Source organism: Pseudomonas nitroreducens (assembly GCF_014204515.1).
Classification (GTDB): domain Bacteria; phylum Pseudomonadota; class Gammaproteobacteria; order Pseudomonadales; family Pseudomonadaceae; genus Pseudomonas; species Pseudomonas nitritireducens_A.
In genome coordinates this window covers 1-54,400 of sequence record NZ_JACHLI010000016.1, presented here as the reverse complement: position 1 = coordinate 54,400, position 54,400 = coordinate 1, and the positions used below count along the sequence as shown (strand labels likewise).

The window sequence follows — 54,400 nt, the reverse complement described above, 5'->3', positions numbered from 1 at the left end:
GGCTACTTCACCCCCTCCTTCGCTCGCGCCGGCATGGGCGGCCTGCACCTGAAGAACCGCCGCTACTTCCGCGCCGAGGTTCACCTCTCCGAAGGCAGCCAGGACTACGACCTGATGGGCTACAGCAAGGAGCAGATCATCAACGACATGCTCGACCAGTACGAGCGGCACCTGCAGTTCCTGCACTTGGTGCGTTGAGTCCGACATGCTCTCGTAGGAGCGGATTCATCCGCGATGCTCTGGCGTAGCGGCGAAGCCAATCGCGGACGGAGTCCGCTCCTACGCACGGCATGCCCCTGTAGGAGCGAGCTTGCTCGCTCCTACAGGGGCATCGGCCTCAAAGCCGGTAAGGCAACCGCACACCCGGCTCGCGCTGGTCGAAATCCTTCACGTTGCGCGTCACCAGCAGACGCCCCTCGACCTCCGCCGATGCCTTGATGATCGCGTCCGGCAATTTCACCTTCAGACGCTGACGCACCTCCACGGCGCGCTGGGCAATGCGTTCGTCCAGCGCCAGCAGGGCGAAGCTGGAGAGAAAGGCACGCGTGGCGGTTTCGGTCGCAGGCGTGGCGCCGATCAGCACCTCCATCCAGGTGATGATGCTGATGGCCCGGTCACTGTAGAGCGCCAGCTCATCGCGCGCCTGCACATGGCCGTTGAGGTAATCGATGAGGATATTGGTGTCGAACAGGACCTTCACCATTCCTCGCGCACCTTCTCCTGATACGCCAGGCCGTCCACCGGATTTTCCTGCCACAGGCCGAAAGCGGCGTCGGCGTCCGCCTGCGCATGGTTGACCAGGTATTCGGCGATGGCCTCGCGGATGACCGAGGCGCGGGACTGCTGCTGGCGTTCGCTGATGTCGTTCAGGCGTTCCAGGTATTCGACGGGGATATCCACCAGGGTGCGCATGAGAGCCTCCGAAATCTGATATCGGAATCATATATCACTGGAAAAAGCGAGATACCGTCCGGCGACGAACAACCGAAAGCTCCGACAACGAAAAAGGCGCCCGCAGGCGCCTTTCTCGTATCGCGGCGAAGGATCAGCCGCGAACGCCGCTCAGCACCTTGCGGTAGAACAGCACGCAGATCGCCACGAAGACCACCAGGCCCAGCCACTGCGCGGTGTCCTCGAAGGAGTCGCCGACCAGTGCCAGCGGCGTGGCAGAACCGGTGGTGCCGATGATGCCGGCAAGCAGGATGCCCATCAGGCTCTCGCCGACGATCAGCCCCGAAGCCAGCAATACGCCGCGGCGCTTGGGCTCATCGGAGAATTTCTCCACATCCTGGCCGGCCGCCGCCGCGCGTTTGGCCAGGGCGGTTTCCAGCAACCAGCCGATGACCGCGCCGACCACCAGGGTCATGCCGATGGTCGGCGGCAGGTAGATGCCCAGGCCGACGGCGAGCACCGGCAGGCTGGCCTTGCCGGTGCGGCGCAGCAGCACGTCCACCAGGATCAGTGCGATGCCCAGCGCCACGCCGATGAGGATCATGTTCCAGTTCAGCGCGTTGTGGAAAATCCCGCTGGCAATCGCCGTCATCAGCGTCGCCTGCGGTGCGGCCAGCGCGGCGTTCGGGTCCATGCCCTCGCGCGGCAGGGCGCCGGTGAAGCCGTAGGCATTGAACAGCAGTTCCAGCACCGGCGGGATCACCAGGGCGCCCACCAGGCAGCCGACGATCAGCGCCACCTGCTGGCGCCACGGGGTCGCGCCGACCAGGTAGCCGGTCTTGAGGTCCTGCAGGTTGTCGTTGGAAATCGCCGCGATGGCGATCACCACCGAGGTGGTGAACAGCGCCAGGGCGATGGCCAGCTTGCCGCCCTGTTGGTCGAGGAAGCCGGTTTCCAGCGAGCCGACGCCGAGGATCAGCAGCGACACGAGGATCACCGCGATGATGCCGATGCCGGAGATCGGGCTGCTCGACGAGCCCACCAGGCCGGCCATGTAGCCGCAGGCGGCGGCGATCAGGAAGCCGAAGAAGAAGGCGAAGATCACGCAGACCGTCACCAGGCCCCAGAAGCCGAAGCCCTTGAGGTCCGGCGCAGCCTCGCCGAGGAAGTAGGAAAACACCACGAACAGCGCCAGCAACAGCACACCGGCAATGGCAACGATCCACTTCGCCGAGAGGTCCTGTTCGGTGCGCAGGTCGCTCACTTCACCGCGTCCACGCACGGCACTGAGGGACGACCAGACACCCTGCACCATGGGTTTGAACAGGGTAGCCAGGGTCCACAGCGCGGCGATGCCGATGGTGCCGGCGCCGAGGAAGCGCACCTGGCTGCTCCACAGTTTGTTGGCCAGTTCCGGCAGGGTCTGCCCGGCGGCCAGCACGCTGTTCATCGACAACAGCGGCACGGCCACGCCCCAGGCGATGACCACGCCGATGAGGATAGCGATACCGGCGGTAATGCCCATCAGGTAACCGGCGCCCACCAGCGCCAGGGAGAATCCGGTGGACAGGCGGAACGCCGCTTGCCCGGCGATGAGGAAGAAGCTGAAGCCTTCGGCGAGCACCTTGAAACCGCTGCTGAGCAGGCTGAACGCGGCGGCGACCACGCCACCGGCAAGAATGTCGCGCAGGCCCGGTGCACCGGCCTTGGCCGGCTTGCCGGCTTTTTCTTCCTCTTCATCCTGGCTGCCGACGCGAAGGATTTCCGCCGCGGCCACGCCTTCGGGATACGGCAGACTGCTCTGCACCACCATCACCCGGCGCAGCGGGATGGTGTAGAGCACGCCGAGGATGCCGCCGATGGAGCAGATGGCCGCGGTCTGCCAGAACGGGAAGCCGCTCCAGTAACCGATCATCAGCAGGCCCGGCAAGATGAAGATGATCGAGGACAGGGTGCCGGCCGCCGAGGCCTGGGTCTGCACCATGTTGTTCTCGAGGATGTTGGAGCCGGAGAAGTAGCGCAGCACGGCCATGGAAATGACCGCCGCAGGAATCGACGAGGCGAAGGTCAGGCCGACCTTGAGACCGAGGTAGACGTTGGAGGCGGTGAACACCACGGTGATCAGCGCGCCGAGGATCAGGCCGCGAAGGGTCAGCTCGGCGAGGTTGGACTCGTCCGGAATCCGTTCTTGCATGTAGGCAATCTCTTTATGAAGCGAAACTGCCAAAGCGTAGGACAGTGCGCCATCCGCCGCGACCCAGAATGGCGACGAATGCGGTCTGCCGTGCGGCTTCGTTGCCGCAAGTCACGGGGATGACGGGAAAATCCCAGGCAAAGCAGGACCTGCAGGAGCGAGCTTGCTCGCGAACGGACGCCCCGATGGGTTCGGAGTGATGCGGTTCGCGAGCAAGGACTGGGCGTCCCCCTCGGTCCTACAAAAAACGGTCAGGGCGTAGGGCGCATAACGCCTACGGCGTTATCCGCCGTTGCGGCGGATAACCCGTTCCGGGTTATTCGCCCTACCAGCGCGAAAAGCCGTCAGAAGGGCTTATCGCCCAGGATGGTCGCCCGGTGCATCACCCGGCGCTGCGGCCGGTAGTCGTCCACCGCGTAGTGCTGGGTCACGCGGTTGTCCCAGAAGGCCACGTCGTTTTCCTTCCAGCGCCAGCGCAGGGTGAACTCCGGGCGGGCGAAGTGGGCGAACAGCAGGTCGAGGATGGCACGGCTTTCCACCGGCTCCAGCTCGTTGATGCGGGTGGTGAAGCCGTCGCTGACGAACAGCGCCTTGCGCCCGGTGACCGGGTGAGTGCGGATCACCGGGTGACTGCGCGGCGGGTTCTTCCGGCGCGCCTCTTCCAGGCGCGCGAGATCGGCGTCGCTGGCGCCGAAGCGCTCCTGGGGGAAGGACTTGCTGATGTCGTGGGTCGCGGTGAGGCCGTCGAGCAATTGCTGCAGCGGCTTCGACAATGCCTCGAAGGCCGCGATGCCGCTGGCCCACAGGGTATCGCCACCGTGCGGCGGCAACTGCTTGGCAGCCAGTACGGCGCCCAGCGCCGGGGTTTCCAGGAAGGTCACGTCGGTGTGCCAGATGGCGTTGTCGCGCACGTCGGTGACGGCGGTGTCGAGGACGATGACTTCGCGCTGCTCCGGCGAGCTGGGGTAGATCGGGTGGATGTGCAGGTCGCCGAAGCGCGCGGCGAAGTTCGCCTGCTGGGTCGGCGTCAGCGGCTGGTCGCGGAAGAACAGCACCTGGTGATCGAGCAGGGCCTGCTCGATCTGGCGCTGCGCCGCGTCGTCCAGCGGATCGGCCAGGCGCACGCCGGAAACGATGGCGCCCAGGGCCGGGCTGAGGGGTTCGATGTTCAGGGTGGTCATGTTCGTGTTCTCTCGTGAGGTTCACGGGAAGAGGCGTGCTCTCCCCTGCCCCTCGCCTGCGTGGCGAGGGCGTCGAATCGGTTTGTTATTCCCAGGAAGCGAAGCGCTTCTGCAGCCAGCGCAGGCCCAGCTCGAAGCTCAGTGCAATGGCGGCGATCAGCAGGATTCCCAGCACCACCACGTCGGTGGCGAGGAATTGCGCGGCGGACTGCACCATGAAGCCCAGGCCGCGGTTGGCGGCGATCAGCTCGGCGGCGACCAGGGTCGACCAGCCCACGCCCAGGGCGATGCGCAGGCCGGTGAGGACATCCGGCAACGCGCTGGGCAGGATCACGTGGCGCACCACCTGCAGGCGGCTGGCGCCCAGGCAGCGCACGGCCTGGATACGCGACTTGTCCACGCGGCGCACGCCGGCGGCGGTGGCGATCAGCAGCGGTGCGAACAGCGCGAGGTAGATCAGCAGCACCTTGGACAGCTCGCCGATGCCGAACCAGATGACGATCAGCGGCAGGTAGGCCAGCGGCGGCACCGGCCGGTAGAACTCCACCAGCGGATCGAAAGCCGCACCCACCAGCGGGTTGAGGCCCATCAGGATGCCCAGCGGAATCGCCGTGAGTACCGCCGCGCCCAGCGCCAGCAGCACGCGCAACAGGCTAGTGCCGATGTGCTGCCACAGCGAGGCATCCACGTAGCCTTCGGCGAGCAGGCGCTGGAACGCCTCCACCAGTTGCTCCGGCGTGGGCAGGAACAGCGTGTCGACCCAGCCCAGGTGCGTGGCCAGCCACCAGAGCACGAAAATAGAGCCGACGCTGCCGGCAGCCGCCCAGCGGCGGTAATCGCGCGGCACGCTGCGGGCAGTCGGCGCGGCGGCCGGGAGTTTGCCGGCTAGGGTATCAGTGGGCATGTTCGGCCTCCGGTTCTTCCAGCGTCTCTTCCAAAAAAAGATCCAGCAGCAGTTGGCGCAGGCGCGCGAATTCCGGGTCGGACTTGATCGAGCGCACCGGCTCGCCAGCGGCGTAGCGGCGCGCGAAGTCCAGCGGCAGGCGCTTGACGATGCGCGCCGGCGGGCCGTCCATCACCACCAGGTCGGTGGCGAGGAACAGCGCTTCATCGACGCTGTGGGTGATCAGGAACAGGCCCTTGCCGGTCTTGCGCCACAGGTCGAGGGTCAGCACCTGCATGCGCTCGCGGGTCAGCGCGTCGAGGGCGCCGAAGGGTTCGTCGAGCAGCAGGAAATCCGGCTCCACCGCCAGCGCGCGGGCCAAACCCAGGCGTTGCCGCTGGCCACCGGAGAGCTGCGAGATGCGGTAGTCCGCATGCTCGCCCAGGCCCACCAGCTTGAGGACTTCATGGGCGCGGGCATTGCGCTCGGCAGCACCAACGCCACGGATGCGCAGGCCCAGGGCGACGTTGTCCAGCGCGCTCAGCCAGGGCATCAGCGCGTCATCCTGGAACACCACGCCGCGTTCGCCGCCGGGCCCGCTGAGGGTGCGGCCGTCGATCTGCACGCGACCGCTGTCCGGCGCCTGGAAGCCCGCCAGCACGTTGAGCAGGCTGGACTTGCCGCAGCCCGAGGGGCCGAGCACCACCAGGGACTCGCCCTTGGCCAGGCTGAGAGTGAGGTCCTGCAGCACGACGCGCTCGCGTCCGCGCTGCTGGAAAGTGAGGCTGACCGCCTCGGCCGTCAGACGGCTCATGTTCTGCCCTCCGTAGGGTGAGAAAGGGATGTTTCAGTGCGGTGTCTACCCTCTCCCTAACCCTGGCTGCGCGCCCCGCTCCGAAGGGAGAGGGGACCGTTCGGTGCAGGTTGAAACCCTGACGTCAGCCGGCACGGTCAGCTCCCTCTCCCTTCAGGGAGAGGGCGGGGGAGAGGGTGCCCCGCGAAGGAGTTTCAGGAATCAGCGCTGTCCGACCTGCACGCTCTCCGCCTGGCGCACGTATTCAGCGCTGACGTAGGGCGAGTAGTCCTTGAGCACCGAAGGCACGCGCTTCTGCTCTTTCAGGAATTCGGCGGTGCCAGCGATGTCCTTGGCGGTGCCGCCGCCCAGCAGCGCGGACGACAGCTGCGCCTGGGACTCGGGGAAGGCCGAGCCGGCCAGCAGCTCGGGCACGTCCTGCGGATCGGCGCCGGTCAGCCTGGCGATCTTCTTCACCTGCTCGGAATCGGCGGTCCACTGCGCCTTGTGGGCGTTGTAGTCGGCGAAGGAATCCAGGCTCACGCGGGCGAACTTGGCGATGATTTCCGGGTGCTTCTCGGCGAAGTCCTTGCGGGCCACCCAGACCTCGAAGGTCGGTGCGCCCCACTGGCCGACTTCGGCGGCGTCGGTCAGCACCTTGCCGGACTTCTTGATCTCGCCCAGGGCGGGCGACCAGACGAAGGCGCCATCGATGTCGCCACGGCGCCAGGCGGCGGCGATCTCGGTGGGGTTGAGGTTGACGATCTTCACCTTCGTCGGGTCGATCTTCCAGTGCTTGAGCGCGCCCAGCAGGCTGTAGTGCGAGGTGGAGACGAAGGGCGTGGCGATGGTCTTGCCGATCAGGTCTTCGGGCTTCTCGATCTTGCTGCCGTTGCGCACCACCAGGGCCTCGGCGGCGTTGATCTGCGCGGAGACGATGAAGGCGACGATCGGCAGGCCGCGCGAGGTGGCGGCGGCCAGCGGGCTGGAACCGAGGTTGCCCAGCTGCACGTCGCCCGAGGCGATGGCGGCGACCACTTCCGGGCCGCTGTTGAAGCGGCGCCAGTCGAGCTTCTCGCCGATGACCTTTTCATAGGTGCCATCGGCTTGCGGAACCTTGGTCGGGTCGATGCCGGTCTGGTAGCCCAGGACGATATCGGCGAACGCGGCGCTCTGGGAGAACAGGGCAGCCGCAACAACGACGCCGGCCACGGCACGGCGTACGAAACGAGGTTTGTTCATGGTCTTTCCTCTGAAGGTGACGGCGGTGCCGGCCTCACAGAGGGGACGGACCACGGGACGGGATTCGATGGTTGAAACCTTGGATTGAAATCGTGTCCGGTGGTCCGGTAGAGCTAGATTACCGATATAAAAAACTTCGAATAAATAATTTTTAGTTCTTAACTTATGAGCGCCAGCGCTTGTCTCGATGGCGCTACAGGCCCCGTGATACGGCGCCTCAGGTGGCTCCGGCGACTACCCGGGCGCGAGTGCCCTCCTGGCGCAAGCCGACCTGCACTGCCTGTTGCGCCACCGCGGCGGTTTCCGCCACCAATGTTGCCAGCGCCGCGCTGCGGCTGAAGCTCAGGCCGTTGCCCGCCGCCTGGGCCGACTCGAACGCCACCGCCGACTGTTCGGACAGCCGCAGCCCCAGCGCCAGCAGCCGCTGCAACTCCCCTGCCGCGGCCCGCGCCGGCAGGTTCTCGAAGGCTTGCACAGCCAGGCCCAGGGCGATGTTCGCCTGCAGCAGGCCAGCGAGACTGCCGCGCAACTGTGCACGGGGCGTCCACGGCAGGCCGGGCGGCAACAGGATGTCCTCGGGATGCAGGCGCACTTCGTGACAACGCAGCAGGCCGCCGCCGTTGGGTTCGAAATGGTCCAGCCCTTCACGATCAGCCGGCAGCGCGGCGATCAGCAGGCCCTCGCTCTGCGGATGGCGCGCCGAGATCAGCAGCCAGTCCACCGCCTCGGCGCCGAAGCAGTCGTGGCGGCCGCCCTGCAGCAGGAAACCGCCGCGCCGATGCTCGCGCGCCAGCAGGCGGCTTTCCTGGTGATCCACCGCCTCGCCCCACAGCCATTCGCGTACGACGCTGACGGGCAGCAGGCGCTCGCGCTGCTCGGCGCTGCCCAACAGCAGTACGCTGGCCAGTTGCAGGTGATGCAGGGCGAACAGCCGCGCCAGGGTGCCGTCGCGTTCGGAAAGGTCGCGCAGGGTCTGCAGTACCTCGTCCCAGCCGGCGCCACGACCGCCGTACTCGCGCGGCACCGACAGGGTCAGCAGGCTGGACGCGCGCAAGGCATCACTCCAGCGCTGGATGGGATGCAGTTGGGAAACAGCGGAAAGCGGCACCACCAGGCTCATGCACACCTCGGATCGAAGGGTGGATCAGTGGCCTGGGCGTATAGCGCGCGGGTGTACTGAAAGGGAATGGAAGAACGGCTTCCGAATGGAAGCCGTTGCATACCCTAGCGAATCGGGCGAGGCGCGCGAAATAACCTTTCGGGCTTAGCTCATGCCGCGACTCAGGCGGCTTCCTTGCGCCGCCACTGCGGCAGGCCGATCAACACCACGGCGCTGATGATCACCGCCATCGCCAGGGACTCCGCGAGGCCGATGTGCTCGCCGGCGAACACCACGCCGAGCATCACCGCCACCGCCGGGTTGACGTAGGCGTAGCTGGTGGCCGCTGCCGGGCGCACGTTGGCCAGCAGGTACATGTAGGCGCTGAAGGCGATGATCGAGCCGAACACCACCAGGTACGCCAGCGCGCCCCAGCCGGCGGCGCTGGGCATCTGCTCCAGACGCTCGCCGCTGAGCAGGCTGCCCAGCAACAGCACACCGCCGCCCACCAGCATCTCCACCGCGCTGGCCATGGCGCCGGCCGGCAGGTCCAGGCGCCGGCTCCACACCGAGCCGAAGGCCCAGGTCGCAGCCGCGAAAATAATCAGGGCCGCACCCGCCGGGCTGCCCTGCAGGTTCGAGCCCAGGTTGAGCAGCACGATGCCGAACAGGCCCAGGGCGATGCCGGCCCATTCCAGTGCGTTGGTGGTATTGCCGAAGAAGCGCCCGAACACCAGGGTGAACAGCGGCACGGTCGCTACCGCCAGCGCCGCCACGCCCGAGGCCACGCCCCAGTGCTCGGCCACCGTCACCCCGCCATTGCCGCAACTGAGCAGGAGGATGCCGATGGCGCCCGCCGACAGGCACTGTTTGAGGCTCGGCAGCGGCGCGCCGCGCCAGAGCATCCAGGCGAACAGGATCGCCCCGGCGATGATGAAGCGGATACCGGCCATCAGCATCGGCGGCCAGGATTCGACGCCGATGCGGATCACCAGGTAGGTCGAGCCCCAGATGAAGTAGAGGGCGAAGAAGGCGGCGATCAGGGTCAGTGAGACGCGGGCTCTGGGCAGGCTGGGCATCGTAGTCGTCGTGGTCATGGGTGGGGCTCGACAAGGCAGGCGGGGCGATTCATTTTATGCAGGCGAATCTGCGTCGATAAGACACAGACAACGCCAATACAGGCGTAACACTTTTCAATCGATGGATTTTTCGGCCTCCCTCCGTTGAATCTGTTTCGAGCCGAACCGAGGTGAATGCCATGGACAAGTACGACCGCGCCCTGCTGGCTGCGCTGCTGGAAGACGGCCGCCTGTCCTTCGCGGAGCTGGCCCGGCGGATCAACCTTTCACCGCCCGCCGTGGCCGACCGCGTGGCGCGCCTGGAGGCCGACGGGGTGATCACCGGTTACCACGCCAGCGTCGACCTGTCGAAGATGGGGCGCTCCATCCAGTGCCTGATCGAGATGCGTCTGAACGATCACCGCAGCAAAAGCATGCTCGACCCGCTGCTGGAGATTCCGCAGATCATCGACTGCTACCGCATCACCGGCGAGGCCTGCGTGATGCTCAAGGTGGCGGTGAGCTGTACCCAGGAACTGGAAGAGCTGATCGACCGCCTCGCCCAGTTCGGTACCAGCAAGACCTCACTGCTGCTCTCCACGCCCTTCTCGCGACGTGTGCACCCAGCCATGTTGCAGGGCGGTTGACGCCAGGTTCTAGAAGGAAATTGCAGCCCCGGCCCGAACCCAAACCGTAGGGCGCATAACGCGCCAGCGTTATCCGCCGGCCCGTATCGGCGGATAACCTGTTCCAGGTTATCCGCCCTACGTTTTCCCAAAGGTGAGTCCGGCGTCCGTCTGCGTCTTGTAGGAGTGAGGGAGACGCCCAGTTCTTGCTCGCGAACCGCCCGAGCTTCTGCGTTGGCCGGTGTTCGCGAGCAAGCTCGCTCCTACAGGCCCTTCCCGGCGGATAAAAAAAGGCGGCACCGCTCGCGCGGGGCCGCCTGAAGTCACGGAGTTGCTACATCGCGGGGCGGCGAAGAGGGCCGCCCCGTTGTATTGGATTACCGTTCGATGATCGCGGTCACACCCTGGCCGCCGGCCGCGCAGATCGAGATCAGCCCGCGCCCCTTGCCGGCGGCGTCCAGCAGCTTGGCCAGGTTGGCGACGATGCGCCCGCCGGTGGCGGCGAACGGGTGGCCGGCGGCCAGCGAGCTGCCCTTGACGTTGAGCTTGCTGCGGTCGATGGAGCCCAGCGGCGCGTCCAGGCCCAGGCGCTCCTTGCAGTACTCGGCGTCTTCCCAGGCCTTGAGGGTGCACAGCACCTGGGCGGCGAAGGCTTCGTGGATCTCGTAGAAATCGAAGTCCTGCAGGGTCAGGCCATTACGCGCCAGCAGGCGCGGCACCGCGTAGACCGGCGCCATCAGCAGCCCTTCGTGACCGCCGACGAAATCCACCGCCGCCGCTTCGCCATCCTTGAAGTAGGCGAGGATCGGCAGGCCACGCTCCTTCGCCCACTCCTCGCTGGCCAGCAGCACCACCGAGGCGCCATCGGTCAGCGGCGTGGAGTTGGCCGCCGTCAGCGTGCCGCGCGGGCCCTTCTCGAACACCGGTTTGAGGGTGCCGATTTTCTCCAGGTTGATGTCCGGGCGCAGGTTCTGGTCGCGTACCAGGCCGCGGAACGGCGTCATCAGGTCGTTCTGCCAGCCTTGGTCATAGGCAGCGGCCAGCTTGTGGTGGCTCTCGTAGGCCAGCTTGTCCTGCTCGTCGCGCGGGATGGCCCAGGTCTGCGCCATCAGCTCGCAATGCTCGCCCATCGACAGACCGGTACGCGGCTCGCCGTTCTTCGGGATATGCGGCATCAGGTGGCGCGGGCGGATTTTCAGCAGGCTTTTGAGCTTCTCGCCGTTGGACTTGCCGCGGTTGGCCTCCAGGAGGATCTTGCGCAGCCCTTCGTTGACGCCGATGGGCGCATCGGAAGTGGTGTCCACGCCGCCGGCGATGCCGCAGTCGATCTGCCCGAGGGCGATCTTGTTGGCCACCAGGATCGCCGCTTCCAGGCCGGTGCCGCAGGCCTGCTGGATGTCATAGGCTGGGGTTTCCGGCGCCAGGCGGGTGCCCAGCACGCATTCACGGGTCAGGTTGAAGTCGCGCGAATGCTTGAGCACCGCGCCGGCGACCACCTCGCCCAGGCGCTCGCCGTGCAGCTTGTAGCGCTCGATCAGGCCGTCCAGCGCGGAGGTCAGCATCTCCTGGTTGCTCGCCGTGGCGTACACGGTATTGGAGCGGGCGAAGGGAATACGGTTGCCGCCGACGATGGCGACCCGGCGCAGTTGGGTCATGCAGAGCTCCTACAAGGATGAGCGTTGAAGTGCGGTCAAGGCTAACCTTAGCCGCTTGTGTCGCATTGGCCGCCCCGCCGTTGCGCAGGTCAGCGCGGTCAATTGCGCCGAACCCGCTGCTGCGTAGAGTGGTCAGCACTTTAGAGAACCCGTGCAGGAGCCCGTTCCATGACCGATCGCTACATCGCCTTCGCCAACTCCAACGTCGGCCGCCGCCTGGTCGGAGCCCTCGGCCTGCCCGCGCCGGTCCGCCTGGAGCGCTGGAGCGCCGGGCGCACGCGGCCGGTGGACGGGGCGCTGCTGCTCGGCGGCGAGGGCAACCTGAACGAAGCGGTGCTGCCCTTTGCCGAGCGCCTGACCGACTCGATCTTCGCCTTCGTCGACGGCCAGTACGGCCTGCCGCGCTGGACTGCCGAACACGGCCCGAAGCTCAAGGCCATCGTTTTCGATGCCAGCGGCCTGACCCGTTTCGAACAGACCCTGGAGCTGCGCACCTTCTTCCAGGGCGCCCTCAAGGGCCTGGATAAATGCCCGCATGTGGTGATCCTCGGGCGCGCACCGGAGTCGCTCAAGGACCCCATCGCCGCCAGCGTGCAGCGCAGCCTGGAAGGTTTCAGCCGCTCCCTGGGCAAGGAAATCCGCCGTGGCGGCAACGTGCAGCTGGTGTACGTCGGCAAGGGCGCCGAGGACCAGCTCGAAGGCGCGCTGCGCTTCTTCCTCTCGCCCAAGAGCGCCTATGTCTCCGGGCAGGTGGTGCGCCTGTCCGCCTACGACAAGCAGGTGCAGGACTGGAGCCGCCCGCTGGTGGGCAAGCGCGCGCTGGTGACCGGTGCCGCTCGTGGCATCGGCGCAGCGATTGCCGAAACCCTCGCCCGTGATGGCGCCGAAGTGGTGCTGCTGGACGTGCCGCCGGCCAAGGATGCTCTCGACGCGCTGGCCGCACGCCTGGGCGGCCGTGGTGTGGCGCTGGACATCTGCGCGCCTGACGCCGGCGCGCAGCTGGTGGCCGCGCTACCCGATGGCGTCGACATCGTGGTGCACAACGCCGGCATCACCCGCGACAAGACCGTCGCCAAGATGAGCGAAGCCTTCTGGACCTCGGTGATCGACGTGAACCTGAAAGCTCCACAGGTACTGACCCAGGCGCTGCTGGACGCGAACAAGCTGCACGACGATGGCCGCGTGGTGCTGCTGGCCTCCATCAGCGGCATCGCCGGCAACATGGGCCAGACCAACTACGCGGTGAGCAAGGCCGGCCTGATCGGCCTGGCCCAAGCCTGGGCGCCAGCGCTGGGCAAGAAGGGCATCAGCATCAATGCGGTGGCACCGGGCTTTATCGAAACCCAGATGACCGCCGCCATCCCGCTGACCATCCGCGAGGCCGGCCGGCGGATGAACTCCATGGGCCAGGGCGGCCTGCCGCAGGACGTCGCCGAAGCCGTGGCCTGGTTTGCCCAGCCGGGCTCCGGTGCGGTGAGCGGGCAAGTGCTGCGGGTCTGCGGGCAGAGCCTGCTGGGGGCGTAAGCCCGAACGGCGTAGGGCGCATAACCTGGAACAGGTTATCCGCCAGCCCTTGATGGCGGATAACGCTGGCGCGTTATTCGCCCTACCCGCCAACCCTCTCCCGCAAACGGGAGAGGGAACCGTTCGGCAAAGGATGAGGCCACGGCGTCAGCCGGCACGGTCTGCCCCCTCTCCCTCCGGGAGAGGGCTGGGGTGAGGGCCCGCGTGGGCACCGACATCACCGATCAGGTTCAGCCACCTCCGCGGATCACCGCCGCGCCGCCACCAGCTCGCGGAACTCCTGCGCACTCACCCGATGATCACCATCGCGATCCCCGCGCACGATCAGCGCCGGTTCCTGACTCATGAACTCCGCCAGGCTGATCCGCCCATCGCCATCCTGATCCGGCCAGGGCAAAGCGTTGGGCGAAACCTGCACGCCAGGGTTGGCGGGGGCCACCTCCTCGCGCGTCACCTGCCCATCCTGATTGCGGTCCAGGCGATGGAACATGCGCTCGCGCATCGCAGCCATGTCGCTGGCCTCGATGTAGCCGTCGCCGTTGCGGTCCAGACGGGAGAAGGCGGTTTCACTCATTTCCCCGGCCACGGCGCAGCGGCCGCCCAGGTAAAGGGCGGCCAGCAGCAGGGTCTGGCAGAGTCGGCTTTGCATCGGTGAATCCTTGAATGGGAAGACCGGCAAAGCCTATCCAGAGAGGTGCTCGAAGCGGTTCGATCACTCCGCCGGCGGCTGCGGCCGGCCGCGGCGGCGGAATTCCACCGGGGTCTCGCCGACCCAGCGCTTGAAGGCGCGGTAGAAGGTGCTCGGCTCGGAGAAGCCGGTGCGTTCGACGATCACTTCGATGCGCTCGTCGGTCTTGAGCAGCAGTTCCTTGGCCAGGCGGCAGCGATAGTCGGTGACCAGGTCATTGAAACGTACGCCGGCCATGGCCAGGCGCTCGCGCAGGCGGCGGGCCGGCATGTCCAGCCGGGCGGCGACCTGCTCCAGGGTCGCGCCGCCATCCACCAGCAGCACGCCGATCAATTCGCGCACCTTGCGCACCAGGTCCAGACGCTCCACCTCGGCCAGTTGCCGGCGTGCCAGGGACTCGTGCATGCGCAGCAGTTCCGGCGCGGCGTGGCGCGAAGGCTTTTCCAGCACTTCAGCGTCAAACACCAGCGCGTAGCGCTCGGCGCCGAGCACGGCGGGGCAACCATAGACCTCACGGTAACGCTCGGCAGGCGCGCCTTCCTCGTGCATCAGCTGCACCTGCTGGGGCTTGAAGTCACCCTCGGTAAGCGCGTCGAATAGGCGCACCACCGCGCCAGCGAGCATTTCCGGGAAGTGCCGGTTGGTTCCGGCGGTATGGCCGAGCAGCAGCACGGCCTGCTCGCCTTCCACTTCCAGGCGGGCGTTGAGGGTGTCGGAGAGCAGGCGTACATAGCGCAGGGCGTGACGCAGGCCCTCGCCGAAGGTGGCGCTGGAGAGGAACAGGTATTCCAGCAGCAGGCCGTGGAATGCGGGCAGATGGCCGGCCAGATAAAGGCCGACATGCTCTTCGCCGCACTCTTGCGCAGCAGCCTTCCAGAACAGGTTCTGGGCGCTGTGGGGGAATCGTCCGGCAGGCAGGCTGCCAGCAGGCAGGCCGACGCGAGCCAGCACGCGGTCGGGGTCGGCTCCGCTGGCGCGCAGGGCGTCGATCACCGGGCGCATCAGCGCCACATCGTCGGTCAGATCACGCATGGTGTTTTTTTCTAGTTATCCATGGGGCGGGCCCATCTTAGGCAGCTTTCCTCTCACCCCTCAAGAGAATCAGAAGGCAGCCCGAGGGAAATATCCGAGCAATCGGACGGTCATATTGACTTGCCTGCCGCGCGCCGCGTAACCACGGCCAATGCCCGTCGGTCAGCGCTGGCTAAGCTGATCCAATACCCGCCAGGAGATACCCGATGTCCCGCGATTGGCTCGACCTGTCCGCCCCACCCGCCCTCACCGGCCTGTTCGCCCGCGCCGCCGTGCGCCGTGGCGTGCGCGGCCGCAGCCTGCCGACGCGCGGCCTGCGCTGCCCGGTTACGGTCGATCCGAAGCACCTGGAACGCTATCGCAAGGTCTGCGGTTTCACCGACAACCACCTGTTGCCGCCGACTTATCCGCACATCCTCGCCTTCGGTCTGCAGATGGGCCTGCTCACCGATGCGAGCTTCCCCTTCCCGCTGCTGGGCCTGGTGCACCTGGAAAACCGTATCAGCGTGTTGCGACCCCTGGGCGGCCTGGGACCGTTCAACGTCAGCGTGCGCGTGGCGGACCTGCAGCCCCACGAGAAGGGCGTGACCTTCAGCATCATCACCCAACTGCACGACCAGCTCGGCCTGCTCTGGGAGGGCGACAGCCGCATCCTGTTCCGCGGCATGCGGCTGGACGGCACGCCACCGCCGCGCGAAGCGATCACCGAGCTGCCGCTCCAGCCGCTGGACGAGTGGAATTGCCCGGCCGACATCGGCCGGCGCTACGCCCGCGTGGCCGGCGACTACAACCCGATCCACCTGTCCGCCTTCAGCGCCAAGCTGTTCGGCTTCCCCCGCGCGATTGCCCATGGCCTGTGGAACAAGGCGCGCAGCCTGGCGGCGCTGGGCGAACGCCTGCCAGCAGCCGGCTACCAGGTCGAGGTGCGCTTCCAGAAACCGGTGCTGCTGCCCTCCGCCGTGAAGCTGCTGGCCAGCGAAGCGGCACCTTCCGGGCAGTTCAGCCTGCGCGGCAAGGACGACCTGCCGCACATGGCCGGCAGCTGGAGTCCGCTGGACGTTTGAAGCGCCAGGCTTGAAGCTATGGGGCTCACGCTGGAGCCCCTTCTGCAATGAACCTTGAAGCCATCACCGCCCGCCTGCACGCCATCCGCGACCACAACGACTGGAGTCGCTTCCACAGCCCGAAGAACCTGGCCATGGCCGCCAGCGTGGAAATGGCCGAGCTGGTGGAAATCTTCCAGTGGCTGCGCGAAGACGAATCGCGCCAGCTGCCGGCGGAAAAACTCGCCCACGCCGGCCAGGAAGTCGGCGACATCGTCCTCTACCTGCTGCTGATGTGCGCCGAACTGGGCATCGACATGAACCAGGCGGTACTCGCCAAGCTGGCCGACAGCGAGCGGCGCTTCATCCAAGGGGGCGCCAAGTGAGCGACTCCCCGAAGACCGGCGACCGCCATTTCGACGAACTGGCCACGCGCTTCGCCGAGAAGATCTACGGCGGCGCCAAGGGCGCGATTCGCCTCGCCGTGCTGCAGGCCGACCTCGCTGAAGCACTGCCCGATCGACCGCTGCGCGTGCTGGACATCGGCGCGGGCCTGGGCCACATGTCGCTGTGGCTGGCCGGGCGTGGCCACGACGTCACCCTCGCCGAACCCGCGGCGCCGATGCTCGAAGGCGCGCGCCAGCGCTTCGAGGAAGCCGGCCTGCCCGCCACCTTCATCGCGGCGCCGTGGCAGGAGCTGCTCGGCCAGCTCAACGAGCCCTACGACCTGGTGATCTGCCACGCCGTGCTGGAATGGCTGGCCGAGCCGCTGGCGATCCTCCCCGTGCTGCACCAGCTGACCCGAGTCGATGGCTGGCTGTCCCTGGCCTTCTACAACCGCGATGCGCTGATCTACCGCAACCTGCTCAAGGGGCACTTCCGCAAGCTGCGCAAGAACCGCTTCTCCGGCGAGGGCCAGAGCCTGACGCCGCAGGAACCGCTCGACCCGCGCGTACTCGAAGAAAACATGAGCGGCCACTGGCGCATCGAGGCACGCAGCGGCGTGCGGGTGTTCCACGACTACATGCCGGTGGAGTTCCAGCACAAGGCCGAACCGCTGGACCTGGTGGAGATGGAACTGCAATACCGTCGACATCCCGCCTTCGCCGGCCTCGGCCGCTACCTGCACTGGCTGTGCCGGCCGCAGGATTAGGTGCATAGTTGCCAGTGCGCACGCCACCCTAGACCGGCGTGCCGGAGTCCGTCATGCCGCGCCATCTGTTGATCCTGCCGCTGTTCGCCGCCCTGGCCGCCTGCCAGAGCCAGAACCCCTACACCGCCACCTCGCTGCCGATGCCCGCGGCCCCAGCCCAGGCCGCCAACCCCGGCCTGGACCCCGGCAGCTATCCGGCGCCACCGCTGGACTACGGGCGCTACCGCTCGTGGAACTGGTCCGACGCTGGCGGTTTCGGCGGCCCGCTGCAGGACGCCGTCAGCGAAGCCCTCGACCAGCGCGGCCTGCGCCCGGCGCGGACGAACACCCCGGCCGACCTGCGCGTCAGCGCGCACCTCTCCAGAGAACAACGCACCCGGCAGACCACCGACTATTACGGCGGCGGCTACTATGGCGGCGGGTATGGCGGTGGCGGTTACGGCCGCTGGAACGACCCCTGGTACGGCGGCGCCTCCTACCCCGTCACGCGCACCTACGTGGTCACCGTCAGCGTGGTGCGCATCGCCCTGTTCGACGCCCGCAGCAACCAGCAGGTGTGGAGCGGCAGCGCCGAGTACGACAACGGCGACAGCCAGAGCGACCAGGCCCGCGCCCTGCGCGAAGCGGCGCGCAAGGCCATGGACGGCTATCCGCCGGGCTGATCCTCGGCACGCCGGTAGGCCGGCACGCTCGCCGGCGAATCCACCATCACCGCATCCGCCCCCAACCCGTGCGCCAGGCGATAGGCAGTCGCCGAGTTGATGCCGAACATTACCACCGTAACCCCCGCCGAGCGCCGCACACAGTCCATCGCCTGGGCTGTCCACAACCGCGCAGGCTTCACCCCATGGGTCGACGCCCCGAGGGTGAACTGTTCGGTCACGCTCAGCTCGCGCTCCAGCTCGATGCCCATCCAGGTGCCAGCAGCCGGCGGCGCACAGCGCCTTCCCAGGGCCAGGTCGACCAGCCGGTTGCGCGTGGCGTCTCGGCTCTCGAAACGCTGCGCCCGGTCGGCGTAGTGCTGCGCCAGGTAGTCGCTGGCATCACGCTGTGTGGAATAGAAACGAACCCGCGACCAGGCGTGTTCCCGATCCAGCGTGCGGGCCACTGCGTCAATCACGCTGCCCACCGGTTGCGCCTTGATATCGCGCAATACCGGCGTCGACGGTGGAATAGCGCGCAGTGCTTCGGCCAGCGTCGGGATTGCCTGGGGTTCCAGGCGATACGGGTAGTCCCCCAGCGGCCCGCCGAAGCGATAACCCGCGTTGACCGTACGCAACTGCTCCCACGACTTCGAACTCACGGCGCCCTGCGCATCGGTCAACGCCGAGAGGTCCGCCGGCCGGTAAAGCACCGCGACCCCATCGGCGGAAGCCTGCACCGACAGCCACAGCGCGTCGCTGTGATTAGCCAGCGCCCGGCGGATTGCCAGCAGGGTGTTCTCCGGTGCATCGGCGGTACCTGCCCGATGCGCCACGACCTGCGGCGATGGCTGCAACGAACGAACGTTTTCCACGCTGCATCCGGCCAGCAGGACCAGAACCAGCGCCACTCCCCGAGCCTGAAGTCTCATGGCCGTCTCCCAGACCTGAACCAGGTGACGACTCTAGCAACCGGAAGTGCCGGGCCAGACGCTGAACATTCCCCGCTTGCCATTCCTTCTGCCTTGCGCTTGGATGGAATTCTCTGACAGGAGTATTGCGACCATGATCCGCCGTTTGCTGTCCCGTTCCCTGTTGCTGAGCCTGCTGCTTGGCCTCGCTGCCTGCGAAACCACCAGCGTCAGCCGCGACTACGACACCACCCGCGACTTTTCCCGCTACCTGACCTGGAGCTGGGCGCAGCCGGCCTTCGAGTACCGCCCGGATGATCCGCGCATCAAGAGCGACCTCACCGAGCAACGCATCAGCGACGCCATCGCCGACCAGTTCGACCAGCGCGGCCTGCGCAAGGCCCAGGGTGGCAATCCCGGCGACGTGAAACTGCGCGCCTACCTGATCGTCGACCAGCGCCAGGACCAGGTCACCACCTACACCGGCGGCTACTGGGGCGGTTACTGGGGAGGCTACTGGGGCCCGCCGCCCATGGCCGAAAGCCGCACCGTGACCTACAAGGTCGCCACCATCCAGGTCGACATGCTCGACGGCAAGGACGGCAAGCTGGTCTGGCGCGGCAGTGGCGAGCAGATCATGCGCAGCAGCCCACCGACACCGGCCGAGCGCGAGGCGGCGATCCGCGAGACGGTGCAGAAGATCATCGCCCAGTACCCGCCGCACTGACCTGCCCGTCATCGAATCCGGAGAGCGTGTGAACCAGCCCGCCCTGCAGCATCGCCCCGCCCTCGCCGAAGACCTCGGCGAGGTGGTGGGTTTCCCCCAGGATGCCGACGAACTCTTCTACTGCTACCCCAAGGCGAGCTGGCCGCTGACGGTTGGCCAACTCGCCGCTGCCATGGCCGAGCGGCGCGGCAGCACGCTGGCGCTGCTGGATGGCCGGGCGGCCGGCTTCGCCAACTTCTACCAATGGCAACCCAACGCGTTCTGCGCGCTGGGCAACATGATGGTCGCGCCCTGGGCGCGGCGGCACGGGGTGGCGCAGTACCTGATCGAGGTCATGGAGAATCTCGCCCGCGACCAGTACAAGGCGCAGGTCATGAAAGTGTCCTGCTTCAACGCCAATGCCGCCGGCCTGCTGCTCTACGCACGCCTGGGCTACGCGCCGCAGGGCATCGTCGAACGCACCGACCCGCAAGGCCGGCGCGTCGCCCTGGTCCAACTGGAGAAAGCCCTTGTCCACGCCTGAACCCCAGCGCGTGCTGATCATCGTCAGCAGCGGCCCGAGTACCCCGGCGCGCTGCGCAGCGCCCTTCTACACCGCCACCCTGCTGGCGTGCATGGACGCAAAAGTCACCCTGTTCCTCAGCGGCGAAGGGACGCGCCTGGCCTTCCAGGATATCGCCGACCACCTCTACGCCGCCGAGGGTGGCGAGCCGATCAGCCACTTCATCCAGCAGGCCAAGGAAGCCGGCGCGCGCCTGCTGATGTGCCGCGCACCGGGCATCGCCATCGACGAAAGCCGGCTGATCGAGGAAGTCGACGAAATCGCCAGCGGCGGCGAGCTGGCGCGGATGATCCTCGAATACGACCGGGTGCTGACCCTGTGAAGCTGCACGGCCTGGAGTTCCCCGACGACCTGCTTTACGCCCCCGACTACAACCTCTGGCTGCGCGAGGAAGTCGGCGGCGCCGTCACCCTCGGGCTGACCGCCTACGGCTGCGCGATCTACGGGCAGATCTTCGCCTTCACCCCCAAGCGCGACGGCTGGCACATCGACTGCGATCGCAGCTTCGGCGTGGTGGAGTTCGCCAAGGCCGCCTCCTCGGCGCGCAGCCCACTGGATGGCACCGTCCTGGCCAGCAACGAGGCGGTGGTGCGCCGCCCCGGCCTGATCAACCAGGACTGCTACGGCGAAGGCTGGATGGTGCGCCTGCAGCCCGACGACTGGGCCGCCGTCCGTGACCGCTTCCTGCAGGGCGAAGCCGCCCTTGATGCCTTCGCCCGGCGCATGCACCTGGACAACTTCGACCCCGACGACGACGGCGTCCAGGCCCTGCGCCCATGAGCCGGGCAGGCGCGCCGCTCACGCTGCTGCTCTGCCTGCTCATCAGCCTGCCACTGCGCGCCGAGCAACCGGCACAGAACGGCTTCGTCTATCTCGACCAGGTCCTGAAGTCCGCACGCTATGACGTGCGCTATGCCGGCAGCGACAACTTCGTCGGTCGCCCCATCGACGGCTACCTTGTTCCCCGCGTGATCCTCACCCGCGAAGCCGCCACGGCCCTGGCCGCTGTGGAGCAGGACGTCGCCCTCAGCGGACTGGCGCTGAAGGTGTTCGACGGTTACCGCCCGCAGCGCGCCGTGGACGACTTCCGCCGCTGGGCCGCCGACCCACGGGACGTGCGCCAGAAGGCGCTCTACTACCCCGACATGGACAAACCCGCCCTGTTCCGCGACGGCTACATCGCCCAGCATTCCGGGCACTCGCGGGGCAGCACGGTGGACCTCACGCTGGTGCAGTCGGCGAGCGGCGAAGAACTCGACATGGGCGGCCACTTCGACTTCTTCGGCCCCCTGTCCCACCACGGCACCACGCTGATCGACGCGCAGCAGACGCGCAACCGCGAAACCCTGCGCCAGGCCATGCTGCGCCACGGCTTCGAGCCCTACGGCGCCGAATGGTGGCACTACACGCTGAAGGCCGAGCCCTACCCGGAAACCTACTTCGACTTCCCGATTCAATGAGTCTGGCTCACGTACTTTTCGTAGGAGCGAGCTGGCTCGCGAACCTTCCAACGCCGATGCCGTCCTTTAATCCCTTTCGCGAGCAAGCTCGCTCCTGCAGCGTCCGTCTGCGCACCTGACATTCGCGGAACCGCCGCCGTGAAACCCTCCTCAAACCCTCGCCCCGCCCACCGCATCACTGGAGCGCCCATGCCCCCACAAGCCCCCGAATTCGACGGCCAACGCTGGAGCAACGCCGAAGCAGACCGCATCGAAGTCGTCACTGCTGATCCGAGCTGGCCACAGCGTTTCGCCGAGGAAGCCCGCGTCATCGCCGACGAGCTGAACCTGCCGGGCCTGGGCATCGAACACATCGGCAGCACCGCCGTGCCCGGCCTGGACGCCAAGCCGATCATCGACATCCTCCTGCTGCCACCACCGCAGAGCGACCCGCACCGCCTGATCGAACCGCTGCAGCGGCTGGGGTATCAGTACTGGAGCGAGAACCCCGACACCACACGGATGTTCTTCGTCAAAGGCATGCCGCCTTTGGGCAGTGGGCGCACCCACCACGTCCACGTCATGGACCTGGGCGAGGCCTCGCGGCGCCTGCTGTTCCGCGACTGGGTGCGCAACCACCCGGAGGACGCCCAACGCTATGCCCAGGTGAAGCATGAATTGGCCCGGCGCTATCCCACCGACCGCGACGCCTATACCGCCGGCAAGGACGATGTCGTCGCGCAGATCCTCGGCCGCGCCCTCAACCCGCCGGAACACCACCGTGACCGCGAAGGCGACGAACCCCATGGCGGCGAAATTCACGGGCAGGACAGAAGCGGTTAAGGCCGGCTGACGTTAATCGCGCGTTAATCCAGTCGGCCGAAGCTCGGGGCTCGCCATTCAGGAGGACGTCCCATGCTCAAGCTCTCCGTGGTTACCTTTGCCTGCATCACCCTGGCCGGCTGCGCCGACTCCCCGCACTTCACCCACTTCAACGCTATCGAATCGCCGGTGCGCGAATCCTTCGGCGAAGACAACCTCGAACGCCAGCCCACCCGCGTGCGCCTGCAGAGCGACGACTACTCGGCGCAACAGCAGCGGATGATGTGGGGCCAGTGACGCCGCAAGACCTCGGCAGGCCGCGCCAGCGGCTGCCGATTGCGCTATAACGGAAGCCCACCTTCCAAGGAATGGATGCCATGGCCTTCGACTGGCACAGCGACCCGATCACCCGCCAGACCCCGCTCGACGCCCACTACCGCAACACCCAGAACGTCCGCCGCTTCATGACTGCGCAGTGCGGCGACGACTTCCACTTCGACCGCGCCTTCATGGCCTGGATACGCAGCGGCGCGCCGGCCGACATGGGGGCGGTGGTGGATGAGTGGTGCAGGCGCAATCGCTAGACTTCAGCGATAGATCTTCTCCGCAGGCAATGCAGCCCGCGCCTCGTCGAGACGGCCCTGCTCCACCAGAGCGTGAATCTCGTGGGCCAGGGGCGTGACATCCGTGATGCGGCAGATCCAGTCCTGCACATAACGCTGCACTGCGTCGCGGCTGAGACCGATCTGGATGGCCCGATACGGCAGCGCCTGCAGCGTGAGATCACGCTCTGGATCCCACTGGACGCGAACCGGCGACGCACGCTTCAACTCATCCCACTGTTGGGCACTCATCGACGTTTCGGCGCGGCTCGGGCAACTGTGGGCCAGCGCCCACTCGAAGCCCTCGCGGGTGATGTCGATGGCCAGGATCCGGCTCTGCCCCGCATCCTTGTAGCCCCAGCCGGCGCGATACATCATCCAGAGGAACGACGGCTTAATCCATGTCATCCGCTCCATCTTGAAGGGCGGCGAGACGAATCGCCCATTGGCCAGCGCGCTGTCGGCAATGGCATCCGAATAGGCCTGGTACACGCGAATCGTCCTGTCGTCGTACACCGCGCGAATCTGGCAATGGGCATCCATGCAGGCGATCGATTCCTTTTCATCCATGGCGGCAGCGGGAGCTCGTCACGATCACAGGGGAATTGGCGGAAGGCAGTGAGAGTCGAACTCACCCAGGAACGGCTGCCGTCCCCCACCGGGTTTGAAGCCCGGCCACGCCACCGGGCGTGATTGCCTTCCCTTGACCGATGCGGGCTGCGCTGGGGCAGTCGGCGATGTCGGGAGCCTGGATGTTGCCATCTTTGCCCTAGCGGATGCCAGCGCGGCGATGCCGCAGCGGTGCGGGATTGACCTTGGAGCAGGCGCCCTCGACCCGACCGCTCTATGCTTGCCGGCAAGCGCCAACAAGGGAACTCCATGCTGAACGCAAGACTGACCAAGGCAGTGCTCTGGGTAGTGATCATCATCCTGGCCATCGCGGTACTGCTGCTGGGCCTGCGCGTTGCCGCGCTGCGCAACCTTCCGCTGCTGGAGCCCTGGCACACCTGGGTGCCGGACGACCTGCACCACGACGCCATCGACCGCACCGACTGGGCGGGCTACCTGGCGGCCGAGGACAAGCTGATGCAGGCCATGCGCAAGGAAATGGCGGCTCGGCTGCAGCCTTTCGAGCGCGTGGCCTACAACCGCTACTTCGATCAGAGCGAGGTCTACCCCGGCCACTTCGCCACCGACTGGAACCGCTCCTACGAACTGCGTCCACAGGGCCCGGTGCAAGGCGCCGCGGTGCTGCTGCATGGCCTCACCGATTCGCCCTACAGCCTGCGCCACCTGGGCGAGCACCTGCGCCAGCGCGGCTTCGTGGTGGTCGCGATCCGCATGCCCGGCCACGGCACCGTGCCGGCCGGCCTGACCCAGGCGGACTGGGAGGACTGGATGGCAGCCACCCGCCTGGCAGTGCGCGAAGCCAGCGCGCAGTTGCCCGAGGGCGCGCCCTTGCTGATGGTCGGCTTCTCCAATGGCGGTGCGCTGGCGGTGAAGTACAGCCTGGACGCGCTGGAAGACGCGAGCCTGCCCATGCCGCAGCGGCTGGTGCTGATCTCGCCGATGATCGGGGTCACCCGCTACGCCCAGTTCGCCGGGCTGGCGGGATTGCCGGCGCTGCTACCGGCGTTCGCCAAGGCGGCCTGGCTCAACGTGCTGCCGGAGTTCAACCCGTTCAAGTACAACTCCTTTCCGGTGGCGGCGGCGCGGCAGACGGTGGAGCTGACCGACGCGGTACAGAAGGGCCTGGACGCCAGCCAGCGCAATGGCGGCCTCCAGCGCCTGCCGCCGATCCTCACTTTCCAGTCCCTGGCCGACAGTACGGTGAGTACCCCCGCGGTGGTCAGCAGCCTGTACGACCGCCTGCCGGAGAACGGCAGCGAGCTGGTGCTGTTCGATCTCAACCGCTCGCTGAATTATGGCCCGCTGCTGCGGCCGGAGATGGCTCAGCTCGGCGCTCGTCTGCTGCCCGAACGCGAGCGCAATTATGGGCTGACGGTGATCTCCAACAGTGCGCAGTCGAGCCAGGTGGCCGCCCTGCACACCCCGGCGCACAGCCTGCAGCAGGACAGTCAGCCGTTGCCGATGACCTATCCGGCGGACCTTTTCTCGCTGTCCCACGTGGCCCTGCCGTTCCCGCCGGACGATGCCCTCTACGGCCAGCAACCGCGGGCCGGCGAGGACTACGGCATCCACCTGGGCACCCTGTCGCCCCGAGGTGAGCGTGGCGTGCTGATCGTCGGGCTGGACCTGTTCCAGCGCGTGACCTCCAATCCGTTCTACGGCTATCTGGTGCAACGCCTGGATCAGCAGTTGCCAGCGCCCTGAGGCCTGGCACCAGCGGGATCAATCGGTGCCACGGGAGCCCCATGAGCGGAGGGCACGCAGGGGAATGGTTCAGTTGATCCCCTGGGAGGTTGCCGCCGCTGGTCCCGCCGAGGAGCCATCCTTGCTCCGCTCGCGTTCCAGGCGCTGCTTGTACATCAGGTCGTCGCAACGCAGACCGACCGGGCTGTCGCCCTTGCGGGTTCCGGTGACGCAGCCGTTGGCATCGAGTTCGACGAACCACGCCATGCAGGCGTCGATCTGGAACACCCACTGGCGATCATCCTTGCGGCTGGGGCTGCCCCAGGCACCCTGCACATCGGCTGCCTGCATGCCGGGCAGCACCTGCTTGCGCACCTGGGCGGCACGGATGTCCTTCTCGGTGAAGGCACTGCAGGAAGAGGCGGGCTCCGCACCGACCACGGTGTAGCCCTGCTTCGCCTGGCCGGCTGGCGGCAAACCGCGGTCGGGCTCGCCGATAGAGGGCTGGGCGTAGTCGTCGATGGCCTGCGCTGGCCGACCGCCGGGCGGCCCGACCCGCATGCCCTCGGTGGCCGGCACCACCTTGATCTGCTGGCCACCCGTGCCGTCGGCGCAGGCCTGCTGGGTGAAGGTGAAATGCCCCTGGCCATCGTCACACTTGTTCAGCGTGGCGGCCTGGGCGACAGCGAAGAAGGAACTCAACCACAGCACGGCGATGCACCGCATACCCGACTCCCAGGGATATCCACCGCGCCCACCCGCCAGGACGTTGGCCTGGCGACCGGTGAGAACGGGCGCCCCTTGTGACTCACCGGCGTGCAGAAGGTGCCACAGTGCGGCGATTTGCGGCAGGCTCCGCCGCGGGGTTTCAAGGTTCCTGCACTGGCGGCCACAACCGGGCGGTATGCACCAGCGCAAGAATCCACAGGACGTCCGCTTCGACCTGATAGACGATCCGGTAGTTTTCATGGGGAATCACTTCGCGGGTTCCCGCGACTCGACCGGGCTTGCCCATCAGCGGGAATTGCCTGAGCTTGGCGGCAGTGGCACTGAACAATGAATCCATCCGCACAGCGGCATCGAGGTTTTCGGAAGCGAGATAGTCCCAGATTTCGAAACGATCCTGCTGGGCCCCTCGCGTCCAGAAGACCTTCATCTACGCTCGGTCGCCCTTGATCGGAGCGCTGCGAACGCCGCCTCGACCTCTTCATCGGGCTGCCCATCCCCGGCAGCCAGCGAGGCCCGAGCCGCCTCGACCTTGGCCTGCAGATACTCGTCGTAGTCCTGCGTCTGGCGCTGCTGGCGGATGAACTCGCGCATCAGCTCGCGCATGACCTGGGAAGCCGGACGGTGCGCCGACTCGGCAGCGGCCATGAATTCGGCGCGCAACTCCGGTTCGAGCTTCATGGTGAATACGGCTTCTTTGCTCATGGGGAATCACCTGGTAGTGAAAAGGTATATACCTCGTATGTACCCGAGCTACTGTAGGCGATTCCCTTTGTGTGGCGAAATCCACTTCCGACCAGGTGTCAGGAAGCTTCTTCAGGCTTCGCCAGCGCCAGCGCCGAGTCTTCCCTGATCCGCCGCTCGTTGCCGAAACGACGGGTGAAGCCGATGCGGTCGAAGTACTCCAGCAGCTGGATGCAGCGTTTTCGGCCGATGCCGATCCGGTCGCGGAAGGCAGCGGCGCGGATGATGCCGGATTCGCCGCGCAGGCTCAGGGCGTGGTCGGCGAGCTGGCGCAGGGTCGCTTCGGGGTAGAACAGGTCCTTGACCACCTGATGCAGTTGCCCCAGGCGGGCGAGCTTGCGCAGCAACAGGCGTACCTCGCCCTCCTCTGCGCCCAGTTCGCGGGCCAGGTCGCGCACCCAGGGTGGGTCGAAGGCGCCGGCCAGGAGCAACGGCCAGAGGCGCTCGCGCAGCTTTTCGTCGGTCTCCCCCAGCTGCACGCGGTGGTCCGGCAGGTGCAGCCAGGGGCCGCTGCTGTCGATGCGGTGGGCGGCCAACAGGCTTTCCAGCAGGGCGATGAAGATTGGCCGCTCCAGCTGCGGCAGCGCGTAACGGCGCAGGCGGTCGCGGTCGGGGCCGAGTTCGTCGGGAGCTTCCTCGTGGAAGGATTGCAGCTCCGCCAGCAATTGTTCCTGCAGCGCCGTCCAGCGCTGCGCCGCGAACAGCCGCGGGCCCAGGCGCGTGCTGATCTCGACCAGTTCTGCGGGCAGTTGCCAGCTCTCACGGGGGCGGTTGAACTGCCGCGCCAGCAGCGCGGGATCGAGGCCATTGCTGGCGTGAGCCAGCAGGGTTGGCAAGGCACTTTCCAGACCTTCGCCCTGCAAAGCACGAAGTTGCTCCAGGCGCTCCGGGCTACGCCGGTTGCGCGCGGGAGCGAAGGGGTCGAGTACGCGGCCGCCACCGATCGTGCGCTGGGCAGACTGGTCGCGCAGCACCAGACGGTCGCCATGCACGGCATGGCTGGGCGCGTTCAGCACCAGCTGCGCAAAGGCGCGCTCATCCGGCGCCAGGCGCTCGCCTTCGAGCAGTGCGACGCGGCCGGTGACATCCTGCGCGCCAAGGTGGACGTGCACCGGCGTCCAATGGACGAAGGCGCGGGTTTCGCTGGGCAGCAGGTCCAGCTCGATATCGATGCGCGTGGTGGGCGCGGGGAGCGCGGGCGTGATCAGCCAGTCACCGCGGTGAATCTGTTCCAGATTCAGACGCTCGCCGGCGATATTGACCGCCACCCGCTGGCCGGCATGGGCCTGCTGCGCTTCGCGGTTCTGTGCGTGCAGGCCGCGCACGCGAACGCGCCGGCCGGCGGCGCCCAGCAGCAGTTCATCCCCGACATTCACGCTGCCGGCAAAGGCTGTTCCGGTGACGACGACGCCAGCGCCGCTGACACTGAAAGCCCGGTCGACGGCCAGGCGGAAGCCGCCTTCGGCCGCACCTTCTCGTGTTTCTCGGGCAGCTTCGCGCAGCGCTTGGCGCAGTACCTCGATACCTTCGCCATTGATGCTGGATACCGGGATGACAGGCGCGCCGGCCAACGGCCCATCGGCCAGCAATTCCTGCAGTTCGCCAGTGGCCTGCTCGACCCGTTCAGAAAGCACCCGGTCGACCTTGGTCAGGGCGACGATGGCGCGGCGGATACCTAGCTGCTCGACGATGGCGAGGTGCTCGCGGGTCTGCGGCATCACCCCGTCATCGGCGGCGACCACCAGCAGCACCAGGTCGATGCCGCTGGCGCCAGCGAGCATGTTGTGGACGAAACGCTCGTGGCCCGGCACGTCGATGAAGCCGGTGAGCGTGCCGTCCCCAAGATCAGCGTAGACGTAACCGAGATCGATGGTGATGCCGCGCTCGCGTTCGGCCGGGCGGCGGTCGCCTTCCACGCCGGTCAGGGCGCGCAGCAGCGAGGTCTTGCCGTGGTCGATGTGGCCGGCGGTTCCGACAATCACGCGTCGCCCTCGGCCAGCAGCGGCAGCTGCGCGACGAAGCCGGGCTCGTCGTCGAGCTGGCGCAGGTCGAGCCAGAGCGCGTCGTCGTCGATGCGGCCGAGCACCGGGATCGGCAGGCAGCGCAGGCGTTCTTCCAGGTCCAGCAACGCGCGGCCGCGCTGGCGTTTGGGCTGATTCGGACGCAGGCACAATGCGGCGCTGGGCAGGCGCGCCACCGGCTGGGCGCCGCTGCCGATCATGCCCAGGGCATCCACGGCGCTGACATTCCAGCCCTCGCCCAGCAGCGTTGCCAAGGCCGGTGCGAGGCGCTGCGCCTGAACGCGGATGTCGGCCTGCGCACGGCTGAGCAGGCGCAGGCTGGTGAGGCGTTCGGCGAGGCGGTCCGGGTCGCGGTAGAGGTTGAGGACGGCCTCCAGCGCGGCGAGGGTCAGCTTGTCCACGCGCAGGGCGCGCTTGAGTGGATTCTTCTTGATCTTGCCGATCAGCTCCTTGCTGCCGAGGATCAACCCGGCCTGCGGGCCGCCGAGCAGCTTGTCGCCGCTGAAGGTGACGATGTCGGCGCCGTCGCGCAGGGCTTCCTGCACGGTGGGTTCCTTGGGCAGGCCCCAGCGGGTGAGGTCCACCAGGGTACCGCTGCCCAGGTCTTCCAGCAGAGGCAGGCCATGGGCGTGGGCGATCTGCGCCAACTGCGGGGTGGCGACGCTGGCGGTAAAGCCCTGCACGCTGTAGTTGCTGGTGTGCACGCGCATCAGCAGGCCGGAACGCGGGCCGATCACGGCTTCGTAGTCCTTGGCGTGGGTGCGGTTGGTCGTGCCGACCTCGACCAGCTTCACGCCGGCGCGGGACATGATGTCGGGGATGCGGAAGGCGCCGCCGATCTCGATCAGCTCGCCGCGGGAGATGATGCCCTCCTTGCGCGCGCCCAGGCTGTTGAGCGCCAGCAGCACGGCGGCGGCGTTGTTGTTGACCACGGTGACGGCTTCGGCGCCGGTGAGCTCGCGGATCAGCCCGGTGATGAGGTCGTCGCGGTCACCACGCTTGCCGGTGGCGAGGTCGAATTCGAGGTTGAGCGGGTAACGCGCGGCCAGCGTGATCGCCTCGATGGCTTCCTCCGGCAGCAGAGCGCGGCCGAGGTTGGTGTGCAGCACGGTGCCGGTGAGGTTGAACACGCGGCGTACGCGGCTGGCGTGGTGCGCGGCGAGGCGCTCACCGGCGCGGCCGGCGAGCACGGACTCTTCCAGCTCGACGGCGGCCAGCTGGCCATGGCGCGCGGGTTCGCGCAGCTCGTCGAGCAGGTCGCGCAGGGTCTTGAGCAGGGCCTCGCGGCCGTAGCGTTGCTGCAGCGGCTGGCAGGCCGGGCTGCGCAGCAGACGGTCGATGGAGGGCAGACGTACCGAGGTCATGGACGAACCTTGTGCGGGGGACGGTGGCTGGGGTCAGTGTAGGGCGAATAACCGCTGGCGGTTATCCGCCGATTGCCCAGCGTGAGGCCGACGGCGGATAACGCGTTCCGCGTTATCCGCCCTGCGGGGGAGGTCGATTAACCGCCCCCTCCCGGTGCCAGCAGCAGGTTCGGCGCGGTACGCAGGTAGCCGTCCTCGGCGAGGCGGATATCCAGTGCGAGGCTGGCCAGGTCGTCCGCCTGGGCCTCGGCGTGCTTGTCGTGCTCCAGGTAGAACTGCTTGAGGTAGGACTGGCAGCCGGGGCAGGTCTCGGCCTTGAGCGGGGCCTTGTCGCTGGCCACGCCTTCGCGCTGCAGCGAGTAATAGGCCAGGCCCTTGCTCTCGGCGCAGTGGCTGCACTTGACCCGTACGTAGTGCCACTCGCAGGAGCACAGCGAGCAGGACAGGTAGCGCAGCCCGGCGTGCTTGCCCTGGCTGCGGATCACCCCGGCCACCGGTGGCGCGCCGCAGGCCGGGCAGAGGGTCTGGCTGTCGGTCTCGACCAGGGTGTCGTCGGGCAGTTGCAGCAGCCACTGGCTGAAGGCGACCTGCAGCACAGCGCCGAGGAACGGCACCAGCGCTGGCGGCAGCAGGTCGAACTGACCGTTGAGCAGGCCCAGGGCCCAAGCCTTGCGCTGGCCGGAGTCGGCGTTGCGCAGGGCCTTGAGCGCTTCGACCACGGCCGGGTTGGCGGTCAGTTCGTAGGCGTCGAGGAAGGCATCCAGGAAAGGCAGCCAGGCGCCTTCGCGCACCAGCACTTCATAGGCCAGCGGCGGCATGCGGTGCTCGCTGCTGCGAGCCAAGGCGGCGGCGTCCGGTGAAGGCAGGAACAGCTTGCGCTGCAGCAGCGTCTGCTGGGTATCGCAGAGGCCGGCGATCAGTTCGAGGTAGCCCTGCAGCGGGTTGCCCGGCGCCAGTTCACGCAGACGCGCGGCGCGGCGGGAGAACAGGTCGGGAGACGGCAGGTTGAAGAGCGGGGGGATATTGGCGGCAGCTTCGATCTGCCCGGGTTCGAGAATTCGGCCTGACACGCAGGACTCCTTGTTCATGGGAGCTTGGGGCGGTAGAGCCCCTCACCCTAGCCCTCTCCCGGAGGGAGAGGGAACTGTCCGTGCCGGCTGGCAGGTTGGTGTCAGCCGGCGATTACGTCGAGCGTCAGTGGCCCTTGCCCTTGTCCACGTCCTTCAGCCACGCCGCGTGGTGCTTGCGCGCCCAGCCGCGGCTGACCCAGCCGTAGAGCATGGCGCCCATCGAGCCCTTCACCCAGATACCGGCGTAGATGTGCACCAGGATGCTGCAGATGAGCACGAAGGCGGCGAAGGCATGCAGCAGCGAGGCGATGCGGATGAGGTCGATGCCGAAGAAGTGGCTGAAGTACGCGCGCCACATCACGAAGCCGGTCACCAGCAGCACCAGCATGCACAGCAGCAGGGTCCAGAACAGCAGCTTCTGCCCGGCGTTGTAGCGACCGACTTCGGGGAGGTTTTCCTCGCGGTTGGTCACCACGTCGCGCCATTGCTTGAGCCACTGCACGTCGCGCTTCTCCACCAGGTTGTGGTGGGCGAAACGGATTACCAGGCCCATGAAGAACAGGAACATCGCCACCCCGAGGAAGGGGTGGAGGATGCGCGTCCACGGGCCGCCGCCGAACAGGTTGGTCAGCCAGAACATGGCCGGGTGGAACAGCGCCAGCCCCGAGAGGCCGGCGAGGAAGAACAGAATGGCCACCATCCAGTGGTTGCTCCGTTCGTTGGAGTTGTAGCGCTGGATATCTTTTTTCATGTCGTCGGGCTCCTTGCTGCCCTTTTCCGCCCCCCGAAGGGGGCGGAAGTCAGTCAGCGGGGATCACGCGGATCGTAGCCATGCACCGAAGGATCGACCTTGTGCACCGGCGCCTGCGGGTCGGGACCGTCCTCTTCATCCTCTTCGACCCGGTTGGGGCCGATGCGGGTGTAGTGGAAGAACCCGGCCAGCACCACACCGGCCATGGCCAGCAGGCCCAGCGGTTTGGTGAGACCTTTCCACAGACTGACCATCGGGCTGATGGCCGGCTTGTCGGGCAGTCCGGCGTACAGCGAGGGCTGGTCGTTGTGGTGCAGCACGTACATGACGTGCGTGCCGCCCACGCCTTCGGGGTTGTACAGGCCGGCATTCTCGAAGCCACGGGACTTCAGGTCGACGATGCGCTCGGCGGCATGCTCCTTCATGTCCTCCTTGGTGCCGAAGACGATGGCGCCGGTCGGGCAGGTCTTCACGCAGGCCGGCTCCATGCCCACCGCCACGCGGTCGGAACACAGGGTGCACTTGTACGCCTTGTGGTCCTTCTGCGAGATGCGCGGGATGTTGAACGGGCAGCCGGTGATGCAGTAGCCGCAGCCGATGCAGTGGTCCTGGTTGAAGTCGACGATGCCGTTGGCGTACTTCACGATCGCGCCGGGGCTCGGGCAGGCCTTAAGACAGCCCGGTTCCTCGCAGTGCATGCAGCCGTCCTTGCGGATCAGCCACTCCAGGTTGCCGGCCGGGGTCTCATGCTCGGTGAAGCGCATGACCGTCCAGGACTGGTCCGTGAGGTCGATCGGGTTGTCGTAGGTGCCGTGGTTGTGGCCCACCTCGTCGCGCAGCTCGTTCCATTCCGAGCAGGCGACCTGGCAGGCCTTGCAGCCGATGCACTTGGACACGTCGATCAGCTTGGCCACTTCCTGCTCGTGCCGCACCGAGGGTGACGGCAGGGTCGTGGCGGAGCGGGCGTAGATGTCTTGACTACTCATGGGTCACCTCACGCCTTTTCCACGTTGACGAGGAAGGACTTGAACTCCGGCGTCTGCGTATTCCCGTCGCCCACGAAGGGGGTCAGGGTGTTGGTCAGGTAGCCATTGCGCGCGACCCCGGAGAAGCCCCAGTGCAAGGGGATGCCCACGTGGTGCACGGTCTGGCCGTTGACCTGCAGCGGCCGGATGCGCTTGGTCACCACCGCCACCGCCTTGATGAAGCCGCGGTTGGAGGAGACCTTCACGCGGTCGCCGGCCTTGATGCCGATTTCCTTGGCCAGCGCCTCGCCGATCTCGACGAACTGTTCCGGCTGGACGATGGCATTCAGACGGCAATGCTTGGTCCAGAAGTGGAAGTGCTCGGTCAGGCGGTAGGTGGTCGCGGCGTACGGGAACTCCTTCGCCGTGCCGAACAGCTCCATGTCGTTCTTGAACACCCGCGCCGCCGGACTGCTGATCGCCTGCGGGTTCTTGTGCAGCGGGTTGACGCCGATCGGCGTCTCGAACGGCTCGTAGTGCTCGGGGAACGGGCCCTCGGCCATCTTGTCGACGGCGAAGAACCGCGCCACGCCTTCGGGGTTCATGATGAACGGGTTCATCCCCGCTTCCGGCGGCGAATCGGCCTTGAAGTCCGGGATGTCGGTGCCACCCCAGACCTTGCCGTTCCACCACACCAGGCGTTTCTTCACCGGGTCCCACGGCTTGCCGCTGACGTCCGCCGAGGCGCGGTTGTAGAGGATGCGCCGGTTGGCCGGCCAGGCCCAGGCCCAGCCGAGGGTCTGGCCCATGGCGTACGGGTCACTGTTGTCGCGGCGGCCCATCTGGTTGCCCTGCTGCGTCCAGCAGCCAGCGAAGATCCAGCAACCGCTGGCGGTGCTGCCGTCGTCGCGCAGCAGCGCGAAGGCCGGGAGCTGCTCGCCGGCTTTCGCCAGGACCATGCCGTTGTTCGGATCGACCAGGTCGGCCAGGGCCTTGCCGTTGTACTCCTTGGCGATCTCCTCAGGAGTCGGTTCGTCCGGCGTCAGGTACGGCCAGTCGAGCCCGAGGATCGGATCGGGGAATTTGCCGCCTTCCTTGCCATAGGCCGTGCGGAGACGGTGCAACAGGCCGCTCATGATGGCGATGTCGGTGCGCGCCTCGCCCGGCGGCTCGGCGCCCTTCCAGTGCCATTGCAGCCAGCGCCCGGAGTTGACGATGGAGCCGTCTTCCTCGGCGAAGCAGCTGGTGGGCAGGCGGAACACCGTGGTCTGGATCGCCTGGGTGTCGACGTCGTTGTGCTCGCCGGCATTGCGCCAGAACTCGGAGGTTTCGGTGGCCAGCGGGTCCATCACCACCATCCACTTCAGCTTGGCCAGCGCAGCGCTGACCTTGGCCTTGTTGGGGAAGGAGGCGATGGGGTTGAAGCCCTGGCAGAAGTAACCGTTGACCTTGCCCTGGTACATCATGTCGAAGTAGCGCAGCACGTCGTAGCCGGCGCCGGGCATGTCCAGCTTGGGCAACCAGTCGTAGCACCAGTTGTTTTCGGCGGTGGCGGCCTTGCCGAACCAGGACTTCATCAGGCTGACGTGGAACTTGCTGTAGTTCTGCCAGTAGGACAGCTGCCCCGGGCGCAGCGGCTTGGCCGTGCGCTTGGTGATATAGGCGGCGTAATCCTGCTCGGCATCGCCGGCCAGGGTGAGGTAGCCCGGCAGCGAGTTCGACAGCAGCCCCAGGTCGGTCAAACCCTGGATGTTGGAGTGACCGCGCAGGGCGTTCATCCCGCCGCCCGGCTGGCCGATGTTGCCCAGCAGCAGCTGCACCATCGCGCCGGTGCGGATCATCTGCGCGCCCACCGAGTGCTGGGTCCAGCCCAGGGCGTACATGATGGTCATCACCTTGTCGGTGGCGGCGGTGGTGGAAATCTCTTCCCACACCTTGAGCATCATGTCCTTGGGCGTGCCGCAGATGTTGCTCACCACGTCCGGCGTATAGCGGCTGTAGTGCTGCTTCATCAGGTTGAACACGCAACGCGGGTGCGTCAGGGTCGGGTCGACCTTGGCGAAGCCGTCCTCGCCCAGCTCGTATTGCCAGGAGGATTTGTCCGGATAGGTGCGTTTCTCGGCGTCATACCCGTTGAACAGGCCATCGTCGAAGCTGAAGCCTTCCTTCACGATGAACGAGACATCGGTGTAGTTGTGCACGTATTCCTTCTGGTAGCGGTCGTTTTCCAGGAGGAAATTGATCAGGCCACCGAGGAAGGCGATGTCGGTTCCGGTGCGGATGGGCGCGTAATAGTCGGCCACCGAGGCGGAACGGGTGAATCGCGGGTCGACCACCAGCAGGCGCGCCTTGTTGTGCGCTTTTGCTTCGGTCACCCATTTGAAGCCGCACGGGTGCGCTTCAGCGGCGTTTCCGCCCATGATCAGAATCAGATCGGCATTCTTGATGTCGGTCCAATGGTTGGTCATGGCTCCACGGCCAAACGTCGGGGCAAGACTTGCCACCGTCGGGCCGTGTCAGACACGCGCTTGGTTATCGAACGCCAGCAGTCCCAGGGAACGCATCACCTTGTGGGTGATGTAGCCGGCTTCGTTGGAAGACGCCGATGCGGCCAGGAAGCCGGTGGTGAGCCAACGGTTCACCGTCTGGCCCTGGGCGTTCTTCTCGATGAAGTTGGCGTCGCGGTCTTCCTTCACCAGCTTGGCGATGCGGTCCAGCGCCTCGTCCCAGCCGATGCGCTTCCACTCGCTGGAACCGGCTTCGCGGATCTGCGGGTACTTCAGGCGGTTGGGGCTGTGGACGAAGTCGAGCAGGCCCGCGCCTTTGGGGCAGAGGGTGCCGCGGTTGACCGGGTGATCGGAATCACCCTCGATGTGGATGATGTTCTGCGAAACGTTCTTCGCCGCATCACCCTGGCTGTACATGAGAATGCCGCAACCTACCGAGCAGTACGGGCAGGTGTTACGGGTCTCGACGGTGCGCGCAAGCTTAAAGTGGCGGACCTGGTCGGCGAATGCATCCGGGGGTGACATCCCGAGTGCCGCCAGGCTCGATCCTCCAAGGCCTACAGCGCAGACCTTGAAAAATTGCCGACGGTTCATATCCATCGTGCGTCTCCTGATCAGGCAGCATGGGTCCGGTACATAGCCGCACCCGCTGCTTAAAAGATAGCCAAGCGGGCGCAATGCGCCAGCTTTGAGCGGGGCAGACCATGCACGTATGGACTTTGCGGCGCATTGACGCGCGTCAGTAAGTCGCTCAGAAGAGACTGCCGAGTACCCCCAAATGGGCAACCGGCGGGTAGGCGCAGGAGATACTCGCGCCATCCGGACGACAGGCGGACTGCGCACGGTCCGGCTGGAGGGTTTCGTGCAGCCCGAACAGGGCCACGCCGATGAAGGCAGCGAGCAGGTAATGGCGCGCGTGTCTTGTTCTTATCGCTTTCATGACGACCTCCGTCACTTCAGCCGGCGATCAGGGCCTTGCAGCCCCGCCATGGGTTTCAGTCTGGAACCTGTGGCCAGCCTGTCAACCGATGCGCTTGACCGAAATGACCGAACGGCACGGCAGCCGGGCCGTTAACCGACGCGCGTCGCGCCCAGTAGGGTGGCGGGACCTGATTGCCCAAGAGCACTTCCATGTCGTCCGCCGCCTCGCCCTACCCTCACCTGCTCGCCCCGCTCGACCTGGGCGCCATCCAGCTGCGCAACCGCGTGGTGATGGGCTCGATGCACACCGGGCTGGAAGACCGCCTTTGGGACTTCGGCAAGCTCGCCGCCTATTACCGCGAGCGGGCGCGCGGCGGGGTCGGGCTGATCATCACCGGCGGCTTTGCGCCCAATCGCGAAGGCTGGCTGCTGCCGCTGGGCAGCAGCCTGACCAGCGGCCTGCAGGTGCCGGCGCACCGGCGCCTGACCCAGGCGGTGCACCGCGAGGGCGGGCGCATCCTGCTGCAGATCCTCCACGCCGGACGCTACGGCTACCACCCGCTGGTGGTCTCGGCCTCGCCGGTGAAGTCGCCGATCAGCTGGTTCGCCCCGCGCGAGCTGTCCGAGCGCGGCATCCTGCGCACCATCGCGGCCTTCGTGCGCTGCGCGAAGCTGGCCCACGCCGCCGGCTACGACGGCGTGGAGATCATGGGCAGCGAAGGCTACCTGCTGAACCAGTTCCTCTGCCCGCGCACCAACCAGCGCGAAGACCGCTGGGGCGGCGACTTGGGCAATCGCATGCGCCTGCCACTGGAGATCGTCCGCCGTACCCGCCGCGCGCTGGGCGAGCGCTTCGTCATCAGCTACCGCCTGTCGCTGCTCGACCTGGTGGAAGGCGGCAACAGCTGGGACGAAGTACGCACCGTGGCACGAGCCCTGGAAGGGGCCGGCATCGACCTGCTCAACACCGGCGTCGGCTGGCACGAATCGCGGGTGCCGACCATCGTCACCTCAGTGCCGCGCGCCGCCTTCGCCGAGGTCACCGCGCGCCTGCGCCGCGAGCTGCGCGTGCCGGTGATCGCCAGCAACCGCATCAACACGCCGGAAGTCGCCGAGCAGCTGCTCGTCGAAGGCCACGCCGACCTGGTTTCCATGGCGCGACCACTGCTGGCCGACCCGCAATTCGTCGAGAAAGCCGCCGCCAACCGCGCCGAGTCGATCAACACCTGCATCGCCTGTAACCAGGCTTGCCTGGACCACGCGTTCGCCAACCGCCGCGCCAGTTGCCTGGTCAACCCGCGCGCGGCGTTCGAGACCGAATTGCGCTACCGCAAGGCACGGGTGCACAAGCGCATCGCCGTGATCGGCGCTGGCCCGGCCGGGCTGTCCGCCGCCTGCGTCGCCGCCGAGCGCGGCCATCGGGTGACGCTGTTCGAAGCCGCGGCTGAAATCGGCGGACAATTCAATCTGGCCAAGCGCGTGCCGGGCAAGGAGGAATTCCACGAAACCCTGCGTTACTTCGCTGTGCGCCTGAATGAACTGGGCGTGGAGCTGCAATTGGGCCGACGCATCCAGCGCGGCGAACTGAGCGGCGAGTACGACGAGGTGATAGTCGCCACCGGCATCCAGCCGCGTACGCCGTCGATTCCGGGCATCGGCCACACCAAGGTGCTCAGCTACCTCGACGTGTTGCGCGGTGCGGAGGTGGGCGAGAAAGTCGCACTGATCGGCGCCGGCGGTATCGGCTTCGACGTCGCCAGCTTCCTGCTGATCGAGCGCGACGGACCACAACCTCTGGGCGAATGGCTCGGCCAGTGGGGCATCGACCTGGATAACGCCACCGCAGGCGGGCTGATCGCGCCGGTCGCGGCAAAACCTCATCGGCAGCTCTGGCTGCTGCAGCGCAAGGCCGGCCAACCCGGCGCCGGCCTGGGCAAGACCAGCGGATGGGTACACCGCGCGCACCTCAAGCATCAAGGCGTGCGGATGCTGGGCGGCGTGGAGTACCTGCGTATCGATGACGCAGGACTGCACGTGCGCATCGACGGTCAGGAGCAATGCCTGGCGGTGGACAACGTGGTGATCTGCGCCGGCCAGGAGCCGCTGCTGGAGCTGCAGCCGACCCTGGCCTCCGAGAACCTGCGCTACCACGTCATCGGCGGCGCCAGCGTGGCGCGGGAGCTGGATGCCAAGCGGGCGATCCGCGAGGGGGCGGAACTCGCGGCGCGGCTGTAACTACACGGGATGGGCGCCCACCGATGCTCCCGGCATCCATCAACGTAGGATGGGTGGAGCGCAGCGATACCCATGCCGTCCGGTCGAAAAGTTGATGGGTATCGCTGCGCTCCACCCATCCTACTCAGTGCTCATCCTGTAATCAGTCGACGAGCCGGAAAGGCAGTCACCCCTCCAGCAACACCTTGATCGCCTGCAGGTCGCGTTCGACCCACTGGGCGTCGCGCTCGAAGGTGGCGTCGTCCATCTGCGGCTGGCGCAGCAGGGTGAATTGCAGTTCGCAGCCATCGCCATTGGCGATCAGCCGCAGCGGAATGTGGATGGCCGGCGCCTGTTCGGGCAGCACGTCGTGGTCCAGCACGCCGAAGGCATTACGCGGCGAGAAGCGCACGCGCAGCGGACCCTGGGGCGTCTGCGCCAGCCAGAGGTCGCCTTCCAGTGGCGCGATGGCGCTGCACAGCCCGGACGCCCAGTAGGGAAAGTTTCTCGGCTCGGCGAGGAACTCATAGGCAGCATCGCGAGGCCGCTCGATGCGCACGCTGAGGACGCGGGAAACGCGGGTGGCCATGGTCAGGGCCTCCATCGGGACAGGAGCGAAGCTCCGGTCTGGTGCATACTACGCGGCTAACCTTTGTCGATCGACCGCCGGCCAGCCACTGGCTGCCCTGCCTTCAGACCCTTTGTCGGAGCTACCCATGCCTACGCCGCCCTGGTGGATGTTCGTCCTGCCGCTGATCGCCGGCGCCTGCCTGCCCCTGCAGGCCGGCATCAACGGCCAGTTGGCCAAGCAGGTGTCCAGCGTGCTGGCCGCCGCGCTGATCTCCTTCTTCGTCGGCATGCTCGGCCTGCTGGTGCTGACCCTGGCCAACCGCGAATTCCCCAGCCTCGCGGCGATGCGCGGAATGCCCTGGTGGCAGTGGTGCGGCGGCTTCCTGGGGATGTTCTTCATCTTTATCGCCGCCTTCGCCGCGCCGCGCGTCGGCGCGCTGATGTTCATGGTACTGGTGCTGGCCGGCCAGCTGGGCATGGCGCTGGCCCTGGACCACTTTGGCTGGGCCGGCTTCAAGGAAGCGCCGGTGAGCACGCTGAAAGTCGCCGGCATGGCCGCCATCGCCGTCGGTATCTGGATGATCCGCAAGGGCTGAAGCGCCATCCGCCCAGGCTGATCAGGCACAGCTCGCCCGCAGGGGAACGCCATGACCGATATCCAGGTGATCCTGGTCGACGAACACGACAACCCGACCGGCACGATGGAAAAGCACGAGGCCCATCACCGCGGCCTGCGCCATCGGGCGATCTCCGTTTACCTGTTCAACCGGGCCGGCGAACTGCTCCTGCAACGCCGTGCGACCGGCAAGTACCATTGCGGCGGACTGTGGAGCAACACCTGCTGCGGCCATCCGTACCCGGACGAGTCGGCGCTGCACGCAGCCGAGCGCCGGCTGCGCGAGGAGATGGGCGTGCAGGTCGAGCTGCACAAGCTGTTCGAGTTCAGCTATCGCCTGGAACTGGCCAACGGCATGACCGAGCACGAGTACGGCCACCTGTTCGGCGCCATCGACGAACAACGGCCGCAGCCCGATCCGCAGGAAGCCGACGATTTCCGTTACGTCGCCCTGGCGCAGCTGGAAACCGAGATGGCCGCGCACCCCCAGCGCTTCACCCCGTGGTTCCTGCTCTGCTATCCCTCGTTCAGACAGTACCTGCAGGATAACGGCGGGCTCGTCGCCCTTGAGCAGCGCTGAACCCTTCAGCTCGTCGAAAGGCCGAGCAAATTCGCGCGCCGGCCACTATGATGCGCGCCTTCGCGCCACCGCACCGACTTGCCGCCATGAGAAAACCCCCGCTGATCGCCAACGCCGAGCTGGACCGCCTGGAAACCTGGGCCAAGTACACCTCGGGCCTGTGCAAGGACTGCAACGCCACCTGCTGCACCATGCCAGCGGAAGTGAAGGTCAACGACCTGATCCGCATCGGCATCGTCGACGAGTTCGAGCGCGACGAACCGGCCAAGCACATCGCCAAGCGCCTGCTCAAGGAAGGCATCGTCGAGCGCTTCAACCAGAAGAGCGGCATCTTCACCCTGTCCCGCTCGAGCAAGGGCGATTGCTACTTCCTCGATCCGCGGACGCGCCTGTGCACCATCTACGCCAAGCGCCCCGACACCTGCCGCAACCACCCGCAGGTCGGCCCGCGCCCCGGCTACTGCGCCTACCGCAAGAAGACCGCCTGATCCTGCCACGCTGAAATCCCCGGCTCCGGGCTCGCTATACTGCGTGCCAGCTCAGGAGCCCCGCATGAATTCCCTGCTCGAAGCCTGGCGACACTCGCCGACCCACCGCCGCGTCTGGGCGCTCGCCGCGCCGATGATCCTTTCCAACGTTTCCGTACCGCTGGTCACCCTGGTGGACAGCGCGGTGATCGGCCACCTGCCGCACGCCCACCAACTGGGCGCCGTCGCCGTGGGCGGCGGGCTCTACACCCTGCTGGTGGGTGTGCTGGGCTTCCTGCGCATGGGCACCACCGGCTTCGCCGCCCAGGCCGCCGGGCGCGAGGACGGTGGAGCGCTGCGGCGCATTCTCGGCCAGGGCCTGTTGCTGGCTCTCGGCCTCGCCGTGCTGCTCAGCCTGCTGGCAGTGCCGCTGACCGGGCCGGCCCTGGAACTGATGCGTCCGTCTCCTGAACTGGACGTGCTGGCCCGCGAGTTCTTCCACATCCGCCTGTTCGGCCTGCCGGCGGCGCTGGCCACCTACGCACTGGTCGGCTGGTTCCTCGGCACACAGAACGCCCGTGCGCCGCTGGCGATCCTGCTGACCACCAACCTCATCAACATCGTGCTCAGCCTGTGGTTCGTGATCGGCCTGGGCTGGGGCGTGGCCGGCGCGGCGAAGGCCGCGGTGACCGCCGAATGGGGCGGCGCCCTGCTCGGCCTGGCGCTGACCCGCGGCACGCTGGCGCGCTTCGCCGGCCTGCCGGACTGGTCGCGCCTGCGCGCCTGGGCCAGCTGGCGACCGCTGCTGATGGTCAACCGCGACATCTTCATCCGCAGCCTGGCCTTGCAGGGCGTGTTCTTCCTGCTGACGGTGCAGGGCACGCGCCTGGGCGACGCCACGGTGGCGGCCAATGCCCTGCTGCTCAACGGCCTGATGGTCACCTCCTACGCCCTGGACGGCCTGGCCCACGCCGTGGAGGCCCTGTGCGGGCACGCCATCGGCGGCCGCGACCGCACCGCGCTGCGCCGTTCGCTGGTGGTCGCCTGCGGCTGGTCGCTGATCGCCAGCCTGCTGTTCGTGGTCTTCTTCGCCTGCTTCGGGCACCTGTTCATCGCCCTGCAGAGCGACATCCCGCAGGTGCGCGCCACCGCCGACCAGTACCTGCCGTACCTCGCCTGCCTGCCGCTGATCGGCATGTGGAGCTACCTGCTCGACGGCCTGTTCATCGGCGCCACCCGCGCCCGCGAGATGCGCAACGCCATGCTGCTCGCCTGCGCCGCCAGCCTGCCGCTGGGATTCGCGCTGCAGGGCTGGGGAAATCACGGTTTATGGCTAACCTTCCTATGCTTCATGTTGCTGCGCGGCGTGATCCTCGCCGGCTACGCCTGGCGCCTGACGCGCCGGGATGCCTGGCAGGCGGCCGCCGGCAACTGACCCACCCGGAAAAGGCAAAAGGAGAAGGCATGCTGGCTTGCCCCATTCCCGCTGACGAAGCCCAGCGTCAGCAAGCGCTCAACGACATGAACCTGCTCGACACCCCCGCCGAGCATTACCTCGACACGCTGGTCCGGCTGACCCAGGACCTGGTGCAGGTGGAATCCGTGCTGATCAGCCTGATCGACCAGGACCGCCAGTGGTTCAAGGCCAGGGTCGGCCTGGAGGCCACGGAGACGCCACGCAACCTGTCATTCTGCGGCCACGCCATCCTCAGTCCCGACACCCTGTTGATCGCCGATGCACGGCTCGACCCGCGCTTCGCCGACAACCCGCTGGTCACCGGGCCGCCCTACATCCGCTTCTATGCCGGGCACCCGCTGCATTCCGGAGACGGCCGCGCCATCGGCACCCTGTGCATGCTCGACCCCACGCCGCGGCAGATGAGCGAAGCGCAGCAGGCCAACTTCCGCGACATGGCCACCCTCGCCGAAGGCTACCTGCAACTGCGCACGCTGATCCAGAGCAACCGCGACCTGCGCGTGGAGATGGACCGCGAGCAGCGCAAGGCCCTGCTCGATCCCCTGACGCAATTGTGGAATCGCGGCGCCCTGGCCCTGTTCCAGGAGCGCCAGTGCCAGGCGGCGCGGGAGAGCCAGGCCGAGCTGGGAGTGATCTACGCCGACCTCGATCACTTCAAGACGGTCAACGACAGGTTCGGCCACGCCGCCGGCGACCAGGTGCTCTGCGAGTGCGCCCGACGCCTGCGCGCGGCGCTGCGACCGGACGACCTGCTGGTGCGCCAGGGCGGCGAGGAGTTCGTCGCCCTGCTGCGGGTGAAGGATGGCAACGAGCTGCAACGGGTCGCCGAGCGCGTGCGGCAGCTGATCGGCAACGAGCCGATGAAGCTGACCAGCGGACCGTTGCCCATGAGCCTGAGCGTGGGCTGCACGCTGCTGGCCGGCGAGGAGCCCATCGACCAGGCACTGGAACGCGCCGACGCCGCGCTCTACAGTGCCAAGCAGGCCGGACGCGACCGGGTGAACTTCCACGCGCCGCCGGCCGCCGCCTGATCCGCAGCAAGGCCCCACAGAGGACCCGTTCATGGCCCAAGCCATCGCCGCCTACCTGCACTACCTGTCGATCTTCCTGCTGTTCGCCCTGCTGGTGCTGGAGCACCAGCTGTTCCGCCTGCCGCTGGACCTGTCGCGGGCGCGCAGCCTGGTGATAGTCGACCTGGCCTATGGCGCTTGCGCCGGGCTCGTCCTGTTGACCGGCGCGGCGCGGGTGGTGTGGTTCGCCAAGGGCGCCGACTATTACCTGCACAACAGCCTGTTCCACGCCAAGATCGGCCTGTTCGTGCTGGTGGCGCTGCTGTCGATCCTGCCGACCATGACCTTCCTCAACTGGCGCAACGAACTCAAGGCCGGCCGCGTGCCGGTGCCCAGCGAGCGCCAGGCGAAGCGGGTGATCATGACCATCCGCATCGAGCTGCTGGCGCTGCTGATCCTGCCGCTGCTGGCGACCCTGATGGCACGCGGTTTCGGGATGACCGGCTGATCCTCGGATTGGTCTGCTGATTCCTACGGATATTCAGGACCCGTCCTATACAGACGCCGCCGTGATCAGCGGATGCTCCCGCGCATTCTTCTGCCGCAGGCCCCGAGCATGTTCCACGCCCCACTCACCGCCCTTCGCCGCCTGGCGTTCCTGCCCCTTGGCCTGTGCGCCATGCTCCTGGGCGGTTGCGCCAGCGGCGACTTCACCCTGGAGGCCGACCTGCCCGGCGACTTCCAGCTCAGCGGCGACGCCGAATACCTCTCCCCGCCCGGCCAGGCCTGTGCCGACGCGTCGGGACGCACCGCCAGCCATCACCTGTTCACCACCCGCGGACACGCCGAGCGGCCGCAACGCGTGAGCTTCCAGGTGCCGCTCAGTACCCGCGTCGACGGCTGCACGCGCCAGCTCAGCCGTATCCAGATCCAGCTCGACGGCGAGTCCGCCACGCACCCCAACGACGTCGTCCAGCCGGACCTGGCCTTGGCCATCCTGTCGATCCGCGACCGCCTGCCTGCCAGCGCCTGGCAGCCGCCGAGCCGCGGCGCGATCATCTTCGATGGCCAGTGCCGCTGGCTGCTGCCCCCCGAAGGGGCGGGCAGCGCTGTCGAACGGCGCCTGCAGTGCAGCGCGTCGGACCTGCAGGGCCGCTGGTTCGATGCTACCCCCGGCGGCACCCTGCGCCGGGCCGACCTGCCCGGACGCACGGTGCGCCTGGCTATCGGCGCGGCGCCGGACGTACCCGCCACCGTCACCGCCCGCGGCCAGTGAGCGCGCTCAGCTGACCGGCAGCAGCAGTCGCGCCAGCCGTTCCCGCAGTACGACGATGTCCTCCAGCGCCGAACGCAGCTGGAAGCGTTCGTCCAGCAGGGTCACCAGTTCGTCCGCGCTTTCGATGCTGCGCTGCTCCACCTCGCCCTCCACCGTGCGCCGGGTGAACTGCCCGTTGAACAGTGACAACCGCGCGCCGTCCTCACTGAGGGCCACGCGCAGGGAGTGGCGGAACACACTCTGCGGGAAGGTCGAGGTGTACCAGTTGCGCATGCCGTAGTCGGCCCAGTGCTGCGGCTCCAGGGTGAAGCGGTACAGCGTCTGCCAACCGGAAGCCGAGCGCGTGGCCATCTCCAGCTCGCCGTCGTGTTCCCCGCTGATGCTCCAGCCGCCGGGCAACTCCTGGTTCAAGCGCAGCGGCAGCGCACGTGGAGACGCTGGTCCGCCGAAACCGATATCCACCAGGTGCGCACCTTCGGCCAGGTCGATGCGCAGCAGCAGGTGCGTCTGCGGGGTCAGCGGCGCGTCCACCGGCAGGCCCCAGCGCACTCGCGCCACCAGCAGCGTCACCCGGTAGCCCAGGCTCGCCAGCAGGCGGGCGAACAGGCTGTTCAGCTCGAAGCAGTAGCCGCCGCGGTGGCCTTCGACGAGCTTGGCGAACACCGCATCCGGCTCGATGTGGATGGGCTTGTCCAACAGCACATCGAGGTTCTCGAAAGGTAGATGGTGCAGCGCCGCGACGATCAGCCGGTCGAGGTTCTCCAGCGTCGGTGCCGGGCGCTGCGCCGGCAGGCCGAGGCGCGCCAGGGTGGCGTCGAGCTGGGCAGCGCTGAAGGGGGTGAGCGGGGTCATGCGAGTCTCCTTTCGCGAAGCATCAGTTTTCGCAAGGCATCAATGGCGGTGGTCGGCGGCCGGTTCGGGGATCACCAGCGGGCCGCAGTGCTCGTCGCTGACGATCACCGCCAGCAGCCGCGCGGGTTCACTGGCGCTGGGGTTCTCGGCGAACAGGTGCAGCTCGCGGCTGGGCTCGAACCAGGTCTGCCCCGCGCTGTAAGTCTGCGCCGGCAAACCCTGCATCTGCGAGCGCACCTGACCGCTGAGCACGATGGCGGTCACCGCGCCGGGATGGCGGTGCGCGGGGCTGTAGCCGTTGGGTGGGAAATCCACCTGCAATGTGGTCACGACCTTGCCGGGCATGTCGGCCAACGGCTCGCAGGACAGGCGCTTCACCTCTGTCGCAGGTCGCGCGCTGGCCGTGGCTCCGGCAGGGCTTTCGGCAAGCTGCACCCACGGCCGCGACCAGGGCTGCCAGAGCAGCGCAGCAGCAGCGACGGCGACGACCAGCGCCAATCCGGTGCGCGCCTCACGACCGAGTGCGAGGTTCATGCCGGCACTCCCGCCAGGCGAAAGCCCGACTGCCAGCCCAGGCGATGGCGCGCCTTGGCCGAGCTGACTTCAATATCCTGCTCGGCAATGTTGTAGGCCCCGTGTGCGCCCCACTCCAGCGCCAGCAGTGCGGCGCGGGCGGCATCGTCGACGTGGACGGACAGGCGCGGATCGGGCCCCTGGGCACCGGTTCCCGGTCCATAGAGACGGCCGTAACGCAGCACGATGCCCTCCATCGGCCGCGCGCCCAGCACGGCGTCTTCCAGCGCCGCGACGCCGCCCACACTGACCGAACGCGCGCCCTCGGCCTGCAAGTCCAGCGGCTGCTCCTCGTGCAGCGGCAACTCACCCGGCGCATAGGCCCAGGCGATGCTCTGCGCCACCATGCGTTCCACGCCAGCGGCGCAGGCGGCTGCCACCAGGTTGGCGGTGCCTTCACGGCGCACGCGAGCGTTGCGCGACTGAGCCGCGGGCATCAGCGCAGGATCCAGGCCCGGCGGCAGGTCGGTGAGCTGGTGGATCACCCAGCGCGGGCCGAAGGCCTGCATCGCGGCGTGAACAGCCACGGCGTCGTACACATCGAGCACCATCGCCTGCGCTCCAGCGGCTTCGAGCGTCGCAGCGCGTTCTTCGGAACGACTGATCGCCAGCACCTGGTAGCCACGCTCCAGCAGCAGCGGCAGCAGGCGTTGGCCGATGGCGCCACTGGCGCCGGCGAAGAAGACTTTCATGCACATGGGGGACCTCGAATCGGGCGGCGGGGACAGGGGGCCACTCTAGCCAGACCATGCCCCAGCCCACAGAGCCAAGATCACGCAAAACGACTGGGACATGATCGACCAGGCTGATCCAGGTCCACGCAATGTCACGTCCATCGTCTATAACAAACGGCTCACTACCCCGATCCCTAGGAGTCGCCATGAGCCAAGTCTTCGATGTTGCCGTTGTCGTCGGCAGCCTGCGCAAGGAATCCCTCAACCGCAAGATCGCCAAGGCATTCGCCGCACTGGCGCCGGCCAACCTGAAGCTGGAAATCGTCGAGATCGGCGACCTGCCGCTGTACAGCGAGGACATCGATGCGGGCAATCCGCCGGCTGCCTACCAGACCTTCCGCGCGCGCCTGCAGAAGGCCGATGCGGTGCTGTTCGTCACCCCCGAATACAACCGCTCGGTGCCCGGCGTGCTGAAGAATGCCATCGACGTCGGCTCGCGCCCCTATGGCCAGAGTTCCTGGAACGGCAAGCCCTGCGCCGTGGTCAGCGCATCGCCCGGCGCCATCGGCGGTTTCGGCGCCAACCACCACCTGCGCCAGTCGCTGGTGTTCCTCAACATGCCGGTGCTGCAGCAGCCGGAAGCCTACCTGGGCGGCGCCGGCAGCTTCTTCGACGAGGCCGGCAAGCTGTCGGACAAGACCCAGCCGTTCCTCAAGAGCATCATCGACGCCTTCGCCGCCTGGATCGTGCAGAACCAGCCGCGCTGATGGCCCGAAGCGCCGGCACCGGCCGGCGCTTTTCCTCCCGCCGATCTGAGTAGCGGGTCGCAAGCTGCCTCGCAGGGGCGGATTCACCAGCGATCCGACTGGTCCCCCGCGGCTTCGCACTCCATGGTTCAGGCCCGTTTCCTGTGCCCGGACCGAGCATGCTGCCGCGCCACCTTGCCCCTCCTCTGCTGATTCTCGTCCTGCTGGCCGGCTGCTCGTCGCCGCCGGTGAAAAAGGACATCGACGGCGAAGGCTTCGCCGCCGGGCAGATCCTGCAGAACGACGCCAACCGCGCCGCCAACCTGGCCATGCGCGACAACCTGGACAGCCTCTCGCGCTTGCTCGACAAGCTCTACAAGCGCAACCCGCGGGAGTGGAAGAAGACCGGCGCCGCCTCTCGGGACGAGGCGCACCGGCAGGTGATGGACGCCATCATCGAACAACGCCCGCTGACCGGTCTGGCCGGCAGGACTTCCGTCAACGCGTTGCCGCTGGCCTTCGAAGCGGACTACCAGGGCGACCGCGCCGGCGCGCTGATCTACGGGATCGGCAGCATGCTGATGGAACTCTACGGCGGCACCACCACCCTGCACCTGCTCAGCGGATTGAATGCGCAGAAGACCGCCAACGCCGCCTGGAACATCGAAGTGGCGGCCTGGCTGCTGGCCAGCCGCAGCGACGAGCACGGCCAGCCGCTGCTGCTCTCCAACGAGATCAGCCAGGCCGGGCGCAACCTGTCCTTCGAGCGCGAATTCGGCCGGATGATCGGCCGCCTGGAACTGCTCGCCCAGACCAGCGACGAGAGCCTGCGGCGCAGCGGCATCAACTACGTGCAGGGGATTCTCGCCGCGCCGATCATCGGCCTGGTGCAGTTCATCCCGCTGGACGCCGTCGGCAGCGCCGCCACTCAGTAACGCTAGTCCTCCAGCAACCGCGCCAGACGCTGGCGCAGGTAGCGGTTCTCCGCACGCAGCTCATCCACTTCGTCCAGCAGGCGCAGCGCCAGGGCGATGCCCGGCCAGTCCAGCTCGAACTCGCGGCGCAGGCGCACTGCGCGGCGCACCACGCTGACCGCCTGGTAATCGAACACCCAGTGCCCGGCGCGCTGTTCGCGGGGCTCCACGATGCCCACCTCGACGATCTCGACGAGCACGTCGCGGGGCAGGTTCACCGACTGGCAGAGCTCGTCGAGGTCCACCACCATCACTGTCGTCGTCATGCGCGTTTACCCCAATCGGCACGGGGGTCGAAGGCCGCTTTCGCCGCCAGTTCTTCCCAGAGTTTGCGAGTGGCCTCATCCGCCGTCTTCGGCATCACCACCTTGAGCACGGCGTAGAGGTCGCCGGCGGCGGCCTCGCCCTTGTTCGGCAGGCCCTTGCCCTTGATGCGCAGGCGCTGGCCGGCCTGACTGTTGGCCGGGATGCCGAGGTTGATGCGCCCGGAGAGCGTCGGCACTTCCACCTTGGCGCCCAGCGCTGCCTCCCAGGGCGCCACCGGGACGGTGACGATCAGGTCGCGACCATCGACATCGAAGACCGGGTGCGGCACCAGGCGGATCGCCAGGTACAGGTCGCCCGCCGGCCCGCCGTTGATGCCGGGCGCGCCCTGCCCCTTGAGGCGGATGCGCTCGCCGTCGGCGGTGCCCACGGGAATCTTCACGTTCAGCGTCTTGTTCTGCGGCGGCAGCTTGCGCCCGTACTCATCAAAGCTGGGCAGGCTGAAGCTGATCGGCCGGCTGTCGCCGGAGAGGCTTTCCTCGAGGAACAGCGGGACTTCCATCTCCACGTCCTGGCCACGGTGCGCCTGCGGCTGGCGCGCACCGCCGAAGCCAGCGCCGCCGGCACGAGCGCCGAAAATCTGCTCGAAGAAGTCACTGAAGTCCTGTTCACGCCCCGGCGGCGGGCCGTCGAAACCACCGCGCGGCTGCCAGCCGGGCGGCGCTTCGAACTGCGGCCCCTGCGCGCCGTACTTGCGCAGTTCATCGTACTCGGCGCGCTTTTCCGGGCTCTTCAGCACTTCGTAGGCTTCGGAGACTTCCTTGAAATGCGTCTCGGCGTCCGGCTCCTTGCTGACGTCCGGGTGGTACTTGCGCGCGAGCTTGCGGTAGGCGGTCTTGATCGCCTTGTCGTCGGCGTCGGGTTCGACCCCGAGCGCGGCGTAATAGTCCTTGAATTCCATCGGTAGCGGTCACTCCTCACCTGCGTTGGACCTGTCGGCGCCTGGGACACGGGGGATTCGCGCGGGCAGCCGGAGCCGCTGCGCGCACTGCGAGGCGAACAGGTGGAAAAAACGGGTCATGCCAGAACAGATGGAGTCGGCGCGCCCGCTTTTCAACACTGCCTGCAAGCCTAGACGTTGATCCTGCATCGCGACCGCAGGGACGACTTGATGCCGGTCATGACATAGTCGACCTCCGGAGATATCCCCATCCTGGATAGGCCATGACCGTACCCCTCGATTCGTTGCGCCAGCCGCTGGACCCGAGCCACGAGCTGCCGATCTACCGCCAGCTCTACGAACGCTTCCGCGACGCCATCACCCGTGGCGCCCTGCGGCCGGGCGAGCGCGTGCCACCGGTGCGCGGGCTGGCCGGCGAGCTGGGCGTGGCGCGGGGCACGGTGGAGCTGGCCTATCAGTTGCTGACCAGCGAGGGCTACCTGCTGGCGCGCGGGCCGGCGGGGACCGTGGTGTCGCCGCAGCTGGCCGGGCGCACCACCGCCGCGCCAGGGCTGAGAGTCGTCGCGGATACCGTCGAGCGCAGCCTGCCCGGCCTGATCGCCCATGGCCCGGCCCTGCGGCCGTTCCAGCTCGGCGTGCCGGCGCTGGATGCCTTCCCCCGCGCACTCTGGGCGCGCCTCTGCGCGCGGCGCCTGCGCCAGCAGAGCGCGGCCATGCTGGCCTACCCGGAGCCCTGCGGGCACGGACCGCTGCGCGAGGCGGTGGCCGGCTACCTGGGGATATCCCGCGGCATCGTCTGCGACCCGGCCCAGGTGTTCATCTGCGCCGGTTACCAGGGTGCGCTGGACCTGATCAGCCGCACCCTGCTCGAACCCGGCCAGCGCTTCTGGCATGAAGACCCCGGCTACCCGCGCGGCCGCGAGCTGCTGCGCCGGGCCGGCGGCCTGCCGGTGCCGGTCGCGGTGGACGCCGATGGCCTGCGCGTGGACGACGGCATCGCCCGTGCGGCGGATGCGCGCTTCGCCCTGGTCACGCCATCGCAGCAGAGCCCCACCGGCGTCGCCCTCAGCCTGCCGCGCCGCCTGGCGCTGCTGGATTGGGCCGCCAACAGCGGCGCGTGGATAGTCGAGGACGACTACGACAGCGAGTACCGCTACGCCGGCTTTCCGCTGCCGGCGCTGAAGAGCCTCGACCGTACCGGCCGCGTGCTCTACACCGGTACCTTCAGCAAGGTGCTGTTCCCGGCGTTGCGCCTGGGCTATCTGGTCGTACCTGCCGAACTGGTGGAGGACTTCGTGCGCGCGCAGCAGGTGTTCCCGTCCGGTTGTGCGGAACTGCTGCAGGCGACCCTGTGCGACTTCATGCAGGAAGGCCATTTCGCCCGCCACCTCAAGCGCACCCGCACGCTCTATGCCCAGCGCCGGCAGTGGTTGCGCGGCGCCCTGGAAGAGCGCCTCGGCGAGCGGATACGCTGCGCCGAAACACCCGGCGGCCTGCACCTGATCGGCGCCCTGCAGCAGGACGACCTGGCCGTCGCTCGCCGTGCCCATGCCGACGGACTCGGCCTGCAGGCGCTGAATGCCTGGTGCGTGGAGGCCAGGCGGGAACCGGCGCTGCTCATGAGCTTCACCAATGTCAGCGACGAGAAGCTCGCCGCGCGCCTGGCAGAGCGGCTGGCGCCGCTGCTGGGCTGAGTTCGCAGCGGCGCAAAATCGTTCGGAGCACCTTCCCGTTCGCGAGCAATAACGATGGCGTCCCCCTCGCTCCTACAGGGATGCTCTTCGTAGGAGCGAGCTTGCTCGCGAACCCCAGGCGGACTAACGCATGATCGGCTGATGCCTGGACGCGTGGGGGTCAATACCTCCGATGGCAAAAATTGACTGACACAGGGCGTTGACCGAGGTCAATTTTCCTTCAGACGAAGCCGTTAGATTCCACAACATCTTGTTGTCTTGAATAAATCGAGACACAGCATGTTGTGGAATCCAGCCAATGCCCCTGACACGGACCGCCCCGCTTCCCGCCGGCTTGCGCAAGCGCAACGGCTCCTTCGCGCCCTTCGACCCGAGCAAGATCGAACGCGCCATCGCCGCCGCCGGCGAGGCCAGCGGAGAATTCACCGCGGCCCACGCAAAGGAACTGACCCGCCGTGTGCTGACCAACCTGCCGGCACAGAATGATCTGGACGTGGAACAGGTGCAGGACGTGGTCGAACGCGCCCTCATGGAAGCCGGCCACTACCCCACCGCCCGCGCCTACATCGTCTACCGCGAACGCCACGGCCGCCTGCGCCGCGAGCGCAAGACGCTGGTGGACGTGGCCGCGTCGATGAACGAGTACCTGTCGCGGGAGGACTGGCGGGTGCGCGCCAACGCCAACCAGGGTTATTCCCTGGGCGGGCTGATCCTCAATGTGTCCGGCAAGGTCACCGCCAACTACTGGCTGGACGAGGTCTACAGCGAAGCCATCGGCGTCGCCCACCGCGAAGCCGACCTGCACATCCACGACCTCGATATGCTCGCCGGCTACTGCGCCGGCTGGTCGCTGCGCACGCTGCTCAGCGAGGGCCTGAATGGTGTGCCGGGAAGGGTCGAGGCCGGGCCGCCCAAGCACCTGTCCAGCGCCCTGGGGCAGATGGTGAACTTCCTCGGCACCCTGCAGAACGAGTGGGCCGGCGCCCAGGCCTTCAGCTCCTTCGACACCTACCTCGCGCCCTACGTGCGCAACGACGGCCTGAGTTATCAACAGGTGCGCCAGGCACTGCAGGAATTCATCTACAACCTCAACGTGCCGTCGCGCTGGGGTACCCAGACGCCCTTCACCAACCTGACCTTCGACTGGGTCTGCCCGGAAGACCTGCGCGAGCAGATTCCCTACGTCGGCGGTGTGGAAATGCCCTTCGCCTACGGCGACCTGCAAGCCGAGATGGACCTGATCAACCGCGCCTACATCGAGGTGATGCAGGCCGGCGACGCCCACGGCCGGGTGTTCACCTTCCCGATCCCGACCTACAACATCACCCATGATTTTCCCTGGGACAGCGACAACGCCACGCGCCTGTTCGAGATGACTGCGCGCTACGGCCTGCCGTACTTCCAGAACTTCCTCAATTCCGACATGCAGCCCAACCAGGTGCGCTCCATGTGCTGCCGCCTGCAGCTGGACGTGCGCGAACTGCTCAAGCGCGGCAACGGGCTGTTCGGTTCGGCGGAGCAGACCGGCTCGCTCGGCGTGGTGACCATCAACTGCGCGCGCCTGGGCTACCGCCATCGCGGTGACTGCGCCGGTCTCTATCGTCAGCTGGACTACCTGCTGGAACTGGCCTTTGACAGCCTGGAAGTGAAGCGCAAGGTCATCCAGCAGCACATGGACGCCGGGCTCTATCCCTATACCCAGCGTTACCTGGGCACCCTGCGCAACCACTTCTCCACCATCGGCGTGAACGGCCTGCACGAGATGCTGCGCAACTTCACCGACGACCGCGAAGGCCTGCACACCGAGGTCGGCCGGCAGATGGCGCTGGAGCTGCTGGACCATGTCCGCGCGCGGCTGGTGAGCTTCCAGGAGGACAGCGGCCACCTCTACAACCTGGAAGCCACACCCGCCGAAGGCACCACCTACCGCTTCGCCCGCGAGGACCAGAAGCGCCACCCGGACATCCTCCAGGCCGGCACGCCGGACGCGCCCTACTACACCAACTCTTCGCAGCTGCCGGTGGGCCTCACCGACGATCCGTTCGAAGCTCTGGAACTGCAGGACGCCCTGCAATGCAAATACACCGGCGGCACCGTGCTGCACCTGTACATGGCCGAGCGCATTTCCAGCGCCGAGGCCTGCAAGACCCTGGTGCGCACCGCCCTCGGACGCTTCCGCCTGCCCTACCTGACGGTGACCCCGACCTTCTCCATCTGCCCGATCCATGGCTACCTCGCCGGCGAGCACGAGTTCTGCCCACGCTGCGACGAGGCAGCGTTGCAGAACGCCGCGCCGAAGAGCTGCTGCGGCTGATCCCCCGTTTCACCTTCATCCACGCAAAAGGAGCACCACCGATGACCGCCAACCAACTACCCGAAAGCCAGCGCCAGCGCTGCGAGGTCTGGACCCGCGTGATGGGCTACCACCGCCCGGTGACGGCGTTCAACGCCGGCAAGCAATCCGAGCATCGCGAGCGCCGCCACTTCCGCGAGACGCGATGAGCGCCACCCTGAGGGTCGGGGGCCTGGTGCCCCTGACCACCCTCGACTACCCCGGCCTGCTTGCCTGCGTGCTGTTCTGCCAGGGCTGCGCCTGGCGCTGCCGCTACTGCCACAACCCGGAGCTGATTGCGCCCAGGGGCGAGTCGGAAATCCACTGGGACGACATCCTGGCCTTCCTGGGGCGACGCCAGGGTTTGCTGCAGGCGGTGGTCTTCAGCGGCGGTGAAGCGACCCTGCAGAACGCTTTGCCCGAGGCGATGGCCAGCGTGCGCGAGATGGGCTTTCGCACGGGACTGCACAGCGCCGGCATCCGCCCGGAAGCCTTCGCCCGCGCGCTGCCCCAGGCCGACTGGGTCGGCTTCGACGTGAAGGGGCTGGCCGAGGACATGGATGCCATCACCGGTGTGCAGCGCAGCGGGTTGGCCAACTGGCGCAGCCTGGAGCTGTTGCTGGAAAGCGGCGTGGACCATGAGTGCCGGACGACGGTGCACTGGCAGTTGTTCGATCTGGAGCGTTTGCGGCGCTTGGCTCTGCGCCTGCGTGCAGTGGGCGTGGACAACTTCGTCGTGCAACTGGCCCGCAGCGGCCGGCAGCTCGATCACGGCCTGATCGCCACGCCAGCGCCCCAGGGTGCGCCCGATCTCTGGCGCGAACTCGACACGCTCTTCCCCCGCTTCGAACTACGCGACGCCTGAGCATTGCTCCCTGTAGGAGATTCTATGTCTACCCCCGCGTATCGGCCGCAGGCCGATACGCCTGCTCAGTCGTCATCAGGGCAAAGGCAATGCGAGTCAGTTTGCGC

Annotated in this window: 60 protein-coding genes and 1 tRNA gene (1 of these 61 cut by a window edge); 30 read left to right on the top strand and 31 right to left on the bottom strand. The window is 67.3% G+C overall.

From position 1 onward, the window contains the following. Positions 1–198 carry the 3' end of a choline BCCT transporter BetT gene (gene betT / locus HNP46_RS19375; RefSeq protein WP_184592311.1) on the top strand. Its footprint begins 1,761 nt before the window's first position, so only the last 198 of its 1,959 coding nucleotides appear in the window; its start codon lies off the left edge, out of view; the stop codon is at positions 196–198. 139 nt (positions 199–337) lie between these two features. Here betT and HNP46_RS19370 read toward each other — a convergent pair whose 3' ends face one another. From HNP46_RS19370 to yedA, 9 genes are all read right to left on the bottom strand, one after another. Further along, positions 338–703 (bottom strand): type II toxin-antitoxin system VapC family toxin, encoded by a 366-nt coding sequence (locus tag HNP46_RS19370; RefSeq protein ID WP_184592095.1) that lies wholly within the window; start codon positions 701–703, stop codon positions 338–340. Next, positions 697–912, bottom strand: a complete 216-nt coding sequence (locus tag HNP46_RS19365; RefSeq protein ID WP_184592093.1) for a ribbon-helix-helix protein, CopG family — start codon at positions 910–912, stop codon at positions 697–699. The genes HNP46_RS19370 and HNP46_RS19365 overlap by 7 nt, the downstream gene beginning before the upstream one ends. A 133-nt stretch (positions 913–1,045) precedes the next feature. Further along, complete coding sequence (locus HNP46_RS19360) at positions 1,046–3,085, bottom strand: OPT family oligopeptide transporter (RefSeq protein WP_184592091.1); 2,040 nt, start codon at positions 3,083–3,085, stop codon at positions 1,046–1,048. A 344-nt stretch (positions 3,086–3,429) separates the two neighbouring features. Further along, positions 3,430–4,266, bottom strand: a complete 837-nt coding sequence (gene tauD / locus HNP46_RS19355; RefSeq protein ID WP_184592088.1) for a taurine dioxygenase — start codon at positions 4,264–4,266, stop codon at positions 3,430–3,432. 85 nt (positions 4,267–4,351) lie between these two features. Further along, the gene (locus HNP46_RS19350) at positions 4,352–5,170 is read right to left on the bottom strand and encodes an ABC transporter permease subunit (protein WP_184592086.1); all 819 of its coding nucleotides are present in this window, start codon (positions 5,168–5,170) and stop codon (positions 4,352–4,354) included. Continuing rightward, on the bottom strand, positions 5,160–5,963 hold the full coding sequence (locus HNP46_RS19345; protein WP_184592084.1) for a taurine ABC transporter ATP-binding protein: 804 nt from the start codon (positions 5,961–5,963) through the stop codon (positions 5,160–5,162). The genes HNP46_RS19350 and HNP46_RS19345 overlap by 11 nt, the downstream gene beginning before the upstream one ends. Before the next feature lie 201 nt (positions 5,964–6,164). Beyond that, positions 6,165–7,184 (bottom strand): taurine ABC transporter substrate-binding protein, encoded by a 1,020-nt coding sequence (gene tauA, locus HNP46_RS19340; RefSeq protein WP_184592082.1) that lies wholly within the window; start codon positions 7,182–7,184, stop codon positions 6,165–6,167. A gap of 217 nt (positions 7,185–7,401) precedes the next feature. Continuing rightward, positions 7,402–8,304 carry an acyl-CoA dehydrogenase family protein gene (locus tag HNP46_RS19335; RefSeq protein ID WP_184592080.1) on the bottom strand — a complete coding sequence of 301 codons (903 nt, stop codon included), beginning with the start codon at positions 8,302–8,304 and terminating at the stop codon, positions 7,402–7,404. Between the two features lie 161 nt (positions 8,305–8,465). Then, positions 8,466–9,362, bottom strand: a complete 897-nt coding sequence (gene yedA, locus HNP46_RS19330) for a drug/metabolite exporter YedA (RefSeq protein WP_409372446.1) — start codon at positions 9,360–9,362, stop codon at positions 8,466–8,468. A 179-nt stretch (positions 9,363–9,541) separates the two neighbouring features. On the opposite strand from yedA, the gene HNP46_RS19325 reads away from it, so the two are divergent. Then, positions 9,542–9,988 (top strand): Lrp/AsnC family transcriptional regulator, encoded by a 447-nt coding sequence (locus HNP46_RS19325; RefSeq protein ID WP_184592078.1) that lies wholly within the window; start codon positions 9,542–9,544, stop codon positions 9,986–9,988. Positions 9,989–10,344: 356 nt separating this feature from the next. On the opposite strand, the gene HNP46_RS19320 is transcribed toward HNP46_RS19325, so the two are convergent. Next, positions 10,345–11,622 carry an acetyl-CoA C-acetyltransferase gene (locus HNP46_RS19320; RefSeq protein WP_184592075.1) on the bottom strand — a complete coding sequence of 426 codons (1,278 nt, stop codon included), beginning with the start codon at positions 11,620–11,622 and terminating at the stop codon, positions 10,345–10,347. 168 nt (positions 11,623–11,790) lie between these two features. Between HNP46_RS19320 and HNP46_RS19315 the strand changes: the two genes are divergently transcribed. Further along, positions 11,791–13,146, top strand: a complete 1,356-nt coding sequence (locus HNP46_RS19315; protein WP_184592073.1) for a 3-oxoacyl-ACP reductase — start codon at positions 11,791–11,793, stop codon at positions 13,144–13,146. A 247-nt stretch (positions 13,147–13,393) separates the two neighbouring features. Here the strand turns inward: HNP46_RS19315 and HNP46_RS19310 are convergent, their stop codons facing one another. Further along, positions 13,394–13,795: an EF-hand domain-containing protein gene (locus HNP46_RS19310; RefSeq protein ID WP_184592071.1), complete on the bottom strand. Its 402-nt coding sequence runs from the start codon at positions 13,793–13,795 to the stop codon at positions 13,394–13,396. A gap of 63 nt (positions 13,796–13,858) precedes the next feature. Then, positions 13,859–14,866, bottom strand: coding sequence for an AraC family transcriptional regulator (locus HNP46_RS19305; protein WP_184592069.1), 1,008 nt, complete (start codon positions 14,864–14,866; stop codon positions 13,859–13,861). Between the two features lie 206 nt (positions 14,867–15,072). Here HNP46_RS19305 and HNP46_RS19300 point away from each other — a divergent pair, with 206 nt between their 5' ends. Genes HNP46_RS19300 through HNP46_RS19285 form a run of 4 tightly spaced genes read left to right on the top strand, consistent with a single transcriptional unit; the run spans position 15,073 to position 17,724 of the window. Beyond that, positions 15,073–15,930 carry a MaoC family dehydratase gene (locus tag HNP46_RS19300; protein WP_184592067.1) on the top strand — a complete coding sequence of 286 codons (858 nt, stop codon included), beginning with the start codon at positions 15,073–15,075 and terminating at the stop codon, positions 15,928–15,930. A gap of 47 nt (positions 15,931–15,977) precedes the next feature. Further along, positions 15,978–16,295, top strand: a complete 318-nt coding sequence (locus HNP46_RS19295) for a nucleotide pyrophosphohydrolase (RefSeq protein ID WP_184592065.1) — start codon at positions 15,978–15,980, stop codon at positions 16,293–16,295. After that, positions 16,292–17,062 (top strand): methyltransferase domain-containing protein, encoded by a 771-nt coding sequence (locus tag HNP46_RS19290; RefSeq protein ID WP_184592063.1) that lies wholly within the window; start codon positions 16,292–16,294, stop codon positions 17,060–17,062. The genes HNP46_RS19295 and HNP46_RS19290 overlap by 4 nt, the downstream gene beginning before the upstream one ends. Before the next feature lie 53 nt (positions 17,063–17,115). Continuing rightward, positions 17,116–17,724: a DUF4136 domain-containing protein gene (locus HNP46_RS19285; RefSeq protein WP_184592061.1), complete on the top strand. Its 609-nt coding sequence runs from the start codon at positions 17,116–17,118 to the stop codon at positions 17,722–17,724. On the opposite strand, the gene HNP46_RS19280 is transcribed toward HNP46_RS19285, so the two are convergent. Beyond that, entirely contained in the window at positions 17,709–18,635 is a 927-nt protein-coding gene (locus tag HNP46_RS19280) for a glycerophosphodiester phosphodiesterase family protein (RefSeq protein ID WP_184592059.1), read from the bottom strand. The two genes, HNP46_RS19285 and HNP46_RS19280, sit on opposite strands and share 16 nt — an antisense overlap. Positions 18,636–18,780: 145 nt before the next feature. Between HNP46_RS19280 and HNP46_RS19275 the strand changes: the two genes are divergently transcribed. The 8 genes from HNP46_RS19275 to HNP46_RS19240 all read left to right on the top strand — a co-directional run bounded on the left by HNP46_RS19275 (position 18,781) and on the right by HNP46_RS19240 (position 22,748). Continuing rightward, positions 18,781–19,341, top strand: coding sequence for a DUF4136 domain-containing protein (locus tag HNP46_RS19275; RefSeq protein WP_409372445.1), 561 nt, complete (start codon positions 18,781–18,783; stop codon positions 19,339–19,341). Positions 19,342–19,369: 28 nt separating this feature from the next. After that, on the top strand, positions 19,370–19,864 hold the full coding sequence (locus tag HNP46_RS19270) for a GNAT family N-acetyltransferase (protein WP_184592055.1): 495 nt from the start codon (positions 19,370–19,372) through the stop codon (positions 19,862–19,864). Then, positions 19,851–20,225, top strand: a complete 375-nt coding sequence (locus tag HNP46_RS19265) for a DsrE family protein (protein ID WP_184592053.1) — start codon at positions 19,851–19,853, stop codon at positions 20,223–20,225. Before HNP46_RS19270 ends, HNP46_RS19265 begins: the two co-directional genes overlap by 14 nt. Beyond that, positions 20,222–20,683 (top strand): glycine cleavage system protein H, encoded by a 462-nt coding sequence (locus HNP46_RS19260; protein WP_184592051.1) that lies wholly within the window; start codon positions 20,222–20,224, stop codon positions 20,681–20,683. The genes HNP46_RS19265 and HNP46_RS19260 overlap by 4 nt, the downstream gene beginning before the upstream one ends. After that, positions 20,680–21,363 carry a M15 family metallopeptidase gene (locus HNP46_RS19255; RefSeq protein ID WP_184592049.1) on the top strand — a complete coding sequence of 228 codons (684 nt, stop codon included), beginning with the start codon at positions 20,680–20,682 and terminating at the stop codon, positions 21,361–21,363. Before HNP46_RS19260 ends, HNP46_RS19255 begins: the two co-directional genes overlap by 4 nt. Before the next feature lie 189 nt (positions 21,364–21,552). Beyond that, on the top strand, positions 21,553–22,185 hold the full coding sequence (locus tag HNP46_RS19250) for a GrpB family protein (protein ID WP_184592047.1): 633 nt from the start codon (positions 21,553–21,555) through the stop codon (positions 22,183–22,185). Positions 22,186–22,257: 72 nt separating this feature from the next. Then, positions 22,258–22,461: a hypothetical protein gene (locus HNP46_RS19245; protein WP_184592044.1), complete on the top strand. Its 204-nt coding sequence runs from the start codon at positions 22,258–22,260 to the stop codon at positions 22,459–22,461. Positions 22,462–22,541: 80 nt separating this feature from the next. Further along, a complete protein-coding gene (locus HNP46_RS19240) occupies positions 22,542–22,748 on the top strand; it encodes a DUF6434 domain-containing protein (RefSeq protein ID WP_184592042.1) in 207 nt (68 codons plus the stop codon). Positions 22,749–22,751: 3 nt separating this feature from the next. Here the strand turns inward: HNP46_RS19240 and HNP46_RS19235 are convergent, their stop codons facing one another. After that, positions 22,752–23,336: a DUF4291 domain-containing protein gene (locus tag HNP46_RS19235; protein WP_260403211.1), complete on the bottom strand. Its 585-nt coding sequence runs from the start codon at positions 23,334–23,336 to the stop codon at positions 22,752–22,754. A 36-nt stretch (positions 23,337–23,372) separates the two neighbouring features. Further along, positions 23,373–23,468 (bottom strand) — tRNA-Sec (locus HNP46_RS19230). A gap of 177 nt (positions 23,469–23,645) precedes the next feature. On the opposite strand from HNP46_RS19230, the gene HNP46_RS19225 reads away from it, so the two are divergent. Then, positions 23,646–25,100, top strand: a complete 1,455-nt coding sequence (locus tag HNP46_RS19225) for an alpha/beta hydrolase (protein WP_184592040.1) — start codon at positions 23,646–23,648, stop codon at positions 25,098–25,100. Between the two features lie 69 nt (positions 25,101–25,169). On the opposite strand, the gene HNP46_RS19220 is transcribed toward HNP46_RS19225, so the two are convergent. The 10 genes from HNP46_RS19220 to HNP46_RS19175 form a co-directional block, all read right to left on the bottom strand. Next, entirely contained in the window at positions 25,170–25,805 is a 636-nt protein-coding gene (locus HNP46_RS19220; RefSeq protein WP_184592038.1) for a DUF4124 domain-containing protein, read from the bottom strand. Between the two features lie 142 nt (positions 25,806–25,947). Continuing rightward, the gene (locus HNP46_RS19215; RefSeq protein WP_184592036.1) at positions 25,948–26,235 is read right to left on the bottom strand and encodes a type II toxin-antitoxin system RelE/ParE family toxin; all 288 of its coding nucleotides are present in this window, start codon (positions 26,233–26,235) and stop codon (positions 25,948–25,950) included. Next, on the bottom strand, positions 26,232–26,510 hold the full coding sequence (locus HNP46_RS19210) for an antitoxin of toxin-antitoxin stability system (protein ID WP_184592034.1): 279 nt from the start codon (positions 26,508–26,510) through the stop codon (positions 26,232–26,234). The genes HNP46_RS19215 and HNP46_RS19210 overlap by 4 nt, the downstream gene beginning before the upstream one ends. Before the next feature lie 98 nt (positions 26,511–26,608). Beyond that, entirely contained in the window at positions 26,609–28,531 is a 1,923-nt protein-coding gene (selB, locus tag HNP46_RS19205) for a selenocysteine-specific translation elongation factor (protein ID WP_184592032.1), read from the bottom strand. After that, on the bottom strand, positions 28,528–29,934 hold the full coding sequence (selA, locus tag HNP46_RS19200) for an L-seryl-tRNA(Sec) selenium transferase (protein ID WP_184592030.1): 1,407 nt from the start codon (positions 29,932–29,934) through the stop codon (positions 28,528–28,530). The genes selB and selA overlap by 4 nt, the downstream gene beginning before the upstream one ends. Before the next feature lie 137 nt (positions 29,935–30,071). Beyond that, a complete protein-coding gene (gene fdhE, locus HNP46_RS19195) occupies positions 30,072–31,004 on the bottom strand; it encodes a formate dehydrogenase accessory protein FdhE (RefSeq protein WP_184592028.1) in 933 nt (310 codons plus the stop codon). Positions 31,005–31,128: 124 nt separating this feature from the next. Next, positions 31,129–31,755 (bottom strand): formate dehydrogenase subunit gamma, encoded by a 627-nt coding sequence (locus HNP46_RS19190; RefSeq protein ID WP_184592026.1) that lies wholly within the window; start codon positions 31,753–31,755, stop codon positions 31,129–31,131. A 53-nt stretch (positions 31,756–31,808) separates the two neighbouring features. Next, positions 31,809–32,741, bottom strand: coding sequence for a formate dehydrogenase subunit beta (gene fdxH, locus HNP46_RS19185; RefSeq protein ID WP_184592024.1), 933 nt, complete (start codon positions 32,739–32,741; stop codon positions 31,809–31,811). Between the two features lie 8 nt (positions 32,742–32,749). Next, positions 32,750–35,827 carry a formate dehydrogenase-N subunit alpha gene (gene fdnG, locus HNP46_RS19180; RefSeq protein ID WP_184592022.1) on the bottom strand — a complete coding sequence of 1,026 codons (3,078 nt, stop codon included), beginning with the start codon at positions 35,825–35,827 and terminating at the stop codon, positions 32,750–32,752. A 151-nt stretch (positions 35,828–35,978) separates the two neighbouring features. Further along, entirely contained in the window at positions 35,979–36,167 is a 189-nt protein-coding gene (locus tag HNP46_RS19175) for a hypothetical protein (protein ID WP_184592020.1), read from the bottom strand. A 191-nt stretch (positions 36,168–36,358) separates the two neighbouring features. On the opposite strand from HNP46_RS19175, the gene HNP46_RS19170 reads away from it, so the two are divergent. After that, the gene (locus HNP46_RS19170) at positions 36,359–38,383 is read left to right on the top strand and encodes an NADPH-dependent 2,4-dienoyl-CoA reductase (protein ID WP_184592018.1); all 2,025 of its coding nucleotides are present in this window, start codon (positions 36,359–36,361) and stop codon (positions 38,381–38,383) included. Between the two features lie 166 nt (positions 38,384–38,549). On the opposite strand, the gene HNP46_RS19165 is transcribed toward HNP46_RS19170, so the two are convergent. Beyond that, entirely contained in the window at positions 38,550–38,951 is a 402-nt protein-coding gene (locus HNP46_RS19165) for an SRPBCC family protein (protein WP_184592016.1), read from the bottom strand. 127 nt (positions 38,952–39,078) lie between these two features. Here HNP46_RS19165 and HNP46_RS19160 point away from each other — a divergent pair, with 127 nt between their 5' ends. The 7 genes from HNP46_RS19160 (at position 39,079) to HNP46_RS19130 (ending at position 44,358) form a co-directional block, all read left to right on the top strand. Continuing rightward, complete coding sequence (locus tag HNP46_RS19160; protein WP_184592014.1) at positions 39,079–39,528, top strand: DMT family transporter; 450 nt, start codon at positions 39,079–39,081, stop codon at positions 39,526–39,528. A gap of 51 nt (positions 39,529–39,579) precedes the next feature. Next, positions 39,580–40,128 (top strand): isopentenyl-diphosphate Delta-isomerase, encoded by a 549-nt coding sequence (gene idi, locus HNP46_RS19155; RefSeq protein WP_184592012.1) that lies wholly within the window; start codon positions 39,580–39,582, stop codon positions 40,126–40,128. Between the two features lie 86 nt (positions 40,129–40,214). Continuing rightward, a complete protein-coding gene (locus tag HNP46_RS19150) occupies positions 40,215–40,616 on the top strand; it encodes a YkgJ family cysteine cluster protein (protein WP_184592010.1) in 402 nt (133 codons plus the stop codon). Positions 40,617–40,680: 64 nt separating this feature from the next. Then, positions 40,681–42,030 (top strand): MATE family efflux transporter, encoded by a 1,350-nt coding sequence (locus HNP46_RS19145; protein WP_184592008.1) that lies wholly within the window; start codon positions 40,681–40,683, stop codon positions 42,028–42,030. Positions 42,031–42,059: 29 nt separating this feature from the next. Then, complete coding sequence (locus tag HNP46_RS19140; RefSeq protein WP_184592006.1) at positions 42,060–43,103, top strand: sensor domain-containing diguanylate cyclase; 1,044 nt, start codon at positions 42,060–42,062, stop codon at positions 43,101–43,103. 31 nt (positions 43,104–43,134) lie between these two features. Continuing rightward, on the top strand, positions 43,135–43,590 hold the full coding sequence (locus HNP46_RS19135; RefSeq protein ID WP_184592004.1) for a DUF2214 family protein: 456 nt from the start codon (positions 43,135–43,137) through the stop codon (positions 43,588–43,590). 108 nt (positions 43,591–43,698) lie between these two features. Next, positions 43,699–44,358 (top strand): hypothetical protein, encoded by a 660-nt coding sequence (locus HNP46_RS19130; RefSeq protein ID WP_184592002.1) that lies wholly within the window; start codon positions 43,699–43,701, stop codon positions 44,356–44,358. A gap of 6 nt (positions 44,359–44,364) precedes the next feature. Here the strand turns inward: HNP46_RS19130 and HNP46_RS19125 are convergent, their stop codons facing one another. The 3 genes from HNP46_RS19125 to HNP46_RS19115 are packed head-to-tail and all read right to left on the bottom strand — an operon-like array spanning position 44,365 to position 46,481. Continuing rightward, positions 44,365–45,210 carry an arylamine N-acetyltransferase family protein gene (locus HNP46_RS19125; RefSeq protein ID WP_184592000.1) on the bottom strand — a complete coding sequence of 282 codons (846 nt, stop codon included), beginning with the start codon at positions 45,208–45,210 and terminating at the stop codon, positions 44,365–44,367. Between the two features lie 39 nt (positions 45,211–45,249). Next, positions 45,250–45,744 (bottom strand): cupin domain-containing protein, encoded by a 495-nt coding sequence (locus HNP46_RS19120; RefSeq protein ID WP_184591998.1) that lies wholly within the window; start codon positions 45,742–45,744, stop codon positions 45,250–45,252. Then, positions 45,741–46,481, bottom strand: a complete 741-nt coding sequence (locus HNP46_RS19115) for an NAD-dependent epimerase/dehydratase family protein (protein ID WP_184591996.1) — start codon at positions 46,479–46,481, stop codon at positions 45,741–45,743. The genes HNP46_RS19120 and HNP46_RS19115 overlap by 4 nt, the downstream gene beginning before the upstream one ends. A gap of 182 nt (positions 46,482–46,663) precedes the next feature. On the opposite strand from HNP46_RS19115, the gene HNP46_RS19110 reads away from it, so the two are divergent. Next, positions 46,664–47,224: an NADPH-dependent FMN reductase gene (locus tag HNP46_RS19110; protein WP_184591994.1), complete on the top strand. Its 561-nt coding sequence runs from the start codon at positions 46,664–46,666 to the stop codon at positions 47,222–47,224. A gap of 158 nt (positions 47,225–47,382) precedes the next feature. Then, positions 47,383–48,138, top strand: coding sequence for a hypothetical protein (locus tag HNP46_RS19105; RefSeq protein ID WP_184591992.1), 756 nt, complete (start codon positions 47,383–47,385; stop codon positions 48,136–48,138). Between the two features lie 2 nt (positions 48,139–48,140). Here the strand turns inward: HNP46_RS19105 and HNP46_RS19100 are convergent, their stop codons facing one another. Beyond that, positions 48,141–48,443 (bottom strand): chaperone modulator CbpM, encoded by a 303-nt coding sequence (locus HNP46_RS19100; protein ID WP_225594885.1) that lies wholly within the window; start codon positions 48,441–48,443, stop codon positions 48,141–48,143. After that, the gene (gene cbpA / locus HNP46_RS19095; protein ID WP_184591990.1) at positions 48,440–49,402 is read right to left on the bottom strand and encodes a curved DNA-binding protein; all 963 of its coding nucleotides are present in this window, start codon (positions 49,400–49,402) and stop codon (positions 48,440–48,442) included. Before cbpA ends, HNP46_RS19100 begins: the two co-directional genes overlap by 4 nt. Positions 49,403–49,665: 263 nt before the next feature. Between cbpA and HNP46_RS19090 the strand changes: the two genes are divergently transcribed. The 4 genes from HNP46_RS19090 (at position 49,666) to HNP46_RS19075 (ending at position 54,293) form a co-directional block, all read left to right on the top strand. After that, positions 49,666–51,096 carry a PLP-dependent aminotransferase family protein gene (locus HNP46_RS19090; RefSeq protein ID WP_184591988.1) on the top strand — a complete coding sequence of 477 codons (1,431 nt, stop codon included), beginning with the start codon at positions 49,666–49,668 and terminating at the stop codon, positions 51,094–51,096. Between the two features lie 298 nt (positions 51,097–51,394). Then, the gene (locus HNP46_RS19085; protein WP_184591986.1) at positions 51,395–53,410 is read left to right on the top strand and encodes a ribonucleoside triphosphate reductase; all 2,016 of its coding nucleotides are present in this window, start codon (positions 51,395–51,397) and stop codon (positions 53,408–53,410) included. A 41-nt stretch (positions 53,411–53,451) separates the two neighbouring features. Next, complete coding sequence (gene nrdD / locus HNP46_RS19080; RefSeq protein WP_015479043.1) at positions 53,452–53,598, top strand: anaerobic ribonucleoside-triphosphate reductase; 147 nt, start codon at positions 53,452–53,454, stop codon at positions 53,596–53,598. After that, complete coding sequence (locus HNP46_RS19075; protein WP_184591984.1) at positions 53,595–54,293, top strand: anaerobic ribonucleoside-triphosphate reductase activating protein; 699 nt, start codon at positions 53,595–53,597, stop codon at positions 54,291–54,293. The genes nrdD and HNP46_RS19075 overlap by 4 nt, the downstream gene beginning before the upstream one ends. The last annotated feature ends 107 nt before the right edge of the window (positions 54,294–54,400 follow it).

Coding starts and splice junctions, on each gene's coding strand:
- HNP46_RS19370 (WP_184592095.1), bottom strand. CDS start 703: ATGGTGAAGGTCCTGTTCGACACCAATATCCTCATCGATTACCTCAAC.
- HNP46_RS19365 (WP_184592093.1), bottom strand. CDS start 912: ATGCGCACCCTGGTGGATATCCCCGTCGAATACCTGGAACGCCTGAAC.
- HNP46_RS19360 (WP_184592091.1), bottom strand. CDS start 3,085: ATGCAAGAACGGATTCCGGACGAGTCCAACCTCGCCGAGCTGACCCTT.
- tauD (WP_184592088.1), bottom strand. CDS start 4,266: ATGACCACCCTGAACATCGAACCCCTCAGCCCGGCCCTGGGCGCCATC.
- HNP46_RS19350 (WP_184592086.1), bottom strand. CDS start 5,170: ATGCCCACTGATACCCTAGCCGGCAAACTCCCGGCCGCCGCGCCGACT.
- HNP46_RS19345 (WP_184592084.1), bottom strand. CDS start 5,963: ATGAGCCGTCTGACGGCCGAGGCGGTCAGCCTCACTTTCCAGCAGCGC.
- tauA (WP_184592082.1), bottom strand. CDS start 7,184: ATGAACAAACCTCGTTTCGTACGCCGTGCCGTGGCCGGCGTCGTTGTT.
- HNP46_RS19335 (WP_184592080.1), bottom strand. CDS start 8,304: ATGAGCCTGGTGGTGCCGCTTTCCGCTGTTTCCCAACTGCATCCCATC.
- yedA (WP_409372446.1), bottom strand. CDS start 9,362: ATGCCCAGCCTGCCCAGAGCCCGCGTCTCACTGACCCTGATCGCCGCC.
- HNP46_RS19325 (WP_184592078.1), top strand. CDS start 9,542: ATGGACAAGTACGACCGCGCCCTGCTGGCTGCGCTGCTGGAAGACGGC.
- HNP46_RS19320 (WP_184592075.1), bottom strand. CDS start 11,622: ATGACCCAACTGCGCCGGGTCGCCATCGTCGGCGGCAACCGTATTCCC.
- HNP46_RS19315 (WP_184592073.1), top strand. CDS start 11,791: ATGACCGATCGCTACATCGCCTTCGCCAACTCCAACGTCGGCCGCCGC.
- HNP46_RS19310 (WP_184592071.1), bottom strand. CDS start 13,795: ATGCAAAGCCGACTCTGCCAGACCCTGCTGCTGGCCGCCCTTTACCTG.
- HNP46_RS19305 (WP_184592069.1), bottom strand. CDS start 14,866: ATGCGTGATCTGACCGACGATGTGGCGCTGATGCGCCCGGTGATCGAC.
- HNP46_RS19300 (WP_184592067.1), top strand. CDS start 15,073: ATGTCCCGCGATTGGCTCGACCTGTCCGCCCCACCCGCCCTCACCGGC.
- HNP46_RS19295 (WP_184592065.1), top strand. CDS start 15,978: ATGAACCTTGAAGCCATCACCGCCCGCCTGCACGCCATCCGCGACCAC.
- HNP46_RS19285 (WP_184592061.1), top strand. CDS start 17,116: ATGCCGCGCCATCTGTTGATCCTGCCGCTGTTCGCCGCCCTGGCCGCC.
- HNP46_RS19280 (WP_184592059.1), bottom strand. CDS start 18,635: ATGAGACTTCAGGCTCGGGGAGTGGCGCTGGTTCTGGTCCTGCTGGCC.
- HNP46_RS19255 (WP_184592049.1), top strand. CDS start 20,680: ATGAGCCGGGCAGGCGCGCCGCTCACGCTGCTGCTCTGCCTGCTCATC.
- HNP46_RS19250 (WP_184592047.1), top strand. CDS start 21,553: ATGCCCCCACAAGCCCCCGAATTCGACGGCCAACGCTGGAGCAACGCC.
- HNP46_RS19245 (WP_184592044.1), top strand. CDS start 22,258: ATGCTCAAGCTCTCCGTGGTTACCTTTGCCTGCATCACCCTGGCCGGC.
- HNP46_RS19240 (WP_184592042.1), top strand. CDS start 22,542: ATGGCCTTCGACTGGCACAGCGACCCGATCACCCGCCAGACCCCGCTC.
- HNP46_RS19235 (WP_260403211.1), bottom strand. CDS start 23,336: ATGGATGAAAAGGAATCGATCGCCTGCATGGATGCCCATTGCCAGATT.
- HNP46_RS19225 (WP_184592040.1), top strand. CDS start 23,646: ATGCTGAACGCAAGACTGACCAAGGCAGTGCTCTGGGTAGTGATCATC.
- HNP46_RS19220 (WP_184592038.1), bottom strand. CDS start 25,805: ATGCGGTGCATCGCCGTGCTGTGGTTGAGTTCCTTCTTCGCTGTCGCC.
- HNP46_RS19215 (WP_184592036.1), bottom strand. CDS start 26,235: ATGAAGGTCTTCTGGACGCGAGGGGCCCAGCAGGATCGTTTCGAAATC.
- HNP46_RS19210 (WP_184592034.1), bottom strand. CDS start 26,510: ATGAGCAAAGAAGCCGTATTCACCATGAAGCTCGAACCGGAGTTGCGC.
- selA (WP_184592030.1), bottom strand. CDS start 29,934: ATGACCTCGGTACGTCTGCCCTCCATCGACCGTCTGCTGCGCAGCCCG.
- HNP46_RS19190 (WP_184592026.1), bottom strand. CDS start 31,755: ATGAAAAAAGATATCCAGCGCTACAACTCCAACGAACGGAGCAACCAC.
- fdxH (WP_184592024.1), bottom strand. CDS start 32,741: ATGAGTAGTCAAGACATCTACGCCCGCTCCGCCACGACCCTGCCGTCA.
- HNP46_RS19175 (WP_184592020.1), bottom strand. CDS start 36,167: ATGAAAGCGATAAGAACAAGACACGCGCGCCATTACCTGCTCGCTGCC.
- HNP46_RS19170 (WP_184592018.1), top strand. CDS start 36,359: ATGTCGTCCGCCGCCTCGCCCTACCCTCACCTGCTCGCCCCGCTCGAC.
- HNP46_RS19165 (WP_184592016.1), bottom strand. CDS start 38,951: ATGGCCACCCGCGTTTCCCGCGTCCTCAGCGTGCGCATCGAGCGGCCT.
- HNP46_RS19160 (WP_184592014.1), top strand. CDS start 39,079: ATGCCTACGCCGCCCTGGTGGATGTTCGTCCTGCCGCTGATCGCCGGC.
- idi (WP_184592012.1), top strand. CDS start 39,580: ATGACCGATATCCAGGTGATCCTGGTCGACGAACACGACAACCCGACC.
- HNP46_RS19150 (WP_184592010.1), top strand. CDS start 40,215: ATGAGAAAACCCCCGCTGATCGCCAACGCCGAGCTGGACCGCCTGGAA.
- HNP46_RS19145 (WP_184592008.1), top strand. CDS start 40,681: ATGAATTCCCTGCTCGAAGCCTGGCGACACTCGCCGACCCACCGCCGC.
- HNP46_RS19140 (WP_184592006.1), top strand. CDS start 42,060: ATGCTGGCTTGCCCCATTCCCGCTGACGAAGCCCAGCGTCAGCAAGCG.
- HNP46_RS19135 (WP_184592004.1), top strand. CDS start 43,135: ATGGCCCAAGCCATCGCCGCCTACCTGCACTACCTGTCGATCTTCCTG.
- HNP46_RS19130 (WP_184592002.1), top strand. CDS start 43,699: ATGTTCCACGCCCCACTCACCGCCCTTCGCCGCCTGGCGTTCCTGCCC.
- HNP46_RS19125 (WP_184592000.1), bottom strand. CDS start 45,210: ATGACCCCGCTCACCCCCTTCAGCGCTGCCCAGCTCGACGCCACCCTG.
- HNP46_RS19120 (WP_184591998.1), bottom strand. CDS start 45,744: ATGAACCTCGCACTCGGTCGTGAGGCGCGCACCGGATTGGCGCTGGTC.
- HNP46_RS19115 (WP_184591996.1), bottom strand. CDS start 46,481: ATGTGCATGAAAGTCTTCTTCGCCGGCGCCAGTGGCGCCATCGGCCAA.
- HNP46_RS19110 (WP_184591994.1), top strand. CDS start 46,664: ATGAGCCAAGTCTTCGATGTTGCCGTTGTCGTCGGCAGCCTGCGCAAG.
- HNP46_RS19105 (WP_184591992.1), top strand. CDS start 47,383: ATGCTGCCGCGCCACCTTGCCCCTCCTCTGCTGATTCTCGTCCTGCTG.
- HNP46_RS19100 (WP_225594885.1), bottom strand. CDS start 48,443: ATGACGACGACAGTGATGGTGGTGGACCTCGACGAGCTCTGCCAGTCG.
- cbpA (WP_184591990.1), bottom strand. CDS start 49,402: ATGGAATTCAAGGACTATTACGCCGCGCTCGGGGTCGAACCCGACGCC.
- HNP46_RS19090 (WP_184591988.1), top strand. CDS start 49,666: ATGACCGTACCCCTCGATTCGTTGCGCCAGCCGCTGGACCCGAGCCAC.
- HNP46_RS19085 (WP_184591986.1), top strand. CDS start 51,395: ATGCCCCTGACACGGACCGCCCCGCTTCCCGCCGGCTTGCGCAAGCGC.
- nrdD (WP_015479043.1), top strand. CDS start 53,452: ATGACCGCCAACCAACTACCCGAAAGCCAGCGCCAGCGCTGCGAGGTC.
- HNP46_RS19075 (WP_184591984.1), top strand. CDS start 53,595: ATGAGCGCCACCCTGAGGGTCGGGGGCCTGGTGCCCCTGACCACCCTC.